The following is a 57,671-nucleotide window of genomic DNA, read 5'->3' as shown; positions in this document are numbered from 1 at the left end:
CTCCGGGTACTACGGCTTTAATAATGCCGGAGACGATGTGGTCCTGTACGGCATCATCAGCTCTCTTAAGCGGGAACAACCAAATATCTCTTTGGCCGTCTTGTCCAATCAGCCTGATCGGACTGCGGAACTGTTCGGGATTGAAGCCTATAACCGCTGGAGCTTTGGAACCATCGTCCGCGAGCTTTCGCGAAGTGACATGCTGGTGATGGGCGGCGGTACACTGATGCAGGATGTAACCAGTCCCCGCAGTGTCCTCTACTATTTGGGCATCGTCACCATTGCCAAGCTTTTAGGTAAACCCGTGGTCTTTTACGCGCAAGGGTTTGGACCCATCCTCAAATCGCTCAGTCGCACGATGATTAAACGCGTGGTGAATCACGTCAACATCATCACGGTTCGCGACTACGAATCAGGGGAGGACTTCAAAGCCTGCGGTGTAAAAAAAGCCCCTATCTATATAACAGCTGACCCTGCTCTGACGATATCCCCAGACGATATTGCAGATCAACGGGGAAAAGAGCTGCTCCATGGTATGTTTGATGATCCTTCCAAGCCCCTGGTCGCCATCTCTGTCCGGGACTGGAAGCAGGAACAGCAGTTCAAACAGAGGATAGCCCGAGCAGCAGATTGGTTTATCATGCGCGGATGGAATGTTCTCTTCCTGCCGATGCATGTCCCTAGTGATTTGGCACCGTCCCAGGAAATCATGGACCAGATGAGCCAACCAGGAGCACGTCTTCTCGATGCACCTGTGACTTTTCATGACATCATGTCGGTACTGAAGCAATGCAACTACGTCGTGGGAATGCGGCTTCACTCTCTCATTCTTGCGTGCATGCTGCGAATCCCTTTTATCGGCATCTCCTACGATCCGAAAATCGATCGGTTCGTTGAACGCGCTGGAATGCCCAATGCTGGTCATATTACTCAACTCGATGAAACTACACTTTTGACCTTGCTCGCTGAAAAACTGGACAACCTCGATCACGAAATTGATGTGGTAACGAAGCATTCCCATCTGTTAGCGATTGAAGCTTCCAAAAGCAGTGAACTTGTTCTACAGGCGCTGCGTAAATAAGGCTGACCTGGAAAGGAGGACATCATGTCCTTTTCTTCACAAGTGTTACTTCGTTTAAATCGATTGTTTCCTCTCCCCGTTCACCCTTTCAACCTGGCAAACAACGGGGAAATGAGCTATACAGAATGGCAATTTCAAAAAGGGGATCAAACCATTCAGTTTTTTCTCCCCTTCCATTCACAGGAGCAAATGTTCCGTGACAAAACGGTTTTGGACATCGGCTGTGGCGGCGGGGGAAAAACCTGCTACTATGCCACCTATGGGCCCAAAAAAATGATCGGCATCGACATCGTCCCCCACTACGCGGAGGAAGGAAATGAATTCGCGAAGAAAAAGGGACTGGATCATCTCGTCTCCTTTATGACTGGTGATGCCGCGAGAATGGACTTCCCAGACAACACGTTCGATACGATTATTATGAATGACGCGATGGAGCACGTTGGCGAACCGGAAAAGACGTTGGAGGAATGCTTTCGGGTCTTGAAGCCTGGCGGGCATCTCTACATCAATTTCCCACCGTATTATCATCCATACGGTGCTCATTTGTCAGATGCGATCGGCATTCCTTGGGTGCATGCTCTCTTCTCGGAGCAAGCCTTGATTGACGCCTATAAGAAGTTAGTCCGCGACTTGCCAGACGGTTCTGACCGAATTGCTTTCCGCTTCGACAAGCTTCCTGATGGCAGAGATACGATCTCGTACATCAATCGCATGACGATCAAACGGTTTCGGAAAATTCAACAAGGCGTGGTGCAGCCTGCGGTTTACCAGCGAGAGATTCCGTTGCGCAATCAGTTGCAGGCCTTGGCAAAATTGCCTGTTACCCGTGAATTTTTCGTAAAAATGGTCGTATGTGTTTATCAAAAAGCGAAATAAGAAACAACACATAAACCCCCTTTCTCCACAAACAGAGGAAGGGGGTTTTCGATTTGATTAATCGTTATTCGTATTGGACTTTAACGAAGAAGCCTGCTTTCTCCGAATGAATTGGATAAAGGCGCGCAGCTTGTTTCCGCCTGGCAGCCAGTCCAGCTCCTTGTCCTCAATGAGTGGAATGAGGATGAGCAGCCCCAAGTAGACGATGAGTCCTACACCGACTCCAGCGACGGTCTCTATCGCTCCCAAAATGCGCACTGGCTCTCTTCCCCTGAACAGAAAATCAATTGCCTCTGTCGCTCCCCAAGCCAGAATCAGCATGAGGTTAGCCACCAGTAATGGATAAATGGTATCGAAGCGCCAGTTAATCGGAATCGATACATAACGGTTGATGACTCGCATATTCAGTACGCAGACAAATGCAGTAGCAACCAGCCAAGACAGGGACAATCCATCCATACCGAACATCGAGGTAAACACGAGTGTTGCCAGTACTTTTACAATGACACCATAAAGCAGATGACGCGCAGGGATTTTTTCTTTGCCGATCCCTTGCAAAATGCCGTTTGTAGCAAGCAACAAGGAAAGCGGGATCGCTGTAATGCCTAAAATCGCCATTGCACGCGTGCCTTCCATATCACCATACAACGCCAAATTCGCCCCTTCAGCTACAGCTGTCAGTCCCAGCCCGGCAGGCAGACCGATTAGCCAAGCAAAGCGCAGTGAGAGCTTGGTCAAGGTCGTAATCCGTTCCTGATCCTTTTGTCTGATTGCTTCGGCAATGGCAGGGACGATCGAGAGAGCAATCGACGATCCGAACAAGCTCGCCATTTGCAGAAGTGGTCCTCCCCTGCTGTAAATGCCAAACCACGTATCCGCCGTCAAGCCGTCCACATTCCATATGTAGCGGAAGATGTTAATCGCCAGAAAGGAATCCGTCAGGCTGAAAATCGGGATAACTAAGGCGCTGATACAAATTGGCCAGGCAATTCGCCACATCGAGGCGAAGAAGGCACGATCATACCACCAAGTAAGGCGCCCCCACTCTGCCCCGCTAAACACGGAATTTTTCCGGTTGTGGAGCCACATGAGTAATGCTAGAAACCCGAGACTCAAAAACGTACTGATCATCGTTCCGAAGTTGACTCCGGTAATCACAGTATCCGTATCTTCACCGAGTGACACGAGATACAGGGAAGCTACCAAAATAAATACGACACGCAAGGTCTGCTCCACAATTTGCGAGAGCCCGACAAACAACATTTTTTGATGGCCGTAGAAAAAGCCGCGAATAACCGCAATCAAGGGAACAAACAGCAGTGACATGGAAATCGCTCGAATCGGCTCAATCAAATGCGGATTCCCCATGAGCTTTGCGATGAGTGGAGAGCTGACGTACAGGAGCGCAAACAAGACAAGTCCGATGGCGCCCATCATGACCATGCTACGGGCCAAAATTTGTCCAATAGAGCCCTGTTTTCCTTCAGCCAATGCCTCTGCAATCACTCTCGACAACGCTACTGGCACACCTGCTGTCGCCAATATGAGAAAGGTCAGGTAGAGAGGATATACTTCCTGATAGAGTCCGAGACCTCTGTCGCCTACTATCTCCTGAAGCGGAATCCGATAAAACATCCCGATAACTTTTGACAAAATCCCCGCTATGGCTAAGATCAACGCTCCCGCGAGAAAATGACTTTTTTTCAACATGGGTAACTCCTTTATTCGTCTCTTTGACTGGATACCCGTGGGGCAGCACCAATCGACATGAACCCACTCTCTATCCTACTATCATTTCTCTCTTCCAGCAAACAGGTATATCGATGGAATTTCGCAGGAATACTGGTGAAAAACAGATTGCATTGATTTTTTGTAATCGTCTGCCTGTGTGATCAGTGAGTAGGAGGGGATATTATGCCCACAACCGGATTTTTGATCCGCCATGTACAGTGGCCGTTAATGGAGGCTTTGAAAGGAAATCGCATCCGTCCTTATATGAAAGAACTGCAAGCAACTCAGCGTCTATCTGCCGAAGCTCTTAGCTTGCAGCAGCGAGAAAAGCTGGTGAAGCTACTCGATCATGCGATACAAAACGTACCAGCTTACACTGCCTTCGCCCCAGACTGGAGCAAAATGCGCGATAGACCTGAACGTTTTTTGCAGCGCATTCCTGTTCTGACCAAAGCACACTTTCGGCAAAACACTGATCAATATTTGAGCCAAGGCCTACAAACAAATAGGCTTATTGGAAATCGTACGGGAGGCTCCACAGGTGAACCTACCCATTTTTATCTCGATCGTTCAACTGTCGAGCGATATGAAGCTGCGCGGTGGTTGGGGCTATCCTGGTACGGTATTCGCATTGGGGACCCATGTGTGATGATCTGGGGCTCTCCACTCGAATTAAACGCCCAGCAAGCTCGCCGCTACCGCTGGAAGGAGCGCTGGTTGAAAAACCGCATGATGATTTCTGCCTATGAACTGGACGAAAGACATTTGGAAGCAAGTCTGCGCCTCATCCGGGAATTCCATCCAGCCTATTTATACGGATACGCATCCGCGCTACATACACTCGCCACGATGATACTAGCACGCGGCATGACACTCGGAATCCCGCTCAAAGCCGTGGTCTCCACAGCAGAAAGCCTGCACGAGCACCAGCGGCAAACGATTGCCCAGGCTTTTGATGCGCCTGTTGTAAATGAGTACGGCGCACGTGACGGCGGAATTATCGCCTATCAATGCAAGGCTGGGAGCATGCATGCCTTTTGCGGAAATTGCTATTTGGAGGTAGTCGATCCAATTACGCATATTCCCGTTCACAAAGGGCACCCAGGAGCACTGCTCGTCACAGACCTGCACAATACCGTCATGCCTCGCCTGCGCTACCAATTAGGAGATATCGTCGCGCTTTCTGATTCAGCCTGCTCATGCAATCTCCCGTTTCCACTTCTTGCGTCAATCGACGGCAGAGAAGACGACATGTTCCTATCGCTCAACGGACAGTATGTGCACGGACATTATTTTAATCACATCGTGCGCAATATGGACAGCTTCCGGACCTTCCAGATCGTCCAGCATGAGCCGGAGCGACTGAGCCTTCGGCTGGTGAAGGAGCCCGAACGTTTTCTGCCTGCCGATGAAGCCAAGCTTTTGGAAGGAATTCGCGCGGCATTAGGTCAAGTGAGCATCCACGTTTCTTACGTGGAGACCATTCCCCCCGCAAGCTCGGGTAAGACCCGCTATGCCATCAGGGAATTCCCACTTACGAGCGCCCTCCCGCTGGAGTAGACCGCTTTCGTACTTTTTGCAGCAGCTCTGACACAAGTGGCTCGCGGACCAAAATGAGCACCACGAGATATAAAAGAGCCGCACCCATAATCCCTAGCGGCAAGTACAACCAGACAGGCAATACGGATAACCATGGATCGACAAATAAAATAGCACCAGCCATGACTGCGCAGCCCAGAATGGTTTTCCCGGTAGTCATCAGGAAATTCGCTCGTACGGGGCTGCCTACTACCCTCCATAGCAAAATAAACAGCAGGAGCGCTTGACTGATAGCCGAAACCGCATTGGCGAGAGCAATTCCGCCATGACCAAGCAACGGAATGAGCAACCAGTTGGCAAGAGCATACACACCAATCCCGATCGCCCCGATTATAACGGGTGTCTTCGTGTTTTCCAGTGCATAAAAGGCGCGAGTCAGCAAGTCTCTCGATGCTAAAAAGAAAAGTCCCACGCCGTAAAACGGCAATGCCCACGCTGTCAAAGCGACAGAATGCTCATTGAACGCACCGCGTTCAAAAGCTAGTCGGATGATCGGCTCTGCGTATAGCGCAAGTCCAACTGTCACGGGCAGCAGCAAAATGAGAAGATAAGCAAGTCCCTTTTGCAGGATTTGCTTCATCTCCGTCATTTCCCCCCGCTTGACATGACTAGCCAATAGTGGGAATAACGGCAATGTAAACGCCCCGACAAAAATAGCCAGAGGCAATTGCATGATCTGGTTCGCGTTGGCGAGAGCGGAGACGACACCCGTTCCGAGCCCTTCCGCGAAGCCTCGCTCCAAAAAGGTAGTGGCCTGAGCTACAACCGCACCAATTAAAATCGGAATGACGCGCTCGCCCATGCCTTTGAGAGCAGCATCCTCACGCCAAGCGAACGAGAAGCGCTGCTGATAGCCGAATCCGCGCAAAGTCGGAAGAATCGGCAACAGTGCAGCCAAATAACCGATTGTCGTAGCTATCGAAAGTCCAATGGGACCATACATCGGAACGAGCACATACATGCTGACAATCACCAAAGCCCCATTGACTACCGTGCCAAGCGTCGGTGTAAAGAAGTGCTGGTGAGCATTGCAAATACTCGACCACAGGCCTGTTAACCCGATGAAAATAGCGGATGGCCACATCCATTGCAGCATACTTGCTGTGAGTTCCAGCTTCTCACCTGTCAGTCCAAACATCGCAGCAAGCTGGTAAGAAAAGACAACCCCTAAAACAGAGAGCGCAACGAATATACCCAAAATGATCGTGAGCATCTTCTGATACAAATCATTCGTCCGCTCTCCCTTTTCCATCATGCCGCGCATCGTCGGAATCAGTACAGCATTGACCGCTCCCGGTATGACCAAGAACAGCGTCAGCGGGATCGTTGCCGCGATATTAAACGCATCTGCCTCCATGCCAGTACCGTACAAGCTGGATACATACACACTGCGAAAAAAGCCCAGAAGCCTTCCAACGAGAGTCAGCACAACAATCATGGAAGCAATTTTTAACAAACTCATGTCCACTTTTCTCCTATCTACAAATACCCAAAACTACCTAGTTATCATATCTTATTTCTACCGTTCCTACCAACCTCTTTCCCCCCGGCTTGCTACTGGGTTGCCAGATTCATTATAATAGGTAGGTTAATCCCTACCTGTAGGAGGACTACAATAAAAATGAGAGAAACCGTGTTGAAGTGGGGAAGCCAATCAACTACATGGTTGTATTTGCTGTTGGCCTATCCCGTAATCGATTACGTCTTGCGACAGATTCTACCGATTCCAGTCATATCTTCTTTGTGGGATGAAGGACTGCTCATCGTTCTGATGCTGTTTACGTTCGGAGCCTTCTTGCAATCAAACAGAGCGATGCCTGGAATCAAACATTGGCTAGGAGCCTTTTTCGTCCTGGGTGTTGCCATCACGGTGACAGACATGGCGAACTGGGGGGCGACTGTGGAAGGATTCCGCTCTGTCTACCAGTACATCCTCGCCTTTTTCATGGGCTTCTATTTACTGAAGTCGATGGAAGACCTGGACAAGTTCATGAAGGGACTTGTGCTGGTTGGTTTCGTAGCGGCATTGTATGGTGTCTTGCAAGTCATCGTGGGCGTCAAAACACCTGAATCGTGGGTGCAGGAAGGGGAAGCAGTTACAACGCGTGCATTTTCCTTCGTAACGAGCCCGAACGTATTGGGCAGCTATATGGCGTTGGTTACACCGATTGCCGCTGGTCTATTTATGACAGCGAAGGATCGCAAGCAAAAATGGATTTGGGCCATCGTTGCACTGACCACCGTGCTTGCTTTGCTCTTAACCGGGTCCCGCGGTGCCTGGTTCGCCCTTGCCTTTGCCGTGTTCGTTTGCTTCTACATATGGAACAAACGAGTAGCAGGATACTTGGTGATCGCAGGGATTATCGGGATTGTAGCCCTGTTCTTCGTTCCTGATTCTGTTCCACTTGTCGGAAAAGTTAAAGATCGCATTTTCACGCTGTTTACACCTGAATACTTTGAATCTAGCAGTGAAGGTGGACGCATCGGGCGCTGGGGAAAAGCATACGACAATATGCGTATCGAGCCACTGTTTGGTGTCGGACTCGGTCATCACGGTGGAGCAGTTGCCGCTCGCCATTTCGGTACCATTTATTCAGACAGCTACTTCTTTAAAAGTTTGGCGGAATACGGTCTGATCGGGATCATCCTGTTGATCGGAACCGTGATCACGATGTTCAAATACGGAGCTGGGCTCATCCGCAACATCCAGGGTTCGCCGCACTTTTTTGCGATACTCGGACTGCTGGGCGGATTGATAGCAGTAGCTACCCATAACCTCGTGGAAAACATTTTCGAGGTGCCGTTCATGGCCCTCTATTTCTGGCTGTTTGGCGGCTTCCTCTGCGCATTATTCGTCGACCAGACACAAAACAAAAGGTGGTGAGGGCATGCGCCGGAATCCTATTCTTGAAACGATAAGCTGGGCGCTGTACGCCATTGCCCTGTTTCTGATTTACCATTTGCTCGTGAAACCAGCTTTCCTTGATTTAACGTGGATTGCTGTACTTATTTTCCTGCCACTGCTAGCCTTTTGCTACTTCGTGGTGCATCCGTCGGAACGTCGACAAGTGCTCGTGTTTACCATCGGCTTCTTGCTCTTGGATCGGGCACTGACACGTGTAGACGTGAAAACGACTGCTGCTATCTTGATCGGTGGAGCGATCGCAGTCATCGTGATTGCCCTGCTCGTGAAATGGTACGGGCGTCTCAATTGGCGTGCAGTCGGTTCGTTGGTTCTCATCGCCCTCTTGGCGAATGTAACGTTCAACAGAGATACACTGACTGCACTCAGCAACTTTACCGTGAAATACGAATCTGAGCGTTTGTACAACGGCGATTGGGTGGATTACTTCCCGATCACGCTGTATGACGTCAATGGCGATGGCAGCATGGAGATCATCACGTACGGCAATGCCGAGGAGCTCCCACTGCCAGAAGAAATTGAAAAGCCAGAGACAGAAGAAGAGAAAAAAGCAATGGCGGAGAAGCTGCGCCATTTGCAGGCTGAACCTGTTTCTCTCTACGTCCTGACCTGGAAAAACGGCGAAATGGTGCGGATGCCGAATGATCAAATTCCGGCAGATACCATGGAGATCATCAAGGAAAAGTTGCCGACCGATTACCCGGGCTTCCCGTATTACACGATGAAAGACGGTCAATTGGTACCGAATGTACAACGCCAACCATATGCGGAAGGCATGATGCAAATTGGAACAGCACCATATCGTGCGTTTATGCTTGATATGGAAAACATCGCAAATCAACTCGTAGATAACGCAGGCAGTATGGACGTACGACAGACATTGGGTTCTAAGTACACGGATCTACACATCAAGGATGGTATGCTGACAGGAAACTACGATGGCAAGCCTTTTGGCGGCACGACAAAAGCAACCAAGCTGATGACCACCATGATGCTGCCAGATGGCCGCGAAGGAATCATTGTCATGGGAGAGCACCTGAGTGTACTGTCTGTAGAGCCAGATGGCACACTGACAGAATCGTACACACTGACACGCAAACAGGCTGAATTGGCAACTGGCGAGTTCATTCCTGCCGATATCGACAACGACAAGGTCGATGAGCTGCTCGTAGCAGGCAAACCATCGTACATCTTGAAGCCAAAACCAGATGGCACGTGGGAAATTTTGTGGGCAAGCGCTGACTACGACAAGAGCTTCCGCTTCTCCAACTTCGCTACCATCGGCAACAACGAAAAACCTGAGATCATAGCTAAGGCCAAAAGCTGGGTAAGCACAACAGATTCCCGCTATTTGTCTGGCTATGACTACACACCTGAAGGTTTGAAACAAAACTGGCGCATTTACATGCCGCTGATCAATGTTCAAATCGGTGACATCGATGGCGACAAGCAAAACGAAATCGTGGCCAACATGTTCAATACGCATCGCATTCTCGTGTTTAAGCAGCACAACATTCCAGTATTCGGACTTACGATCGCACTATTCGTGGGACTCTTGGGATACGGAGTCGTAAGGAGGTTTCGCCATGCGTAAAGCGACGAAAGCATGGGCATTGCTCGCTGCCATCTGCACAGCCTCCCTGCTCGGTGGCTGCACGTATGAATCAGGGACGAAGGCTTTTGCCACTACCAATTTTGACCAGAAGCCGGATCAGACGACCACGGTCCAAACCGAGTCAGGAGCCGAGTGGTTGAAAACAGCCCTGGAAAAGGGCAAGACGGATAAAGAGGCACAGACCTACTGGTACAAGGGGCATGTGAAAAACACAATCCTGTCTCGTACCACAACGAGTATGTTCAATGGAGCTGTCATCAACGGGAAAGGCTACAATGTGGATGCACGCATCGCGGCCCAGCCGTATTCGTACTATCGAATTAACGACAAACGATATATCAAGGCGAATGAGCAGTTTGTGACCGCTCCAGATGAGCCGCTTGCCTTCGACGTATTGAAAGGCTTCGAGGACTGGCTGCCTTTCATGGACCAGGCCGTCCAATTGCCTGAGGAAAAAGTTATCGGCGTAGTCAGCGTTCCGTTCCAATTGAAAATGACCGGGGCAGAATGGCTGAAAAATAGCCAAAGCCCACTGTTTGAACCACTGAAAAAACAACTGGGCGACCGTCCTGATCTGGATTACATCCTGAAGGAATCCACGATCAAAACAACGATTTGGTTCGGCAAGGAAGACCGTCTGATCCACCAGTACGAGACATGGATCATTCTCCCGCTGCCTGAAGCCGGAACGATGGACCAGCAAGTGATGTTCAACCTGTTTAAATACGGCGATACCGGTGGCATTCACATCAAGGAACCGGAAGAGGTAGAAAAATATTTGCTGTACTAAAAAAGTCTGCTACCTTTGCGTGGCAGCAGACAGATCGGTACAAATCTGGGCCTGGCGATTATCGTCAGGTCCTTTTATTTTGAAGCAGAAGAAGTATATCTGTCACGAAGAAAACCCCGCAGCCTTCATTTGCTCCGGGGTTTTGCTGTCCTATTTCTTTACCAGTTCATCCATCAACTGCGCCAGTTGCTTCGCCTGTTCACGGCGTTCGTACGGTTTCACACGCTCTGCAAAATCCGCTCCGCGTTCCTCGCTACCCGTTTGTCCTTGCGCTTTCCATTCCTGATACAGCTTCAGGTATGCTTGCTTGATCTCGTCTTTTTGCTCAGGATCGGCTACTTGTCCGAGACGGAAATCTTCAATAATCTCTGTCGCTTCGCCTCTTTTGTTCAGAGCAAGAATCGGGTTGCCAATTCCCATGTATTCGTAGAGCTTGCCCGGAATATATGCTCCGGCGTCAGCGGACACATCCCCGATCAGCAAAAGGGCATTCGCACCTTTCATCAGTCCGAGCGCTTCTTTATGCGGCAGGTTCCCCAATACTCTAACGATGTCACCCAGCCCCAATGCTTCCACACAGTCCCGATTTTCGGAATACCCCGGATAATCGAACACCCCGGCAAAGCTGAGCAGGAGATCATTTCGGTCTACGGCTTTTTCATCGATGAGTTCCCGGATGGCTTGCAGGAGTAGTCGTGGGTTGCGCTTTTGATACAAAATACCTGCGTACACCGCATGAAATTTGTCCGGAACAGCATGGCTGGGCGCCAATCCTTGAAAATCAGCCTGATCAAACCCATTGTAGATTAACTCCATCCGCTTGATGCGGTCCTGGTGCTTCTCGCGAAAATTATAGGCGAAGGTCGCAGTAACGGTCGTGATCGCATCCGCTTGCGACATAACCGCCTCCTCCATTCGCTCTTCCATGCGCTCTCGCCATTCGATGCCAGAGGTGTGCATATTTTGCGTCCACGGGTCACGGAAATCCGCTACCCATTTGCAGCCAAACTCACGGGAAAGCTTTTTCGCAATTAAATGATTCGTTACTGGTCCCGATGTAGAAAAAATCACGTCGATCTTTTCACGGCGCATTATTTCTCGCCCCAGCTTGAGCGCATTCGGCATCCACAGGATTTGGTCGTCTGGAATCAACAAGTATGGCTTAACTTTTTTCAGCACATGGACGACCTGCTTTTTTACCTTCGCCTTAAACGACGGCTGTGATGGTGCGGACGTCGTATTGGCACTTGCTGAAGCGGCTTGTCCCCCTCGATTCGGCAGCAGCTGCCACTCCTTCGCCCGATGAATAGTAACATCACTCGGAAGCTGTGCCAAAAGGGATGGATCGAGCGTCGCGTGATAGGCAGGATCTACTGTCAGCACATGGACATTCCAGCCAAACTCCCCCAAATATTTGGCCATTTTCAACGGTCTTGGCACGCCGCCTCCCCCAATAGGAGGAAATATGTAGCATATGATCAACACGTTGTGCGTATTCATTTAGGTAACCGTCCTTCTCCATTTCAATTTTCCATCATCAACGATACCATAAGTGCTGTCTTATTGCGAATCTACCAGGCATCTGCTATAGTGAAAATGGCTTTGTTTATAAGTGATCGTTCATTTTTCGGCACACCCCCTATTCGGTCGTGCCTCCATGTACATACCTCGGTAGAGGTTGTTTTTTAATTACGATTCGGGTGAATTCAGATGAGCAAATTACGAGTCCTCCACGTGATTGGCGGGGGGGAATTTGGCGGTGCTGAACAACATATTCTCAATTTGGTCACTACTTTTCCAGTCGACGAAGTAGAAGTCGCAGTCGTATGCTTCTATGATTCTCTCTTCGCGCGTAAATTGCGGGAATCAGGCATCCAGGTCATTACACTGAATCAGTTCGGACGTTTTGACTTACGATTGCTGCAGGCTCTGCGGAATGCCTTTGCCACATTCCAACCAGCGATTATCCATACGCATGGGATTAAAGCCAATTTCTTTTCTCGATTGGCAGCTCGCGGTATGAAGTTGCCTTTGCTGACCACCGTTCACAGCTCACTCCGTTATGATTATACAAGCTCCTTGGCCTATGCCATCGTCAGCATAATGGAAATGAGCACGAGACATTGGAACCGTCATTATATCGCGATCAGTGGTGCCATTGCCGATATTTTGCGGGGGCAGGGTGTCCGCTCGTCCGACATTAGCGTGATTTATAACGGAATGGACATGAAGCCTTATCGGCAAAACCATTTACGGGAGAATGACCGCAATCGACTGCGTGCGGAATGGAACATACCAGAGGACGCCTTTTTGTTCGGGACAGCAGCTCGCTTTGTTCCCGTTAAAGGTCTCCCCATTCTACTCGATGCTTTTCATACGCTTGTGTCGGACAAGAGAGAGGCCCCTTATCTCGTGTTGATCGGAGACGGCTCTGAACGTACTGCGCTCGAAGCCAAGGTAAAAGAATTGGGGCTGGAATCGCTCGTTCGCTTTGCCGGATTTCGGCAAGATATTCCTGCGTGCTTGCATGCCTTAGATGGCTTTGTCCACTCTTCCCTTTACGAAGGGCTTGGCTATACGATCATCGAGGCAATGGCTTCGGAGGTCCCTGTCGTAGCAAGCAATGTCGGCGGTGTGAAAGAGTTTGTTTTCGATGGCGAGACGGGACTGATCGTTGAACCTGGAAATCCAGCTTTGTTGGCGCAAGCAATGGAACAGCTTTGGACTTCACCACAGTTGCGTGAGACCATGGTGAAAAACGCGCTGAACAAAGTAGAGTCCACTTTTACCATTCAAACCATGACCGAACAAATTGTTGCTCTTTATCGTACGTTACTGAAATGACGAAAAGCACGGTGAAACGCGAACAGCGGGCATCGTGCTTTTTTCATATGATTTGTTTGAAGAATCTGTTTTTATGGTTGCCTACTCATGATCAATCTGGTTACATATGTATTGGAACTATTTTGTATAGCAAGCTGCACCAGACAGAAAGGGTGAAATGAGATGAAACTATTTCTTTCGGTAGACATGGAAGGCATTTCAGGCATTGTGGATACGAGCTATATTAACCCGGCTTCGGGGGTTAACTATCAGCGCGGCCGCCAGTTTATGACGGATGATGCCAATGCGGTTATTGAAGCTGCACTTGAGTCTGGCGTAACGGAAATTGTGGTAGCAGACAGCCACAACACGATGAACAACATTCTCTGGGAAAAGCTCCATCCGAAAGCGAGACTGTTGGCAGGTTCTCCACGCGATTCATCCATGATGCAGGGAATCGATGAGAGCTTTGATGCAGCGATGTTTATCGGCTATCATACCCGCCAAGGGATTCCCGGCGTGCTTAGTCATACGATGTCCGGTGTGGTTCACAACATGTATATCAACGGACAAGTCGTGGGTGAGTTCGGCTTTAACGCCGCGATTGCGGGCATGCACAACGTTCCTGTTGTCATGGTGTCTGGTGATAATCTCATCGCCGTCGAAGCACAGGAACTGATTCCAGGCATTCAAACAGCGATCGTGAAGGAAGCGGTATCCCGCACAGCTGCTATCTGTCTCTCGCGTGAAGAAGCGACCGCTGAACTGAAGCGCAAGACGGCCAATGCCTTGCGCAACCGGAATAACATCCAGCCTTTCCGTACAGCTGTACCTGTTGAGCTGGCGATGGAATTCTCCCATGCAGGACAAGCCGAGATGGCCGCAATTGTCCCGGGAACGCGCTATGAAACAGCAACAAACACGGTTTATTACAATGCAGCCAATCCGCAAGATATGTACAAAACGATGCGCGCCATGCTGAACCTGGCGTCGGGTGCTGAGTTTTTCTAAAATGGTTATGGTGGAACGGAAGACTGAAATCAGTTCTTCCGTTCTTCTGTTATCTTTGTTCGCATCTTTTTTTCATTTTTTATTTGTTTTCTCAAAGCCAAAGCCACTGAGAAAGAAGTGAATTTCCAGTCCTAGCGCCTCTGGAGCCCAACTTAGCGTAGGAATGAATGGCGGGGGTTTTCAGCTTCACTTATGAAACCCTTCATCGAAACTTCTACGTTTGAAGCGCTCCCGCCATTCATTCCGGAGCGGACAGTCCCCTCCCCCAGCAGGGCGTAGGCCGAAGCGTAGACTGGAAATTCACTTCTTTCCCACACTGCCGCTACTTAAAACCAAATAAAAAAGCAGACCCATCACCTGAGTCTGCTTGTCGTTTCAGCTTTTATAATTTCCGAACGTTTGTCGCTTGAGGACCACGTTGACCGTTTTCTACGTCAAACTCAACCTCTTGCCCTTCGTCCAAGGATTTGTACCCTTCGCCCTGAATAGCAGAGAAGTGAACGAATACGTCATCCCCACCATCACGCTCGATAAAACCGAAACCTTTTTCACTGTTGAACCACTTTACTCTTCCACGTTCCATTTTTGCCTCCTAGCATGTAACCCTTACATGACATTTAAAATATTGTCTTACCTCGGTTACTATTGCCATTTACGAGGCTTATTATACGTGACTAAACTTTTTTCTCCTACTTCGCAGCCTCTGTTGCTTCTTTGGCTTTGCTCTGGTCCACAATAAATTGTCCCTTCCAGTTGCCCTTTGTTTTGCCGATCCGGTTCACATCGATATTTAAGGTGAGTGGCTGTGGTAGCTTGAATCCATGCGTGGTGAAGGCAAGAACGCCCTCTGGCTTGTCATGATCGGCTATTCCAACCTCTACTTCCTTACCGGACTCGTCTGTTAAGTAGAAAGGCAAATAATCCTCTTTGCTGGTCCCGATAAAGTTGAGGACACTTGTTGTACCTTCCGAGCCTTTATCCTGGTACACAGGATTGCCATTTGCTTCGCCTACCACATCTAAGCCTGTCGTATCGAATTCGAAAGGCACCAGTTCTCCATTTGGTTGTTCAATGCGATAGTGCAGCAGAACTTTGCTATCTTCCGCATACACTTCCGTAAAATGAATCGTAATCCCCTGATCGGTAATTTTTTGATCGATCGGAATGGACAACCCTTCTGCCGCTGCCCGCTTCACCTCTTCACCCACCAAACTGTTCAAGTCTTTTGGATTGTCTGCAAAATAAGAGGTTCCATTTAAAGCCGCATATACTCCAGTCGGCAGTATAATAGCAGCAACTAATCCCATCATAACCAATTTTTTCTTCATCGTTACCGGCTCCTTTTTTTCGTGATAGCGATGAAAGGACTGCCTGACACGCTGGTCGAGTTCATCAGGGATCGTGGTTTCGTCAATTTGCTTGGTGAGTGACTGTTTTATGATTTTTTCGATAGACATGTTTGGAGTTCCTCCTCATTCCATTCGACGTCAATCCACTCGCGGATTCGCTTTAATGCCAGATGATTTCTCGACTTTGCTGTCCCCACAGGTATTTGCAGCAGTTCGGCAATCTGATCGTACGTATAATCGTAGTAATACCGATAAATCACGACGACCCGCAGCTTGAACGGCAGCTTTTGGATTGCTTGCTGCATTTCTGTGGCAGACTCCATCGCAAGCATTGGCTCATCCGGCGTTTCGACATGTTGCTCTTCTTCCAAGCTCTGTTTTCGTTCTAACAGACGGAATCTTCTCCAAATCTGTCTACGCCAGTTTTTCACCTGTCTAATGACAATCCCATTAACCCAGAAAAGAAACGGACGCTTGCGATCATAGGCAGGCAGTGATCTCCATAGCTGATAGTAAATTTCGCTTACAATATCATGAACATCTTCTTTATTCGTGACCATGGCTGCTACGGTACCGTAAATTTTTGTCCGCGTCATGCTGTAGATCACCTCAAAAGCTTCTTGATCTCCATCAAGCAAACGGTCCAGCCACAGTTCTAACATTTGATCATTCATCGGAGGGCCCCCTGAAATTGTATACACCTTGTATTGGCTCTCTCGTTCAATATGGTTCACTACTTTATGAAAAAAACCTCTCCAAACGCTTGTACGTGCGTTTAGAGAGGTTTTGGCATTCAAATCAGTGGAACTTGTTTAAGAATTAAATGCGAATCACAGTCGCCTTGCTAACAAGGTCACGCGGGATGCGGTTCTTCGTATCGAAGAGGATCGGCGCATCAGCCATCGTTTCAGCAACATTCGCCCAATCTGCCTCTGCAAATTCCTTTTGCACAGCAGTCAGGAACAACGCATCTGCTCCATTCACTGCTTTGTCCAGACTGTCAACCTTGTGATCGTATACAGTCGGAACAGCCGGATCGTAGGAACGAACGTCTACTCCTTTTGCCATGAGCAGCTTGATCAGATCGTGGACAGGGCTTACGCGGTCGTCATTGGAAAAGTCTTTCATCGCCATCCCCAATACAGCTACGCGGCTTCCTGCCAATGTCTTGCCATTTTTCTTCAAGGCTTCCTCGAGCATGCCAATCAACACCTCAGGGACTGCATCATTCGTGTTGCGAGCCAGTTGCAGAATCGGCAGGTTTACTTCCAATTCACGTGCCTTAGGCTGCAAGTAGTACAGTGCATTCGGCAAGCAGAAGCCGCCTACACCCGGTCCTGGCGATAACAGGTTTACACGCGTGTGCGTATTGGCAACCTTGATCAGTTCGAACGTATCGATGCCAAATGCCTCGGAGAAACGAGCAAATTCCTGTACCATGGCAATGTTCACATCACGCTGGATGTTCTCGATGACTTTTGCTGTCTCGACTACACGGATATCCGTAATCGTGATGTCCGTCTCGCTGATGAAGGACAACAGCTCTTTTCCTTTTTCAGCGCTTTGTTCATTGATGCCACCCAGAACGAGCGGCATATGGATGAACTCTTCAAAAGCACGACCCTCTGCAATTCGCTCCGAGCAATATGTCAGGTAGAAATCGACACCAGCAACAAGACCGCTTGTTTCCTCCAAAATCGGGAGAATCACGTCTTCTGTCGTTCCTGGCACGACGGTACTGCGGATCATGATGGTATCGCCTTTTTTCAGTACGCGACCGAGCGATTGTGCACAGCTTTTCAGCGGTCCGAGATCAGGATCGCCATTATGAACAGGTAATCCGACTGTTACAATATAGTTATGGACTTCCGCAGCAGCTTCCTCGTACGAGGACGTTGCACGGAAACGTTTTGCTTCAATCTGCTCTTTGAGGATCTCTGGCAACGTTTTCCCCTGATAGGACTCCAGGTGATGGGAATGTGCCGCATTGATCTCATCGACGACATGCGGTAAGACGTCAATACCGATGACGTTTGCTCCTTTCATGGCATAGGTAAGCGCCAACGGCAAGCCTACAAACCCCAATCCCACAACAGCTACGCGTACAGGTTGAGTCATTGCGTATCTCCTCTTTCACATTCTCCAAGTTAGGTCCGTATGACTGTAGAAGTCACACCGCCAACTTGCGTATATTTTTAGGACAGGTAGTAAACACCTGCAGCGATAAAAAGCACACACAATCCGATGAGGACCTTGTACAACGTTTCCAAGGCTGTTCCTCCCCCATACAATCTTGGCTTGTCCTCTTTTTCGTAAAAAGGACGTTGATTGGGCAGAATAGTTTGGTACTCTTTCGCCAAATCAAATTATACTCTCGTTTGAAATATCGTTCAACCCGTCTAACGAGGCAAGGATGCCCCTATGATATACGAAAAACCGATGGACAGGACCATCGCGATAAAACCAATGGCCCTGTTATCTTTTGCAATTTCCTGATCGACGTTAAATGTAGGGGTCATGAATTCAAAAATGAAATAAGCAGATAACAACAGGAAAAATCCGAATGTCGCCCAAATCAACGCTTCGCCCAAAGACAAATGTGCCTGAATGGAATAACGGAAAATGTTTGCGATCCCAAAAATTTTCCCGCCTGTTGCCATTGCTACTGCCATGTTCCCACGCTTCAATTCTTCCCAAACACGATAACGCGTCACCAGTTCAAAAATGGCTAAGAATAAAACCATCGCCAGTCCAGACACAGTAAAATAAGCTGCAGTTGCAAAATATGGATTGTGCAGAAGGCTTTCCATATGTCCCTCCCGACCTCTTATTTCAATTCGGCAATGGTAGCCCCTACGCCGCCTTCTCCTTGACCACCTAAGCGGAAGGATTTTACATTACGATGATTTCGCAAATACTCGTGTACGCCTTTGCGCAGTACCCCTGTCCCGTGTCCGTGAATAATGGAGACCGAGTGCAAGCCTGCCAGCAGCGCATCATCTAAAAACTGATCGATTTCCCGAATGCTGTCCTCGACATTATAGCCGCGCAGGTCGAGATCCATCTTGATATTGTCACTGCGACGCTTCACAGAGGTGTACGGAGCTGCTTGCGGTTTTTGCTGGATGGAGTTTTGTACATGCATATCATCGCGCTTCACTTTCATTTTCATGATACCGATCTGCACGAGGAATTCTTCATTGTTTACCTTTTCCAGCACGGTTCCTTTTTGTCCGAAGCTCGTCACCATTACCTCGTCGCCCACCTTGATCTGTGTAGCGCGAACTGCTTTTGCCGGCTTCTTCACCTTTTCCTTTTCCAGCTCAAGAACGGCATTGCCCAAGCGCTTCTTCGCATCGATGAGACGATGCTCCTTAATTTCCACGCCTTCTGCCATCATTTCGCGCAGCTCGCGAATGATCGTTTCCGCTTCTTCTTTTGCGAGTTGGACGGCAATTCGCGCTTCGTCTTCTGCTCGCTCCATTCGTTTGTTTTTCTCTTCTGCAAACTGCGCGCGCTCTTCTTCCAGCTGTCTACGCAGCACTTCCGCTTCCTCGCGTGCCGCTTTTGCCGCCAACCTGTCTGCTTCCGCCGACTTGCGATTGCGCTCCAACGAAGCGATCATGCTCTCGACCTGATTGTCTTCCTCACTGATAGAGCCACGTGCTACATCAATGATGTGTTCTGGCAATCCCAGACGCCTTGCGATGGCAAACGCGTTGGATCTGCCCGGAACCCCGATGAGCAAGCGATAAGTAGGACGGAGCGTCTGTACGTCAAATTCTACGCTGGCGTTGATGACCTCGGGTCTATCGTAGGCGTACGCCTTCAATTCACTGTAGTGAGTCGTTGCAACCAATCTCGCACCGGAATCAATCACATGGTCGATGATGGACATCGCCAGAGCAGCACCCTCTGTCGGGTCTGTTCCTGCGCCTAGCTCGTCAAACAGAACCAAGCTCTTGTCGTCCATTTTCGCCAAGATTTGAATAATATTGGTCATATGGCTCGAGAATGTAGACAGACTCTGCTCGATGGATTGCTCATCTCCGATATCGGCAAAAACGGAGGAGAATACCGTCATCTCGCTCTCTTCCTCTGCCGGAATATGCAAACCAGCCATCGTCATCAAGGACAGCAGTCCGATTGTTTTGAGGGAAACGGTTTTCCCCCCTGTATTCGGACCTGTCACAACAATCGCCTGATACTCTCCACCCAGCTCCACATCTACGGGAACGACAACTTCTCGTGGAATGAGGGGATGACGCGCTTTTCGCATGTTTACATATCCGCGATCATTAATGCGTGGGCAAATCGCCTTCATGCTCCAGGCAAGCTGAGCTTTGGCAAACATAAAATCAAGCTCTGTCAGTGCTTCTGTATTCTCGACCAAAGCCTCTACCGCAAAAGATACTTGCTCTGTTAACACGTACAGAATGCGCTCCACTTCACGTTCCTCACGCAGGCGAAGCTCGCGAAGTTTGTTGTTCATCTCGACGATCACTTCCGGCTCGATAAAGAGCGTCGCCCCAGATGCCGACTGATCATGAACAATTCCACCAAAAACTGAACGATACTCTTGCTTTACCGGAATGACGAAACGATCCCCACGAATCGTAACGATGTTTTCCATCAGCATTTTTTGGTAAGTAGACGAGCGTGTCATTTGATCGAGCTTTTCGCGAATGCGGGATTCGAGTTGTCTAATCTCCTGACGTACCTGACGCAGTTCAAGACTCGCGCTGTCCAGAATATCTCCGTTTTCATCAATACAGCGGCGAATTTCGGTTTCCAACTCGCGCAGGCCTTCGATACGCTCTGCCTGCTGTTGCAATAATGGCAGCTCGTGATCTTCACACATATCGAGCAAAAACGTTTTGAGCCTGCGTCCGGCCATAACGGTGCTCGCGATATCCAGCAATTCCATCGGGGCGAGCATGGCGTTCAATCTGGCGCGCTGTACAGGCCCGCGGATATCTCGAATGCCACCGAGAGGCACGCTGCCTTTTAGGCGTAACACGGTTGCTGCTTGTTCTGTCCCTTGCTGAGCGGTTATCACTTCATCCAAGCGTAAAAAAGGAACAAGCTCTGCCGCTTTTTCTTTTCCATATGTGCAAGATGCCTTGTCAATCAACAGGGCGACTATTTTATCGTATTCTAACGTCTTTAAAACCCGTTGTTCCACTGTGCTCCTCCTTCTTTATCCAGCGGCGACCGTTGTACCGTGCGGGCGGGAGCGACGGTCTATACCGGCAATCATTACGATCTCCCCATTATAGCATGGCAGCGGAGCTTAGAAAACTTGGGCACCAGATAGCACCGGACTAAGCACCACAGGCGAAGGATAATTTTACACGTTTTCGTTTGGCATAGTTCGACTCTTAGCGTGAGAGAATGAAAGGTGAAACAACCCTAAAGGAGGAGTACACTTGACGATCATGCGCCATATCGTTCGCTTTATCGTCGCTGCCGTAGTCCTGATGTTTGTCGGCTTTCTGGTCCCCGGCTTTTCGGTTAGCAGTTTTTGGACTGCTCTGCTCGCGGCCGTTGTCATTGCACTAATTGGCTGGGCCGTAGAAGCCATTTTCGGAGATCGAATTTCGCCGTACAATCGTGGTATTATCGGCTTCTTGGTCAGTGCCGTCGTGATTTATCTCACTCAGTTCATCGTCTCCGGCTTCCGTGTAACGATACTTGGAGCGCTTCTGGCTTCCTTGGTGATCGGGATCATCGACTTGTTTATCCCGATCAAAACCCATATGGATTTGCGCAATGGAGATGCCAGGAATAAGCAGGAGACATAGGCTGAATACGCCAAAGAGCCATCCCGTCAAAAACGGGGTGGCTCTTCTCATTTTACCCAGAACGTGAAAAGAGAGGCATTTAAGCCCCTCTTTTCCTTAATCTATCGGTTTAGCCTTTGCCTCTTCCTGAATGATTTTCAGCAGTTCTTCGTACTCCTGACGCAAGCGGAAGTATTCATCCGCGATATTGACTGCAGAAAGCACGGCAATTTTGGCAGTATCCAGTCGATGGTTGCCGTTTGCGATTTCGTTCATCTTGTCATCAACGAAACCGGCCACCATGCGTATGTGATTGACACTTGCCTTGCCACTGAGCCGGTATTGTTGGCCAAAGATGTCCACCGTCAAACGATTTTTCCCATCACCTTGCACGAGAGGTACCTCCCTACTGCGACCTTTGCTCTACATTATCCTTTTTTAGGTTACTGAAAATGTCAGATTTCGTCAAGCTGTGTTACATGCGCAGTTCAGCACCTGTGTTGTTTTTCAAAGCTTCGATGACAGCAGTAGTCACTTGTTGAATCTCTTCGTCCTGCAAGGTACGCTCTGCGTGACGGAATACCAGGGCAAATGCCATGCTCTTCTTATCTTGGGCAATTCGCTCACCCATGTATACATCGAACAGGGTTACGGACTCAAGCAGCTCGCCTGCCGCTTCACGAATCGTTGCTTCCAATGCACCAGCAGCTACACTGCGATCGACAACGAGAGCCAGGTCACGCGTTACCGCTGGGGACTTCGGCAACTGATTGTAATGTCCTACCTCGGCAGCTACATCAATCAAAGCAGCTACATCAAACTGGAATACGTACGTTTCGGACAGATCATACGCTTTTTCTGTACCCGGATGAACTTGCCCCAGATAGCCCAGACGTTTTTCTCCTACCCATACTTCTGCAGTACGACCCGGGTGCATACCTGCGATGTCCTGTACAGCTTTGTACTCGGCAGCTTGGATACCCAAACGAACGAGGAGTGATTCCACAATCCCTTTGGTTTGGAAGAAATCAACAGGCTGCTTAGCGCCCATCCAGTTTTGTGTGAGCAATTGTCCTGTCAATGCACCCGCTACATACAGACGCTCTTCCGGGAGCTGCGTAAGTGTTTCTTCCTTCGTCAAGAACACGCGGCCCAATTCGAAAATCGCGACATCGTGGTTTTGACGATTTTTATTGTATGCGACTGTTTCCAAAAGGCTTGGAATCAAGCTTGTGCGCAGAACGCTATGGTCTTCACTCATTGGCATCATGAGCGCAACAGGGTTTACTTTTTCCTGATGCAGACCCGCTACTGCCTCGACACGATCTGGATGAACCAGCGCATAGGAAATCGCTTCATTCATGCCAGTACCAATCAAATGATGACGGATGGTACGGCGCAATTGCTGTTCTTTTGTCAACTGTCCTTGTGTGGTCGAACCAGAAGGCAGGCTGGTCGGAATATTGTCGTAGCCGTACAGACGTGCAACCTCTTCCACCAAATCCTCTGGCAGCGTAATATCGCCCCGTCTTGTTGGTACGGTTACTGTCCATTTGTCGCCCGCTACTTCATAAGGGAATTGCAGACGCTCGAAAATCGGCGATACATCAGAAGCCGACATGTCGGTTCCGAGATGCTGATTGATTTTTGCAAGCGTAACGGAAACAACAGCAGGCGCAGCTTCGCTTACAACAGCAGAACTGATTCCTTTGGATACCGTTGCCCCAGACAATTGCTGAATCAGCGAAGCGGCGCGCTCTCCCGCTTCCTGTACACGCGCTTGGTCAACGCCTTTTTCCCAACGTACGCAGCCTTCTGTACGCATGCCGAGCATACGCGCTGTGCGGCGTACGGTTTTTGGCGTGAACCAAGCTGCTTCGAGAATGATTTCACTCGTTTCATCAGTGATTTCGGAGTTAGCTCCGCCCATTACACCGGCGATCGCCAAGCCTTTGGTCTGGTCGGCAATCAGCAAGGTTTGCTCATCCAGCGTACGCTCTTGATCGTCCAATGTCACGAGCTTTTCGCCCTCATTTGCCAATCGAACGACAATAGAGCGATCAGCTACCTGTGTCGCATCGAAAGCATGCAGCGGCTGACCGTACTCGAGCAGGACGTAGTTCGTTACGTCTACCACGTTATTGATCGGACGAATTCCCGCAGCCATCAGGCGATTTTTCATCCATTGCGGAGATGTCGCGATTTTGGCGTTGGTGAAGTGACGCCCGTGGTATTGATAGCTTTCATTAGTTGCTTCGATCTTAACCTGGATCGGGTTGTCGCCGCCGTTTTCGGTCAGCTCGATTTGTGGAAATACCACGTCTTTGCCCAAAATAGCGGCTACCTCGTAAGCAACCCCCAGCATGCTCAAGCAGTCCGAGCGATTCGGCGTCAGTCCCAATTCCAGCACATAGTCATCCAAGCCAAGGTATGAAACGGCATCCATTCCGATTTCCGCATCCGCTGGCAGAACCATAATGCCTTCTTGCTGATCCTTTGCCAGAAGCTTGTCGTTTAAGCCCAATTCTTTGGCAGAGCAGATCATCCCTTGGGATTCTACACCGCGCAGCTTGGAGCGCTTGATGTTCAGACCACCTGGGAGCTTCGCACCGATCAGGGCAACAAGAACTTTTTGTCCCTTGTCTACGTTTGCTGCTCCACAAACGATTTGCAGATCTTCTCCTTGTCCTGCATCAACGACGCATACGTTGAGACGGTCTGCATCTGGGTGTTTGCTGCGTTCTTTTACATAACCGATCACAACACCGGATACACCTGCGTTGCGCGATTCAACTGCGTCTACTTCAATCCCACTGCGAGTCAGCTTTTCAGCCAGCTCCTGGGGCGTCGTTCCACTCAGATCGACGTATTCAGATAACCATTGGTACGATACCTTCATCTTTGCCTCTCCTCTCTAGCCTCGATTGAACTGACGCAGGAAACGAACGTCGTTGGTATAAAAATGGCGGATGTCCTCTACCGCGTATTTGAGCATCGCAATTCGTTCTACACCCATACCGAATGCAAAGCCGCTGACTTCTTCAGGGTTGTAACCAGCCATTTCCAATACGCGCGGGTGTACCATACCAGCACCCAAAATCTCGATCCAGCCTGTTTGCTTACATACACGGCAACCTTGACCGCCGCAGTTGAAGCATTGCAGGTCTACTTCAACGGAAGGCTCCGTGAACGGGAAGAAGCTTGGGCGAAGACGAATTTGTTGGTTTTCCCCGAACATTTGACGGGCAAACGTCAAAAGGGTACCTTTCAAGTCACTCATCCCGATTTTTTTATCAATCACGAGACCCTCGATCTGCGTGAATTGGTGGGAATGTGTCGCATCGTCATCATCGCGGCGGTACACTTTACCCGGACAGATCATTTTGAGTGGGGTCTTGCCTTCTTTTTTCAACATCGTACGTGCTTGCACAGGAGATGTCTGCGTACGGAGCAGTAGTTCTTCTGTGACGTAAAACGTATCTTGCATATCGCGTGCCGGATGATCCTTCGGCAGGTTCAGCATCTCGAAGTTAAAGTGGTCCATTTCTACCTCAGGACCTTCTGCCACCTCAAAGCCCAGGCCGATGAAGATGTCTTCGATCTCTTCAATGATCCGAGAAAGGGGGTGCATGGTGCCTGCTGGTACTGGACGTCCTGGCAGTGTCACATCGATCGTTTGAGAAGAAAGCTTGGCATTCAAAGCCGCCTCTTCAAAAGCTTTTTGTTTGCCAAAGAACGCTGCTTCCAGCGCTTCCCTTACTTCATTCACCAGTTGACCGACAACTGGACGCTCTTCTGGGGTCAGGCTGCCCATGCCGCGCAGAAGTTCTGTCAACTCGCCCTTTTTCCCCAGGTATTTGACGCGCAAATCCTGAAGTTGTGCGGCTTCTGTCACTTGGCTGATTTGGCCCAGTGCGGACTCTTTCATTTCTTGCAACCGAGTTTGCACTTCGAATCGCTCCTTTATTTCTGTTTTGGAAAAAGAAAAACCCGCCCCTCAAAAAGGGACGAGTTACTTTTTTCTCGCGGTACCACCCTTGTTAGACAATTCACTTCCAGCCTGTGACAACTCCATGACAATATCACTAGTGGAAAGAGACATTTGTCTCACTTCAGATCATTGGTAACGGGTATGACCCGGCTGCTCCTACTGTGCAAAAAGCGGTTCAGAGTGCGGCTTTGGAGTGAATTCGGCAGCTATCATGTTAAAGATGCTCGCAGTCTGTGACATCTTCTCCCTGAAAAACAGATAGGTCCTGCGTACTAGTCTCCGTCATCGCTTTACGTTATAATTGTGACGTAAGGAAAATTATAGCGCAACAAGAGAGAACTTTCAATTCTACAAATGTTACATATCACGAGAGTGTTTTCATGTGTATGTTACCCATTCGAAAGGGGATTTTGACATGATTGACAATGTTTCCGCCCTTTACGATAAGACAAGCAGCTGCCGCCATTGCCAAGCGACCTTTTCGACCAAAAGAATCAGAAGCGGCACGTTGACGATGGTCCATCGCGACAGCGATTTTTATACCACTTTTAAAGAGCAATCTTTAAATCCCATTTTATATACCGTCAATGTCTGCCCTGAATGCGGCTTTGCTTTTACGGATCAATTCCGGGACAAGCTCGCCCCCTGGCAAAAACAAATTGTGGATGAACAAATCTCCTCGAAATGGAAGCCAAAAGATTTTGGCAAGGTTCGACATGTACCAGAAGCCATCGTCAGCTACAAGCTCGCCATTTACGCAGCTGAAATAACGGATCAGCCCCATTCCGTAAAAGCAGGTCTGTATTTGCGCCTTGCATGGCTTTATCGACTCGAGAAAAATGTCGCGGAAGAAATGCGCTTTATCGATATGGCCGTGGAAGAATATGAACAATCGTATATTCATTCTGACTATACACGTAGTGACAAGGAAATGACCGAAGTCCGCTTGCTGTACTTGATTGGTGAGCTCTATCGCAGACTCGAAAAGTTTGACTTGGCCATCAAGTATTTCGGCAAGGCACTCGCCTTTCGCAACCACACCATTGAGAGCGGCATTATCCGGATGGCGCAAGATCAATGGCAACTCGCGCGTGAAGAGTATAAAGAGAAAAAGAACGAGCAAAAGATCGGCTAGACATGCCGATCTTTTTTCTATGCGATAATTGGAAGGATATGGCAAAAACCCCAAGGACGAGTGATTGCATCGTCTCCAGGCTACTATAGGGTTGATGTCTATTCCGGTGGCACTCAAGTGTATATATTCCATTTTAATGTAGGTCCCATGTAATCAATTTCAAAGGATCACACAAACAAAGCCGATCATCCTTAATCTCGAGGATGTCGGCTTTACCTATTATCTTCTTTTGCGCTGTGCCTCATAGACGAAAATTCCTGCCGCGACTGCCGCATTCAGTGACTCCGCACCGCCGTAGAGGGGAATGTGGACGAATTGATCGGCTTTGGCAAACATCTCTTTGGAAACGCCTCTACCTTCATTGCCTATGACCAATGCCGTTAGGCCAGCATAGTCAGCCTCGTCATAGGAAACACTGTTTTGCTCCAAAGAAGAGATCAGAACTCGCCCTCCCTTTGCCTTCCATTCATCTGCCGTCTCGACTAACGATTGCGTAAAGACCGGGATGCGGAACAGTGCCCCCATTGTGGCCCGTACTACTTTTCCATTGTAAATATCGACACTGCCACTCCCAAGTACGACACCATCGACTGCTGCCGCTTCTGCTGTGCGCAAAATCGTACCGAGATTGCCGGGGTCTTGTATTTCGTCCAAAAAGAGGAGCAGCAAGCTTCCTTGTTCCTCTCTCTTCTTATCTACCCATTTCGCCCAATCTGCTGCTGTTTTTTTCACTTCGGCCACAATTCCTTGCGGTGACTTCGTTTCGGACAGCTTCGCCAGCACTGCCTCTGAAGCCGCAATGACCTGGACAGCTTCCGGATGATTAGCCAGAGCACGTTGGCAGGCTGGGTCCATGTCACGCTGCTGATCGTAAATAACCGTGACGACCTCCGCCCCGCTTTTTAACGCCTCCTCTACCAGATGCGCCCCTTCCACGAGAAAACGCTGCTGCTCTTCCCGTCCTTTCCGGGACAGCAACTGGTGCAATCGCTTTACCAGAGGGTTTTGTACCGAAGAAATGATTTCATTTGTCATAAACCTATGCCCGCTCCTCAAATTCGCGTAAGTCTTTGTTGTTCCCGATCACCACAAGCACGTCGCCGTATTGGATGACTTCATCCGGGCTAGGAGCGATATTGAATTTATCTCCGCTTTTGATGGCAATAACGTTGACCTCGTATTTTTTCCGAATATCCAGTTGTCGCAGATTTTGACCGACCAGCTTGGACGACACAACTACCTCCGCCACACTGTAATCCTCTGCCAGCTCTATAAAGTCAAGTACGTTCGAAGAGATCAGATTGTGGGCGACCCGAACTCCCATGTCACGCTCAGGGAATACGACACGGTCAGCTCCCACCTTGTACAATACTTGTCCATGGCGCTCATTCTGTGCTTTTGCCACGATCTTTTTGACACCCAAGTCTTTCAGCGTCAATACCGTCAGGATGCTCGCCTGAATATCGACCCCAATGGCCACGACGACTACGTCAAAATTACGGATGCCGATTTCCTTCAAGGCACGTTCATCCGTAGAATCAGCTGCTACCGCGTGCGTTACATACTGAATATTTTCGTTAATACGCTCCTCGTTCTCATCTATTCCCATCACTTCATAATCCATCTCGTACAGCGTTCTCGCCACGCTAGAACCAAAACGTCCCATCCCGATAATGGCAAATTGCTTGGACATGTTAATCTTCTCCTTTACGGAACTTACCAATAACAAGCATTATAGCACAACAAAAACCTCCCCCACAAAACGGTCATAAACGTTTTGTACGAAAAGCATGGTATGCACAAATCCACGTTTACAAATACTATCTCTTGAATTCATTCTCACAAGAGAGGTGCAAGCACGGTCATGAACATTGCCTCACTCAATTTACGACAAGCGATCATGTACAAAATGCAAGGGTCAGATCCAAACGCAGTGGAAGAAACCATCAGTGATGCGATCTCAAGCGGTCAGGAGAAGACTCTCCCCGGTTTAGGCGTTTTGTTTGAAGTTTTGTGGCAAAACAGCGATGCTTCCTCCCGTCAGACGATGATTAATACCATCGCGGAGCACTTGCCTGAGCAAGCAGAAAAACCGATTTAACCACGTCTTCTTCGGAACAAAAGCAAGCTACGAAGGGAGGGACCCTATGTCCCTCCCTTTTCATTGTTCACTTCCCGAGCTTTGTGGATTTTATTGCGCATGAATTGGGTGATTGCCAGCAAGACGGGAATGATGATGGTCACGATGTATCCCAGTTTTATCAGGAGATCTGAATAAGCAAACAACTCCACTATATTTTGCGGCACTAATAATAGGTAAAAAAGCGGCACTATGATCACGATAGCACTGATTCGCTGAAAACGAATGCCTTTGCGAAGCCAGCGCCGCAGCGAAAAAACCGTCGCATAAAACATATTCCCGATTGACGTGAACACAGAAGCAACCCAAATCGCGAGGTAAGCTGACTCAAAACGTTCCAAAAACCAGCCTGCCCTCTGCGTAACCTTCACCAGTTCAAGGGAGGGCCAAACCATCCTCTGCAATTCTTCATAGCCAAATACAGCGATCCCTGCGATGACGGTAATCACATATACGACAAAGACAATACTCACACCTGTGAAACTGGCCATTCGCAGCCTTGCTCCCGGGATAGAGAAAGCAAAATAAACCATTAACAGCTCATATCCAGTGAAAACCGAATACGTATCTAAACCTGTTTTCACAACATGTTTCCATGACTCTACATGAACTGGCAATAGATTGTTCCACTCTGCATTCAAAAAGGAGACGAGAGGAATCAGGACAGAGGGCAATAGAAGAAAAGGAATCAGCAGCTCATTTACCCTTGCCAAGGTTTCAATTTCATGACAACAAAGAAATATCACGAGCAAGAGCAGAGTGACGACAATTACCTCCAACGGGGTATTAGGCAATACAGAGGTTACGATAACCTCCCCGAACAATCTGGCTACCATTCCGGCATTAAATAATTGATAGAGAATGAACAGAAAAACACATACTCCACCTGGCACTGCACCAAAAATCTGTGGCATAAATTCGACACAGGTCAGGCCAGAAAACTGGTTGCCTAAATACACGACGGACGCCACCGCTACAAATACCACCAAAACACCTGCAAGGAGACCAAGCCAGCCCATTTGATGAAGAAGAACGGTTGATGATCTCGGGATAGTCAGTAACCCCACTCCGATCATCGAATTGATCGTAATGCTGGTGAGCTGCCAGGTACCAAAATTGCGTTGCTGATTTTCCACAGTGATCGCTCTCCTATTGCATTTCCATACCAAGGCGCCGCAACTTGATTGTGTATTTTACACGAATCGGAAAATCCCTGAAATCTTCCTTCCAGTTGTGCTTCTTCCAGTATTCATGGTAATGCTTTGCACGAAGGGTAAGACCCAGCTTCAAAATGTCGCTATTGTATTGCTTTTGCAATTGCAGCAAGAGTTTTTTTGCACGTTCTTCCATTTCTTTTTTGATAAGTGCCTGCATTTGTACGATGAATTGCTCTGGCGGGATTTTTAGGTCTTCTGTTAATTCGACGATATCCCCTTGAAGCTCGCAATGGTAGGTAGCTGAAAAGGACTCCGATCCTTTTGATTTCGTATTCCCTTGTTCTTGAATCATCAGCTTTTTTTTCACAAAGTGCGGACGGAAGCTCACATAACCGTTTTTGGTATTCGGCAATGGAATGACAATGTCTCCACCTGGTTTTTCATTGCGTAGTTGGAGTAATGTCCATGACTGTACGCGATTCAGTATTCCTACCATCTTGTGCCCGCGAAACACAGCAACACCCTTCCAGCTCACCTCTTTTTTTGTGGCTTCTACATAATTAAGAAACGGCTCCATGGTTTCATTGGAGGTCTGATTGAAATAGTCACCCAACGTTTGGTCCGGGATTCTCCCTAATTTCGTTCCATTCTCGATCAACCCCATCAAGAAGACGACCGGAATTTGCTCCAGCCCCGGCTTGATTTCCAGCAGAGTAGAGGCCTTGCCTTTTACGACGATCGGCCACAAGAGGCGCCGTATTTGCGGTTCGCGGCGAACACTGTCCATAATGTCTTGAATCCCCTCCTTGGCGACCTCCTCACTCAAGGCAAGAACACGCGTATGTCCAAGAAACAATCGTTGGTTCAATCGCATTTGCAGGTTGTTGGTAGCATCTGTTACCGTTCGTCCCGTGGCGCTCATGATTTTCACTGCATCCGCATTGCTTCCTCCCCCCTGCCCGCTGCTACCCGCGATTTTGATCGGAATTGGAATTTGGACGGTCATTTTAAACAAGTTTTCATCCTCTTCTGCCTGATCGATCGCAATCGCCAATACTGATGCCCGCTCTTCCAATTCACGCCTGTCCCAACACCCGGTCAATAGGCATATACAGATGAAAAACAGAGTAAAGCACCTCAGATACTTACCCATCGACATCCTCCTCCTCCCGTTTGGACATCATGTCACGGATGAGTATGACTACCCAGTAAACGACAGGGATGAGCAAATTGATGAATAAGCTAGACAACCCCAACAACGAAGCTACTTGAAATACCTCCGGGATGTTTTGCGGTATAAGGGAAAAGTAGAACAAAGGGACGAGCAGGATTGCAGCCATGATTCTTTGAAACCAAATTCCTTTCCGAAACAACTGTCTCAGTGAGTAAACGACGACGTAAAACGCATTTGCTACCGTAGTGAAAACAGCCGAAACCCACACCGCCAAAAAAGCCGACTCCAACCGTTCTAAAATAAATCCAGGCACCTGCGTCGTCTTGACCAATTCAAGCGTCGGCCACGTTACCCTTTGTAGTTCTTCGTATCCGAATACCGAGATACCAGCGACAACAATTAACATGTAGATCAGTGCGGCAATTAAAAGACTGTAGAATCCAGCCAATTCCTTGTTCGTGTTTTTCTGTGCATAGGCGAAAAAAACGAACATAATTTCAAATCCGGAATAGGAATAAATCCCTTCGTATACCCCCTCCGCCATCGAACGAATTGATACATGATTGATTGGCAGGAGATTCCCAAATTCCGCTTTTTGGAACGACGCAAGCGCGATGAATAGCAGCGGCAAGATAATAAAAGGAAACAATAGCTCGTTCACGCGGGCGACCACTTCCACCTCATGCATGCACAAAAAGAAAACTAGCAAAAACATTGTCATGAGCATAGCTTCCAATGGAGTCTGCCAAAGAACGGACGTCACAACCACCTCACCAAAAACCCGAGAAACGATTGCCGTGGAGAAGTACAGGTATACCAGATAGATACTAATCCAAGGAAAGCTGAATACTTTGCCCACCCAAGGCCGACTGGCCGAACCCCATACCTTGTGACTATATTCAATGAATGTTTCCCCCGGGTATCGCTTGCTCAATTTGACAATTAACCATAAGGAAACAAACGCACCTGCTGAGCCAATCAGAGGTGCGATCCAGCCTGCCTCGAATAATTTGGAGCTGGTGGTACGAGGAAGGGTCAAAACGCCGACACCGATCAAGGTACTTGTCATGAGACAAATTTGCTGCCACATCGATAGATTTTGGTGCCAGCTGTGCCCCTCGTTCCGGCTCATTTCCGGTTATCCTCCTCTCTTATTCGCGTTTTATCTTGAACATGAAACATCATCGGTCTTGTTTTCATAAGAGAATGGGGGACCCGTATGAACATGTCCTTCATTCCCGTCAGGTTGAGCGGACTAAGTGGGGTCATGTAGGGCACTCCAAACGATTTCAGTGAAGACAAGTGAATGAGGATGACGATCAAAAACAGCATAATACCGTATAATCCAAACATCCCTGCTAGGAACATTACCGGAAACCTGAGCATGCGAATGGAGATCGCTGCACTGTAGCTAGGTGATGCGAATGAACCGATTGTCGTCACGGCCACGATGATTACCATAACTGGACTGACAAGTCCGGCGGTTACCGCCGCTTCCCCTACCACGAGTGCGCCAACAATCCCGATTGTCGGACCTATGGGCCCAGGCAGCCTCACGCTGGCTTCCCTCAAAATCTCGATGGCCAGCTCCATAAACAGAGCTTCGATTAAAGATGGGAATGGAACGGTAGATCGTCCTGCCGCCATCGCAATGACCAAACGAGAAGGAATCATCTCCGGATGAAACGAGCTAAAAGCGATGTAAAGAGAGGGAAGCATCAACGCGATGCTAATACTGATAATCCGGATGAAACGGATCAAGGTCGCGATGTAAAATCGCTCGTAATAATCCTCGGGACTCTGATAAAACTGCGAAAGTACTGCCGGAGCAATTAAACCGAACGGCGTACCGTCTACCAGAATGCCTACTTTCCCTTCCAATAAATTGGCCACTACTTTGTCGGGACGTTCTGTATTTTGAATCTGCGGGAATGGAGACCATCTGCGATCCTGGATCATTTGTTCGATATAGCCGCTTTCCAGTACAGAATCCACATGAATGCTCTCTATTCTCGCAATCACTTCCTCCACCATCGGGGGATACGCAATCCCTTCGATGTACATGACATAGATGTCTGTCTGTGTTCGTTCCCCGACAACCATATGACGCACTCTGAGATTGGGGTCCTTCAAGCGGAAGCGGACCAGCGCTGCATTCACGCACAACGTCTCACAAAACCCATCGCGTGGCCCTCGTACTACTGACTCCGTCTGGGGCTCTTCCACCGAACGCCTGTCCCAACCTCTCGTGTTATTCAAGTAAGCATTTTGACACCCATCGATGATCAGTACCGCACATCCAGACAAAATATTTCGGACGATCTGCCTCAGTTTGTCTGTCAAATCCAGCTCATTTGTCGCCGGATCATGATAGGTGATATCAGGAGTCGTCATATAGCGAATAATAAAATCACTGATGACATTGCGATCCACCATGCCATCTATAAAAACGATAGCGGCTTGAGCTTTCGACTTGGTTTGAAAACGACGAACGACGAGATCGTCACACTTTCCAAACTGCGCCTGAATCAATTGGATGTTTTCTTCCACATTTGTCGTGAGCGCAACATCCGATACACTTTCCATACTCTTGTCAGAGTGCTGCTCTAACGTTTTTGACTGAAGGGCTTCTTTTCTTTTTTGCCATGCTTGAAAAAACTGGCTCATCCTGCTCACCCTTCCATGGAATGTAGCCTGCGTACAGGTACGGATAGTGTGCCCAATAATGGAAAGGAAATCCCGTAAAAGGCCCTGTTCAAAAAGAAAAACAGGTCCAAGTCGGACCTGTTACGCAACTACCTCGCGTTTGTTTTCAAATTTCTCGTAGCTCTTCTCCAGCATGATCGTCTTTAAGATCTGCACACTTTCCCAAACCTCTGTGTAAGTCGTATAGAAAGCTACAGGAGCTAATCGGATGATGTTTGGTGCACGGAAATCAGGAATAATACCCGCTTCCTTCAAGGCCTTGCATATGCGTATGGCCTCGTCGTGCTCAAGGCTGACATGCCCGCCTCGGCGTTCATCCTGCTGTGGGTTTGCAATCGTAAAGCCCATGTCTGCCAGCTCCACCTCGATCAAATCCATCATGAAGCGCGTTAAGCCGAGCGACTTGGTACGAAGCTTTTCCACGGACACCTCCTGGAACATTTCCAAAGAACCAAGCAGAGGGGCGAGACTCAGCATATGTGGAGTACCAATCTGGTAAGCACCCGCACTTTCACATACATCCAGCCTATGGTCCATGTCAAATTGCTTATCCTTTTTCGAGCTGAACCATCCCGCCAATCCAGGTGTCCTGCCAAAATGCTTGCGGTTGACATATAGACTGCCCACACTTCCAGGCCCTGCATTTACGTATTTGTAGTTACACCAGTATGCAAAATCCACTCCCCATTTGCTGAAGGAATGTGGGATCGCGCCTACAGAATGACATCCGTCAAAACCAATCAGAATGCCTCGCTCATGTGCGGCTGCTGTCAACCGTTCGATATCGAGCAGCTGGCCGCTGCGATACAGGACGGTCGGGAGGACAACCAGTGCTACTTCATCTGTCATTGCATCGATAATATCCTCTTCTTCGATCAAGCGGCCATCTCTTGACGCTACCCGAACCAATTGCTCTTCCGGGTCCAACCCATGGAGCTTCATTTGACTCTGGAGTGCGTATATATCGGTAGGGAAATCCAGTTCGGTAGCAACGACCTTCGTCCTCTTCCCAATCGGATGATAGAAGGTAGCTGCCAGCTGATGCAGGTTGATCGTCGTAGATCCCGTGACGATCACTTCCTCAGCGCTTGCCCCTACAAGTGCTGCGCTCATCTCTCCCAATTTCTCCGAAAAGAAAAACCACGGATGATTACCCGTTGTCCAGCCTTCCACACCCAGCTCCTTCCAAGCCTGCATCATATCCATGACGCTCTTTTCCGCTCTTTTTGACATGAGGCCAAGCGAGTTTCCATCCAAATACAGGCTCGAAAGCAGATAAAACTCTTCGCGATAGCTCGCGAGTTCGTCCTGTGCATCCAATTGCTGTGCGTACGTTTTCGTTAAGGGGCTTGATTGAGACATAGCTACCTCCTCAGCTCGTTCTATCGTTACTCCTATTATAGGCTGAATTTTCAAACAAGAGAATCACTTTCGTAAAAAGAAAATCCCGTGCCACCTACGACACGAGATTCTTATCCAAATATAGTTGTATTACCCAAATGACTAGGAAGATTTGCGCGATGCAAAAGAGTGGGAGCAGGATGCGAAAAGAGGTATGCTTGGTCTTATGCCGTTGAATGAGCATACCCTCAAGCGCACCAATCCCTCCTCCTAAAAATGCGACCAACAGAAGGCTCAGTTCCGGAACCCGAAAGCCTTTTTCCTTAGCCAGACGCTTGTCTGCCTGCATCAGGTAATAAGCATAGCCATTCAGCAGTAGAGCTCCTGCCCCCAGCACCCAGACATTCGAATTGAAGTATCCTGCCAAGAGTAGGGCCCAACTAAAAACGAGCACCAACACGAAATTGCGGCGGTGGGCAGCTAATTGTTGATGGTACATTTCTTATTCTCCTTTTGCCCGATATGCCCGATTTCCCATAAACTGCTTGCGTACGAAGAATACCACAGCCAATACAACCACGATCACCAGCAAAGCGTAGAAACCGTATTTACGGATGACTTCGATTATGGCTTCCACATTATTACCGAATACATGGCCGAGAAAGTAAAAAGCGATGGTCCAAACCAACCCGATCGGATATGACAGCATCGCATAACGACGGAACGTCATACCGCCCAGTCCGACCAAATAAGGGACAACATGACGGACTACCGGAAATAAGTAACTGATGCAAAGAGCAGTAGTTCCATACTTCTCCAGCAAGCCCGTTGATCGATTCACGGCGTTTCTCATTTTCTCGGTTTTGCACAGCCATTGCAATATCGGTTTCCCAAAGTACTTTCCAAGTAAAAAGCCAATCGTCAATCCGGAGGCAACCCCTAAATATCCCGCTAAAAAAGAATACCAAGGGTTTAAAACGCCAATGGAGGCAAGAAATCCTCCTGTAGCGACAACCAGCTCATCGGGAATCGGCAAACCTACAATCCCCAGCCAAAGCATGAAAAAAATCGCTACGTAGCCGTATTGCTCTATGATGGACATTAGCAGGTCGACTTCCATGAGGCAAAATCCCCTATCCTTGCCACAGTGCGGTCATTTCTTGACATACTAGCAGCTATGGCATCGCACGATATCTGACTCTATTTATTACGTTATGAACCTCAAAAAAGGTACTTGTTTATTTTGCAATAGATTTACGTATTTTATCAAGTACAGATACTCTTTCATCAAGGAAAAGGGGGGTGAGACCAGCCACAATCGAATCACTATGTGCACGCAATCGTTCCTCGACAGCTTCCGTATACCCGCTTGCGTTCATCTGTGTCTCCTCCCCCCAAATCATCTGATCATCCGGTGGTTTAGCCTGCTGCTTGGACGTCCTGCTTGACTACAGCAAAAGCATTTTGCTCTTCATCTTTGTACGGATAATACACGATGAGTGTAAAATCTCCCTCGACAAGCTCACCGGTCTCCATCCATTTTTCAATGTCAAAGGTCACCTTGGCAGTCAGCGTGTGCTTGAAGTAATCTTTTTCCAATGCAGCATGTGCCGCAAAATCATCGCGGAGTCGCTCACGCTGCTCGGTTAGGACAGCGAACGTCTGTTGCATCTCTTCCTTGTCCATGACATCCTCCCACCATAGCTTGCGCGGGCGATGCTTCTGGTTGCGCAGGAAATCGAATTTCATCATGCTGAGCACATGACCCATACCCTCAACTTGCTGGAATTGCAAAAACTTCTGCAAGCGCACGAACAAATCCTCTAATTGGTGACCGATACGGCTCCAGCCTTGATTTTCCCAATAGTCGCCAAATGCCTGGAAGAAGTCAAAAGCCGTTTCGAACTGATTCGCCAACAGCCATTCCACTGTATAGTCCATCCTGTGCGCATTCCAGTACTTTTCCAAAATGTCTTCTACACGCTTGATTTTTTGCATGTCATCAAAGGAAAGGACGTTATTCCCCAAAATTTCGTAAGGAGCCTCATCCATAAAAACATAGCCGTGATTAGCCGCACGCGCACGAACACCTGTCCCACGCAGCATTTTCAAAAAACCGAGCTGAAGTTCTTCCGGGCGCAGACTAAACACGTCGTTGAAGGTTTTGCGGAAGGACGCGTAATCTTCCTCAGGCAAGCCAGCGATCAAGTCCAAATGCTGATCGATTTTTTTCGACTCCTTGATCTGTGTCACTGTACGCGCAAGGCGATCGAAGCGCTGAATCCGTTGAACAAGGCGGTTGGTCTCATCATTCGTGGACTGAACCCCAATCTCGAAGCGGAAAATGCCTGGAGGTGCGTTCTCGGTCAAGAAGTCGAGTACGTCCGCGCGCAAAATGTCTGCCGTAATCTCGAATTGAAAGATCGTGCCATTGTGGTTGTCGATCAAAAACTGAAAGATTTCCAACGCATATTTTTTATTGATGTTAAATGTGCGATCCACGAACTTGATCGTTTTGACGCCGTGATTGATCAAACGCATGAGATCTTCTTTCACTCGTTCCAGACTGAAATAGCGTACGCCGTCTTCAATCGAAGACAGACAGTATTGGCATTTGAACGGACAGCCACGAGATGCCTCAAAATAGACGACGCGGTTGTTCAGCTCGTCCAGATGATCCGCGTATGGGGAAGGAATGCTGTCCATCTCTTCAACCTGAGCACGCGGCATGGAAAAGCGCACGTACTCCTCTTCGCGATAAGCGATTCCGGCTACATCACGCAGGCGTGGAGGCTGCTTGGTTTGCAACGCTTCCTGATACACCTGCAAAAGCTCCAAGAAGGTCTGCTCCCCTTCACCAATGCAGATGACATCGATCTCAGGATGCTTCTTCATCCATTCATCCGCATCATAGGTCACTTCTGGTCCCCCGAGGATAATCGGAACATCCGGGCAAATCTTTTTCAGCGTGCGCATGACACTAAGGGTCTCGCGAATGTTCCAGATATAACAGGAAAATGCAACGACATCCGGCTTGCGCTTGTGTATATCTGCTACTATATTTAACGTCACATCGTTGATGGTATACTCCACCAGCTCAATCGAAGGAAATGCTTCCTGGGCATAGCTTCGCAAATAACGCAAAGCGAGTGAGGAGTGAATAAACTTGGCGTTTAAAGTCGATAGTAAAATCTTCATGGATGGGTCTACTCTCCTTGCAAAATTCGGCACCAAAAAACCATCTGCAATCGATGGTTCAGGTCTGACCGATCTTTTTCCTTTCGTAACAGTACCATACGAGGCTAGTAACGGCAAATCGTTACCGGTTTAATTCGCGCACCACATGCCCCAGCTCCGGCACGATCAACCGATTCATCGCCAGTCGCACGGCACCTGTCGAGCCTGGCGTGGAAAAAATCATTTTCCCTTTCCGCGTCCCTGCAATCGCACGACTGAGCATCGCTGCCGAGCCGATGTCTTCTGTAAAGCTCAACATCCGAAACAGCTCGCCAAATCCTGGCATTTCCTTATCAAGTAAGCCAGAAACAGCCTCAAAAGTATTGTCTCGGGGCGAAATGCCAGTACCGCCATTAAGAAGAATGACTTGAACGTCTTCATGTGCGATTCCCGCTTCAATCGCCTCAATGACCTGTACAGGCTCGTCCTTTACTATTTGATAAAGCGCAACACTGTGACCGGCTTCAATCAGAAGCTGCTTCATTAATTGTCCGCTTTTATCTGTATCCTCAGTCCGGGTATCGGAAACGGTAATGACCATGCATGTGACTTGCTTGGGCGATAGCGCCTTGTGTTCCTGCGTACTCATCCGTAATTTCCTCATTTCTTCTATATATCTCTTCTTCTCATGATACCATGTTCGGGTTTCCAATACCCTCGTCGTTCCGGCAACAATTTCTTCACTACCTATACCCGAGATGCTTCGCTTTCCTATATAATGCTGATGACTGCTATTTTTCGACAGACAAGGAGGCGTGCGCGAATGCCAGAGCGACCTTATTTTTCTTTTCATTTCCACAAACAATCGCACACACCGATCTATGTACAACTCGCTGAACAATTGAAAACAGCGATTCTGCGCGGTGCCTTTCTTGTAGATGGACAACAATTGATATCACTGCGAGATATGAAAACAATCAGCGGCTGTTCGTTGGAGACAGTCAAAAAAGCATACGATCATCTAGCACTGGAAGGCTGGCTGGAGGCTGTGCACGGCAAAGGCTATTACTTGACGCAGCTCGCCAAAGAAGCTCGTTTGGAAAATCGTCTCCCGCTCACAGATATCCCGATCGCTTCTCTAGCTGATTCCTCTCCTCGTCCAAGCGAAGAGCTGGTGAAGCGATTGCGTGGTGCTTTTTATGAGAGCCTGACCGTATTGGATGAACCATCAGCCAAAAAGAAAATCATGCGAACGCAGGCTGCCAAGGTTTTCGCTGATCATCTCAGCCGAAGGGGACTGCCCCACTCTCCAGAGCGCCTTCTGCTTTTTAACAGAAGCACGAGCGGCTTCGCCTTTCTAGCACAGCGCGTCATGAATGCGCGTGATGTCGTCTACGTGGAGGAGTATAGCTATCCCGTGTTCCTGCGCCTACTGAGCCAGTGCGGTATTACGGTTCGCCCGATTCGCATGGATGAGGAAGGCGTTTGTATTCAAGCCCTCAATGAAGAGCAGGAGCATTACCCTGCCAATTGGCTGTTGATTAACCCGCATTATCAATTCCCTACAGGCATCAGCTATTCGTTGAAACGAAAGGAAGAGCTGCTCGAATGGGCACAAAATCATAATGTACGTCTTATTGAAAACGATCATTATGGCGACCTCTGGTTTGAAGAGCCGAGCGTTCCGCTGTACCAGATGGCTGCGCAGGCAAAAAGCACAATCGAGGTCTACTATTTGCATTCTTTGTCCAAAACACTGGCTCGCGATCTGCAATTGGGCGTGTTAATGCTTCCTTCTGATTTATCGAATGATGAATTAGAGCGCTACAGCCAGCTTGTTTCCATGACCGGAGCGGAACCTTCCCTGCTCGTCGTAGAGGCAGCCGTTCAACTCCTCGATGATCCATGGTTTTACGAAGAGTTTTTGGCAGATCGACGCGCCCTGTTCCAGGCCCGCTTCCTGCGACTCTGGCAGGAAAGACGTCTAGCACTCCCTGATCATGCACGGATGTTCCCCATAACAGGCGGGTTAAATACGTGGATCAAATGGGGCACGCCAACCGCAAGAGCAACTGAACAAGAAGAGAGAGTCGTCGCTATTCTGCGTGAGGAAGGTCTCGAGCTGACAGGCGGTCATGCTTTTCGCGTAGCGGATGAGCCTGCCGATACTCTACGCTGCCCGGCTGTCCGTTTCCCACTCGCTCCACTGGAGGAACGAGAGTTGAAACATTGGCTTCACCGATTGGGTGCTGCTCTTCTTCGGTAAGATTTCCGAGGGAAATGCCATACTAAGAGATGGATTTCCCTCCTTCCCATACACAAGACTCGAAAAAAGCCGAGGTATAACCTGCTATGATTAAAAAAATCGTAGAAAAGCTTCACCTTGATCCACCAAAAACGCTTGTTCTTGGGTTTGCCTTGATCATCTTCTTGGGAGCGCTGCTTTTGACACTTCCCGTCGCTACAGTAGATGGACTTGGTCTGCATTGGCTTGACGCTCTGTTTACAGCCACCTCTGCTACTTGTGTAACAGGCTTGGTTGTCGTTGATACCGGAACGACTTTCACTACCTTTGGTCAACTCGTCATTTTGTCGCTCATCCAAATTGGCGGTCTCGGATTTATGACGTTCGCTACCTTTTTCGCACTGATTATGCGTAAAAGAATCTCATTGCGTGAACGGCTCATCCTGCAAGAATCGCTGAATCAGATGTCAATAGAAGGTGTTGTACGATTAGCCAAAATGATCCTGGTTTTTACTGCGATTACTGAGTTAATAGGTGGAGTGCTTCTCTCTATTCGTTTTGCCTTTGACTTTCCTCTGCAAAAAGCGATCTACTTCGGCTTTTTCCATGCGGTTTCTAACTTTAACAACGCTGGTTTTGACCTGATGGGTGAATTCGCCAGCTTGACAGCCTATGTGGATGACCCAGTTGTCACCCTTGTTGTCTGTCTGTTGATCATCCTCGGCGGGATCGGATTCATAGTTGTGAGTGAGCTGTACGATTACCGTCAAACGCGCCGCCTTTCTCTACATACGAAGGTCGTTTTGTCTACTACCGGGATATTAATTGTAGCAGGAACTGCTCTTATCTTTATTTTGGAGTACACGAATCCGAAGACCTTGCAACCGTTGTCTATGATGGGCAAAGTGCTTGGCTCGCTTTATCAGTCAGTCACAGCACGTACGGCAGGTTCAAACACCTTAAGTATCGGTGACATGTATCAGTCGTCCCTTTTCCTCATTATTATCCTGATGTTCATCGGTGCTTCTCCAGGATCGACGGGTGGCGGTATCAAGACAACGACATTCGCCACACTGATTGGTGCTGTTGTCGCCCAAATGAAAGGAAAAGAAGACGTGATCTTCTTCCGGCAACGCATCCTGCCTCACATGGTCTACAAATCGCTGACATTAACGATGATCTCCTTGTTCATTGTCCTTGTGATCACGATGGTGCTTTCTATTACAGAAACAAGTGCCCGATTCGAGATGATCCTGTTCGAGGTCACTTCCGCGTTTGCTACGACTGGACTATCCATGGGGCTGACCCCTCATCTGACTCCGATCGGGAAAACCCTGATCATTTTGACAATGTTTGCTGGTCGTTTAGGACCTCTCACGATTGCCTTTGCCCTTGCACAGCGCAAACAAAAGGAGTACTTCCGCTATCCAAAAGGGAGGATCACCATCGGATAAGCCGTTATAAAAACGGAGAAAACCCTGCCAAAGCACCCGAAGGACTTTGGCAGGGTTTTGTTTTGTGCTTACGTTATTGTTTTTTCCACTGTTTGGACAGCTCGTCGCGAACCAGTTGGCCCATCTCGATTGTACCAATCGCTTTGCTTCTGTCTGCCGCGATATCGCCAGTGCGATGTCCTGCTTCCAGTACGGACCATACTGCGTTTTCCACTGCTGCTGCCGCTTCATCCATACCCAGCGAGAGACGAAGCATCATCGCAACAGACAAAATGGTTGCCAGCGGATTGGCAATGCCTTTTCCAGCAATGTCAGGGGCAGAGCCATGAACCGGTTCATACAAGCCAAAGCTGCCTGCCGCCAGACTCGCCGAGGACAGCATCCCAATCGAACCAGTCAGCATCGCTGCCTGATCGCTCAAGATGTCGCCAAACATGTTTTCCGTCACGATGACGTCAAACTGTTTTGGTTCACGCACGAGCTGCATCGCGCAGGAGTCTACCAACTGGTGAGACAGCTCTACATCTGGATAGCCAGCCGCTACTCGCTCAGCTACCTTGCGCCAGAGGCGGGAGCTTTCGAGGACGTTTGCCTTATCTACAGATACGAGACGCTTTTGGCGTTTGCGTGCAATGTCGAAGCCGACTCGAATGATTCGCTCGACTTCTGCTTCATGATAGATGCACTGATCTTCTGCGACTTCACCATTTGGACCGTCATAGCGTTTTTTCTCACCGAAATAAATCCCCCCGGTCAGTTCACGTACAACGATCAGGTCAACGCCAGAAACGACCTCTGGCTTGAGAGTGGAAGCATCCACCAGTGAGCTGTGCATGGTAGCTGGGCGAATGTTCGCAAACAAACCGAGTGCTTTGCGAATGCCGAGCAGCCCTGTTTCCGGGCGAAGATGCCCAGGATTCTGATCCCACTTCGGTCCGCCAACGGCTCCCAAGAGCACAGCATCCGCTTGCTTTGCCAGCGTTACCGTTTCTTCTGGCAAAGGTGTTCCATCCGTATCGATTGCGATACCACCGATCCGGCCTTCTTCACATGTAAAAGTAACACCTTCAAGCTCCCCTACGAGTGTAAGGACTTTGACCGCTTCCTCCATGATTTCTGGTCCAATACCGTCTCCAGGAAGAACGGCGATGCGATAGTTTTTCTTCATCGTTTATCCCGCTTTTCTATACGTAATGGTTTCCGAACGCTGCTGGTTCCTATGATCCTATCCACATTTGATCCTATCTTTATATCGTTACACTGACAGGCGTAGGCTCGCCTCGCCGCTCCATGATCTTATTGACTGCCCGTACATAGGCAATGGCGCTTGCTTCCAGCACATCCGTACTCACACCGCGTCCAGTTACGATCAGATCGCCCTGTTGAAGGCGTACGAACACTTCACCCAGCGCATCTTGTCCGTGGGTAACAGAAAGAATTTTGTAATCGACGAGGGAGACTTCTTCTCCGGTAGCGCGGTCAATCGCTTTGTAGATAGAATCAACCGATCCATTTCCACATGCGGCTTCTTCGCATACCGATCCGTCGGCACGAACCAGTCGCACACTCGCTGTCGGAACGGAAATGTTACCGTAAGCGAGCTGCACGGATTCCAACTGGAACGCTTCCGGTCCACGAACCATCTTGGAGTCGACCAATGCGAGGATGTCGTCATCCGTGATTTCTTTCTTCTTGTCGCACAATACTTTGAATGCTGCAAACGCTGCGTTTACCTCTTCTTGCTCCAAGTGATAACCCAGATCAACCAGCTTTTCTTTGAAGGCATGGCGGCCAGAATGCTTGCCGAGAACCAGTTTGTTTGACTTGAAGCCGACCGATTCCGGACGGATAATTTCGTACGTAGTGACCTCTTTTAACACACCATCTTGGTGAATACCGGATTCGTGCGCAAAAGCATTTGCACCTACGACTGCTTTATTTCCTGGCACGATCATCCCTGTCAAACGGCTCACCAGCTGGCTGGTCCGTGCGATTTCTTTCAAGTTCAGCTTAGTCGTAGCCTGGTAGTAATCCTTGCGTGTCTCCAACGCAAGCGCCACTTCTTCCAGAGCAGCATTTCCAGCGCGCTCTCCGATTCCATTGATGGTGCCCTCTACTTGTGTAGCTCCACCCTCGACAGCAGCGAGACTGTTGGCGACTGCCATCCCAAGGTCATCGTGGCAATGGCAGCTCAAGCGAATCAGATCAGTAGAAGGCACGCGTTTTTTCAGCTCGCGGAAAATGTTTCCGTATTGATACGGCGTCATGTAGCCAACCGTATCTGGAATATTTACCGTGGTAGCCCCTGCCTTTATAACTGCCTCTACTACCTCTGCCAAAAAGTCGATCTCGGTACGCGCCGCATCCTCTGCGGAAAACTGAACTTCCGTAAAGTACTTTTTCGCATAGGTGACCGCTTCGACCGCCCGAGCAAGGACTTCTTCCTTGCTCATGTTCAGCTTGAACTGACGGTGAATCGGAGATGTTGCGAGAAAGACGTGGAGGGAAGCGTTTTGTGCGTTGCGAAGCGCTTCGTATGCCTTATCCATGTCGTCTTTTACGGCACGAGCCAGACTGACGACGGTTGCATTCTTCACCCGTTTTGCAACTTCGGCCACAGACTTTTGGTCACCAGGGGAGGCAGCAGCGAAGCCCGCCTCAATTTTGTTTACGCCCAGCTTCTCGAGTTGAAGGGCGATCTCCACCTTTTCGTTCGTGCTAATATTGACGCCCGGAGACTGCTCCCCATCGCGCAGTGTCGTATCAAAAATCTCAATGGTCCGCATGAACTTTTCACCTCCACATTTTTCCCTACATTATATAACCGTTTTTTGCACACCTATTTATTGACCGATTTTTACTTCTTCTTTTTTCGTATCTTTGTTGATCCAAGACATCATGCTGCGCAGCTGCTCCCCTACTACCTCGATGCCATGCTCGGATTCCAGACGGCGACGGGAGGTGAAGCCAGGACGGTTTGCTTGGTTTTCCAAGATCCAATTGCGAGCGAATGTACCGTCTTGGATTTCCGCCAGTACTTTTTTCATTTCTTTGCGAGTTTCGTCTGTGATGATGCGACGACCTGTGCTGTAATCACCGTACTCAGCAGTGTCACTGATGGAGTAGCGCATACGAGCCAAGCCACCCTCATACATCAGGTCAACGATCAGCTTCAGCTCATGCAAGCACTCGAAGTAGGCAATCTCAGGAGCATAACCTGCCTCCACCAATGTATCGAAGCCTGCTTTTACCAGCTCGCTTGCGCCACCGCACAATACTGCTTGCTCACCGAACAGGTCTGTTTCTGTCTCTTCACGGAAAGAGGTTTCGATTACGCCTGCTTTTGTGCAACCAATACCGCTGGAGTAGGCGAGTGCGAGATCTTTCGCGTTGCCAGTTGCATCTTGGTACACGGCGATCAAGCCAGGCACGCCGAAGCCTTCTTGGTATACGCGGCGAACCAGGTGGCCCGGGCTTTTTGGAGCTGCCATGATTACGTCTACATCAGCTGGCGGCACGATTTGCGCGTAGTGGATGTTGAAGCCGTGAGAGAAGCACAGTGCAGCACCGGATTTCAGGTTTGGAGCGATCTCGTCACGGTATACTTGTGCTTGACGCTCATCTGGCATCAAGATTTGAACCACGTCAGCGCGTTTGGTTGCTTCTGCTACAGTCAAAACTTCAAAACCGTCTTTTGCTGCGACATCCCAGGATTTTCCTGGGCGCAGACCAACAACTACTTTATAACCGCTGTCGCGCAGGTTTTGTGCTTGTGCATGACCTTGGCTACCGTAACCGATGATTGCAATTGTTTTCCCACGCAGTACCTCTTGTTTTACGTCTGCTTCATAATACATTTTCACCATTTGTATAGCCTCCCTAAAAATGTTTAGTTTGAATTTTTATTCTGAAATTTGGCAATTTAAACCGTTGCTGCGGCTGTTGCTGGAACAATACTGCGCGCCATCGCTACGGAACCTGTTCTTGTCAGTTCAATAACGCCGTAGCTTTGTAATAGTACGAGCAGCGCATCAATCTTTTCGGTGTCACCCGTTACTTGCACGATCAGTGAGCTAGGACCCACATCGACGATCGCGGCACGGAACGGCTCGACAATTCCGTTTAACTCTGCCAGCTGGCTGGGCGATGCCGTCACTTTAATCAGCGCCAGTTCCCTTGATACAAAAGGGTTCTCGCTGAGATTCGTGACCGAGATGACATCGATCAGCTTGTGCAATTGCTTCATGAGCTGATTGATTTGGCGATCATCTCCCCCGGTTGTAATGATCATCCGGGACAACCCCTGTTCTTCCGTGCCCCCCACCGTAATACTGTCGATGTTGAAGCCACGTTGGCCGAACAGTGTCGCCACTCTGGTCAAAACGCCTGGTTGGTCGTTGACGAGTACGGAAATGGTATGTTGCAGCATCCTAATCGTCCCCCAATTCCATCTGATCTAATGTGTCGCCTGATGCAACCATCGGATATACGTTTTCTCCCTGTGCTACTCGGAAGTCCACCACGACTGGTCCATCATGCGCAAGTGCCTCTGCCCAGACTGCTTCGGCTTCCTCCGGCGTCCTTGCTCGCAAGCCTTTTACGCCATATGCTTCCGCCAGCTTGACAAAATCCGGACTGCAGGTCAGATCGATTTGGCTGTAGCGATTATCGTAGAAGAGCTCCTGCCATTGACGAACCATTCCCAAGCACTGATTGTTCACAATCGCTACTTTAACCGGAATGTTGTATTGGGAGACGATTGCCAGCTCCTGGTTAGTCATCTGGAATCCACCATCCCCAACAACGGAGATTACCGTGCGATCCGGGTGAGCGATCTGTGCGCCAATTGCTGCCGGGAAGCCGAAGCCCATCGTGCCGAGACCACCGGAAGAGATAAAGGAGCGCGGGTGCTTGAACTTGTAGTATTGAGCTGTCCACATCTGGTGTTGTCCAACGTCTGTTGTGACGATCGCTTCCCCATCTGTGGAGTTGTACAAGAGTTCAATGACGGCTTGTGGCTTCAATACGTCGCCATCTTTTTTGTACTTGTACGGATATTGCTTTTGCCACTCTTTCAACTGGCTGATCCACGCTTCCGAATCACAGGTTTTTGCGAGCGGAATTGCTTTTGCCAGCGTGCTCTTCACGTCGCCCGCTACTGTGACGGCTGTGTCTACGTTTTTCCCCAGCTCTGCTGGATCGATGTCGACGTGTACGATGCGGGCTTTTGGTGCGAACTCTTTCGTGCGTCCCATCGTGATCCGGTCATCAAAGCGTGCTCCCAGACCAATTACACAATCCGCATTCAAGAGTGCTTGGTTCGCTGTGTAATTTCCGTGCATCCCTGGCATTGCCAGCGACAACTCGTGTGTTCCAGGGAAACCGCCCAATCCCATGAAGGTGTTGATCACCGGGATGCGTGTTTTTTCAGCAAAGTCGCGCAATTCTTTCTCCGCTTGAGCTGCAATGATTCCCCCGCCCGCCAAAATGACTGGGCGCTTCGCTTCGCCAACGGCTTTTACAAATTCTTGTACTTCTTCGTTGCTCGGTACGAGTGAAGCGCGGTAGCCGCGAATCTCCACTTGATCCGGGTAGGTAAATGGTGCCTTCGCATTGGCGACGTCCTTGGGAATGTCGATCAATACTGGGCCCGGACGACCGGTCGTCGCGATGTGGAAAGCTTCCTTTACAATCCGCGGGAGATCGCGAATGTCGCGGACAAAGTAGCTGTGCTTCGTAATCGGGATGGTAATGCCCGTAATATTCGCCTCTTGGAATGCGTCGGTACCAATCAGCGACTGTGCCACGTTACCCGTGATGCAGACCAGCGGAACCGAGTCCATCTGAGCGGTTGCAATCCCCGTTACGAGGTTCGTTGCTCCCGGACCAGAAGTGGCGATACATACACCCGGTTTGCCTGTCGCTCGGGCATATCCGTCAGCAGCGTGGATAGCGCCTTGCTCGTGGCGAGTCAAAATGTGCTTGAAGTAGCTCCCGTACAGGGAGTCATAAATAGGGAGAACCGCCCCGCCTGGATAGCCGAAAATGTATTCAACTTCCTCCAGGATCAAACAGCGCAGTAAAGTTTCTGCTCCTGTCACTTCTTCCCCGAACTGAATCGGTGGAATGCCGTTCTTTTTCTGCAATTCGGCCATTTCAACACTCATTGATCTCTCCTCCTCCCAATTCCAACAGGTATTGAAAATAACTATAGACACATAGAAAAACCCTTTCGCCCCGACACGGTTATATTTCCATGTCTTTTGGGGCGAAAGGGTTCGCGGTACCACCCAACTTTATCGGCGCCTCACGGTCAGCCGATCTCAGCCAGTCACAGCAAATGTGGACTGTAACACGTTAACGGGTGTTAAGCGGTTCGACCTACTACCTGCAAAGCAAGTTTCAGCTAAACGGCTCAGAGGTGAGCAATGCGACGTACCCTATGCCCATTTCTCAGCATCAGGGCTCTCTGTAAAAGGGGAAACGCGCACCATCCTCGTCATGGCCTGCTATTTAAACAATATTTTAAATATTGTTGTTGTCAGAATAAAGTGTTACGTCTGATTATAGCTAGGCACCTATGGGGTGTCAACGAAAACAAAAAGATTTTACTGAACTTTCGTCCGAACGAATGCTCAGTTGGAAATGGCTTTACAGCGCGGTTTTTGCGTGAAAGCGGATACAACAAAACGAAAAAAACCGTTTTGTTGCCCGCAAGCGGTCGCGTATACTTTTATGAAAAACGTCGGGACGTTTTTCACTAGAAACAGGAAAACTTGTCCATTTTTTGCAACGGAAAAAGAACGGCTTTGCCGTCCCTCTCCTGCTTTTCGGTTTTCGGTTTATTGCGGGGCTTTCAATCCCTCTATCAAAATCGTCGCGACTTCCGGACGTGTAAATTCCGGAGGTGGCGTGATCCCGTTTCTCAGCATTTCCCTCACTTTCGTTCCCGATAAGGTCATATGAGAGTCTTTGTCATGCGGGCACGTCTTAGTCGTTGCCATCCCTTGGCATGCCTTGCAGTAAAAGCTGTGTTCAAAAAAGAGCAACTGGATACCGAGCTCGCCTGGCGCAAACTCGGAAAAGATGTGCTGCGCATCATACGTGCCGTAGTAATCGCCTACCCCTGCGTGATCGCGGCCGACAATAAAGTGAGTGCAACCGTAATTTTTTCGTACCAATGCGTGGAAGACCGCCTCACGCGGACCCGCATATCGCATGGCAGCCGGAAAAGCTCCGAGCAGTACACGGTTGTGCGGATAGTAATTTTCCAGAAGGGCGAGATAGCTTTTCATACGCACTTGTGCAGGAACATCGTCTGACTTCGTTTCCCCCATCAGTGGGTTGAGAAAAAGGCCATCGACAATCTCCAATGCCGCCTTTTGAATATACTCATGCGCCCGGTGAACGGGATTGCGGGTTTGGAAACCAACCACCGTTTTCCAGCCTTTTTCCCGAAATCTTTCTCTCGTTTCTGCCGGCGTCAAATAAAAATCAGAAAAGCGCTCAGGCTGTGGCTTTTGCAGGATTTCTACAGGCCCACCCACGTATAGGTTTGGCTTTTCAAACAGCTTTTTCACACCGGGGTGAGCAAGATCCACCGTACGAAAAACGAGCTCTGCCTCCCGCATTTTATCCGGCACAAAGCAGCTTTTCACCTGTAAAATCGCATAATCCACTCCATCTTCCCCACGTAACAGAATCCTGTCGTCAGGCACAAGATCGTCGTGCTCATCTGCATCGACAGCCAATGTCACCGGCAACGGCCACACCATTCCATTGGCTAGACGCATCGTTTCCACGACAGTGTGATAATCCGCCTCTTCCATGAATCCAGTCAACGGCGAAAATGCTCCGATGGCAAGACATTCGATGTCCGACAAGGTCCATTTGTCCACGATAATGGTTTTTTTGATCCCATGCGGAATGATCGTTTGCTTCACATCTTTCCCTCCTGCGCTGTTCATTTGTGCAGACCGCATTCGGTCTTTTCGAAGCCAGCCCACCGTCCCGACCGAGAATCTTGGCCAGGCAGGACAGCGCGCGTGCATACTCGGCAGCCAATGCTTGGATAGTTCCGGTCGTGCAATGGATTGTAAGGGACATCATGTGCATGGATATATTCCCACACCTGGGCCTCCGTCCAATCTGCTAGCGGATTGAATTTAACCAGGTTGAATTTTTCGTCCCACTCCACTTTTTTGGTATTCGCCCGGGTGGGTGCTTGCTCGCGGCGAATGCCTGTAATCCACGCCTGATAGTTGGACAGGACACGCTTTAACGGCTCTACCTTCCGAATCTCGCAGCAAAGATTCGGTTCTCGCTCCCACAGTTTTTCTCCGTGTTTTTCTGCCTGCTCGGCTAACGACAACTGTGGCTGTACTTGAATAAATGTTGTGCCGTATCTGGCTTGCAGCTTGTCACGCGTATCATACGTTTCAGCAAAATGAATGTTGGTATCGAGGTAGAAAACAGGAATCGTGGGAGCCAATTTATGCAGCATGTCGATTAAAACGACATCTTCAGCGCCAAAGCTGGCAGCTAGGATCAGACTCGCTGCATAGTTTTCTACTGCGTTCACAAGCACGTCTTGGGGCGCTTGAGCTTCCAGTCGGCTTGCCCATTCCTGTAATTCCTCATCCGCCATTTTCTGGCGATTGCTCATCAGCGAAACTCCTCTCTTGCTAGGATTCACCCACCATCATATGCCTAGTGACTGGAAGTGGCGCATCGTCCACCTATATCCACCTCGCCCAAACCAAACGTTCATAACCGTTTGGCTAAGGTGCTTTTCACAGGAAAAAAGCCGCCAGACAGGGTCTGACAGCTTTTGGCTGCTTTATTTTTCCTCTTTTTCGTTTACTGTAGGGGCGAAAATAAAAGAGGCACCGATTTGTTGCGTGTTTTTGGCATCGGTTTTTTGAACCGTTGGTACAGCATATGAACCAGGGGTTATCAAGGAAGGTGTCACGGTGTAAGAATCATCCTTGTCTTTTTCAAACGCTCCTGGCACGAGCAATGCTGAACAGACAACTGCTGTTACACCCATCATCATCCATCTTTGTTTTCTCATCTATGTCTCTCTCCCTATCCAATGTTTTCCTGTAACGCTTTTTATTGTATGGCAGTAGGGAGTCTGCTCGACACAGACGAAAGATTGTTTTTTTCTCAGACCTGAGATGGAATCGTTTTTTACAAAAGAAAAAGCATCCTGTACGGATGCTTGGCCCCCATTAGTTTTCTTCTTTTTCGTTTACATTTGGAGCGAAAATAAATGCACTTCCTGCTGTTTTCGTGTCTGTCACGGCATCTGTTTTTTGGACTGCTGGAGCCGCCGTGTACGGACCAGGGGCGAAGAAAGCATTCGTCACGGAATGTGCGTCATCCTTCTCTTTGGCAAACGCCCCTGGCACGACCATCGCTGAACAAACAACTGCTGTAATTCCCATCATCATCCACTTTTGTTTTTTCATTTCGATCTCTCTCCCTATCCAATGTTTTCCTCTTATGGCTTTATTGTAAGGGATCAGCCAAGCTGTCTAACACGGACGAGAGGTTGTTTTTTACTCAGACCTTGGGCGGATTCCGCTTTAGGACCATAGCCTAGTTCTGTAAGCAACGACTCGAATAGGTTCGATCGTTTTTTCTTACACATCGATTGTTGTTCTTGTATGCTTATACAGCTCTTCCATCGTCTGTCCTTTTGCTCGGGCGAGTACCTCCATACGCACACTCAGTTGTTTTTTCGCAAACTGCTGCAAATCAGCGACCTTCACTCCGAATGCACTTACCCCTTGTGGGTCGTCCATCCAGTCATACAGATGACTTGCCATTGGAGCCAGCTCATCCATCTTTTTGGCAATGACATCGTAAATATGGGGATGCTCACAGATCAATCGCTGCAGCAAGAATGTTCCGTAGCTAATGTGCCGCGATTCGTCTGTCTTCAAATAGCCAATTCCCTCCATTAAACCAGGCATCAGCCCCGTTTTGCTGAGTGCTTCGTAAAACGCATAATAGCCTGTCTCTGCCAGCACGCCTTCCACAAACATGTTGTAAACAGTAGATGCTTCTGCGATGGCTTCGGGGGATTTATCCGTCAGCAAACGATTGAGTGCATTCGGCAAGATCTCATGGAAAATTCGCTTGTACACATCATCGTGAAAATGATGCAAATCTCCTGACTCGCCGATGTTATCGAGAACCAACCGGAAAAACTCCGTATGCTTGGCCTCTTCAAACAGGAAGGTCGTCAAATACATTTCCTCCTCCAATCGCCCTTCCTCTGCAATAACCATGATCAAAGGCAAAAGATCGAGGGTGACTGCTTCTTCCCCACCAAGAAAACCAGCAATCCTTCCCAAAGTTTCTTCCTTCTGCTCCGGATTCATCTTCGCGTAATCTTCGCGGTCTTGCGTAAAATCAATGTCCTGCGGGTTCCAAATGCCGTATCTCTTCGCTTTTTGATACAATTGGTACGGCAGAAGCTCCTGATTCAATCCTTTTTGGCTGGTCGAAACAAAACCATTCCTCATCCCCATCCAACCTTTCTTTTTTCTCATACGCCTTCTATTTCGAACGAATGAAAAAAGTCACGAAATTGTTAATTTATACCATTCCCATTCTTTACGCTCCGATCAGCGGTTTGATAAAATGAAGGCGCTGTAGGTTGATTATAGGTCAGGCTGAACGGTCGTTCATATCCCCAAAAATCAGGGGGTGTTCATCACTTAAATGGAGGTGGCAATCACTCCATGCTCAGTCCAGAGCTGAACATGTACATCGATCGAATCAAAGAAACGGCATATTACGAGGAGAAGCTGGTGCTTGCTGTACGAGGCTTCGTGGATCTCTTTCCTTTCATGGGAGCCATTCTGTGCAATTACTCCACGCTCAGTCAAATGGGCGAGGGACTATGGTCGATCCTTGACCAAGAGTTATGCTCCATCCGTGATATACGGGTGGACATGCGCAATATGCCCCTTATCCAGCAAGCGATCCATGAACAGAGAGCCGTACTACTAGATTCTGAGGCGATTCGTCAGTTCCCGCCCCATTTAGTGTACGGCGCCCCTTATGCTCTCATTCTCCCTATCAGCTATGGGCCTAACGTACTCGGCTACGCCGGTATTTCCTGGCATCAGGATGGCTGTTCTGGCATCAACCATCAATTGGTACAATCTCTGAGCGCATACTGTTCGATGCTGGGCAAAGTATTGGCAACCGACTCCCTTCGCCCTAACACCGTCAAGCTCTCACGCCGAGAAGTCGAAGTCATGCAGCGGATGTCATGGGGCGAAAGCGTTAAGGAGATGGCGAACTGGATGGGAATCAGTGAGTTTACCGTACAGGATTACATCAAGTCCGCCTTAAAAAAGCTCGGTGTTCAAAATCGCGCACAAGGTGTGGCGGATGCCATTCGACAGCGAATCATTTGTTGAATAGACAAGGAGATTAATAACGTGTGGACCACAACAAAAAAGCCGACCTTGCCCTTAATCGGGAAGATCGGCTCTTCTTTTCAAAAATTAAGCGTTCAGTTTGCCTTTTGCAACTGTTGCCAGTTCGTTGAACGCAGCTTTGTCGTTAACAGCCAAGTCAGCCAGCATTTTGCGGTTAACTTCGATGCCAGCAACTTTCAGGCCGTGCATCAAACGGCTGTAGGACAGACCGTTCATGCGAGCTTGCGCGTTGATACGAGTGATCCACAGTTTGCGGAAATCACGTTTCTTTTGACGACGGTCACGGTATGCATACAGCAGGGATTTCATTACCTGCGCATTAGCGGATTTAAACAGGCGATGTTTGGAACCGAAGTATCCTTTCGCCAGCTTCAGGATTTTCTTATGACGACGGCGTGTAACAATGCCACCTTTTACTCTTGGCATACTAAACTCCTCCTGGTCTTTCCAGCATGGCGGCCTACTGCTAGGCTCTTAGGGAGCTCATGCTGCGTAATGGTGTGTAATAAAGAAAAACTTACAGGTAAGTGAGCATTTGCTCCATACGTTTTTGATCGCCTTTGGAAACGAGTGCAGCTTTGCGCAGGTGGCGCTTTTGCTTAGTCGATTTGTTAGCGAACAAGTGGCTACCAAATGCGCGGTCGCGCTTCAATTGGCCGCTTCCAGTCTTTTTGAAACGTTTCGCAGCAGCCTTGTTGGTTTTCATTTTAGGCATCTGAAAAATCCTCCTGTCTAAACTACTATCTTACTTTTCCGCTTTCGGAGCCAGAATCATGATCATGCTGCGGCCCTCGATCTTCGGCTTGCGCTCAGGCGTAGCGAGATCTTCACACTGGGCAGCTACACGTTCCATAACGCCTAGTCCAATTTCGGAGTGGGTGATTTCACGTCCACGGAAACGGATCGTACACTTCACCTTGTGTTGATCCTCCAAGAACTTGCGGACGTTGCGAAGCTTTGTTTGAAAATCGTGTTCCTCGATGTTAGAAGAAAAACGCACTTCTTTCAGCTCGATGATCTTCTGGTTTTTACGTGCTTCTTTTTCCTTTTTCGCCTGCTCGTATTTGAACTTTCCATAGTCCATAATACGGCATACAGGCGGCTTGGCTGTAGGAGCAACGTTTACCAGATCCAATTCAGCTTCCTGGGCAATGCGCAATGCTTCCCTAAAAGGTACGACTCCCAATTGGCTCCCGTCAGCACCGATTAAACGGACTTCACGGGCACGGATCGCTTCGTTAATTAACATTTGATCCTTGCTAATACTTGCCACCCCCGTCAATTTCGAGAAGGAACAAAAATGTGCGAACGCAATCTGCGCCCGCACATATCTCACCTAAGCAATTTCATCAGATCCGAGGATCTTTGCGTAAGAGTTACCTGTCAACAGTCGTATACGACGTCGACCCAGGTGAGAAGCTGGGCGCCTCTGCTTGTTCTCGAAGTATGAAGTGTTTATACACGCAATTTATATTACTAGGAAGCTTGGTTTTTGTCAAGGCTAATACCTAATTATCCCCCGATATGGGACATTTCGACCTTTTCACGCTTGGCGAGACCAGGCGTTTCACTTAGTCGTTCCTCCGAGTAGCGTACGTCACGCCGCTCCCAGATCGCACGAATCAGCTCGCGAATCTCCTCATCCGTACGTCCATCACGGACTGGTTCGCGCAAATCATCTCCGGATGAAGCGAAGAGACAGTTGTACAATTTTCCTTCTGCCGACAGGCGAGCCCGCGTACAAGTGGAGCAAAAAGCTTGAGTCACCGATGAGATCAACCCGATCTCCTGGTCCGATCCCTCATAACGATAGCGGGAAGCCACCTCTCCATAGTAGTTCGCTTCGGTCGCTACCAGCGGCATCTCTTCATGGATCATGCGCACAATTTCACGGGAAGGTACGACTTGATCCAGCCGCCAGCCGTTACTGTTTCCCACATCCATGAATTCAATAAATCGAAGGGTGTGCCCTTGCTCACGGAAGTAGCGTGCCATCGGCAAAATATCTTGATCATTGACTCCGCGCTGTACCACCATGTTGATCTTGATCGAAAGCCCGGTATCTGCTGCAACACGAATCCCATCCAGCACGGCATCGACCTGATAACCTCTTCCATTCAACATCCCAAAGCGATCATTATCCAAGCTGTCCAAGCTGACCGTGACCCGATCCAGACCTGCTTCTTTAAGTGCTTGCGCATGACGGGACAAGAGAGAACCGTTGGTCGTCATCGCAATATCCTGGACGCCTTCTACTTCACGTATCATTCGAATCAATTCAGGCAAATTTCTGCGCATTAATGGCTCTCCGCCGGTAATGCGGATTTTCCCCACTCCAAGCGAAGTAAAGATCCGGGTCAAACGGGTAATCTCCTCAAAGGTCAGCAACTTGCTTTGCGGCAAAAACTCAAAATCTGGTCCAAAAATTTCGGAAGGCATACAATAACGGCAACGAAAATTACATTTATCGGTGACAGATATTCGTAAATCTCGGAGAGGACGGTTCCGTAAATCAAGCACTTTATCTGGCATAGATGTTCACTCTCCTTTTATCTATAGGACGACTTCTTCCCTTATCTTCATCATACCGTATTTCGACTTCGTATCAGTCTATTATCTTAAATCGAAATCGCCAAATTTTCAAACGCAAACAGCACATTGTGCCATAAATGGGACCGCTTCGTAAAAAAAGAGTACGAATTCCTCCTGACATTCGCACTCTTCCCGCTATGCATTCTTATATCTTAAACTTGCTAATCATTCTTTCCAGTTCGCGAGCCATCTGATTCAAGGATTCAAATGAAACGGCAAACTCTTCCATAGTGGCCAATTGACCTTTGGAGGAAGCAGCCAGATTTTCAGCATTGTGCGCTGAAATCCTTGCAATTTGGGCAGTTTCGTCTACAGATGCAGCTACTTGCTCCGATCCGGCAGACATCTGTTCAGAGACAGCGGATACTTCCTGGATTTGATCGGTTATCTGTTGAATTTCTTTTAAGATGTGTTGGAAAGCTTCTCCTGACTCCAGTACAGTAGACAATCCAACCTGAACATCTTGATTGACTGAATCCATCGAGTTGACCGCCATGTTCGTATCTGTTTGGATCTCCTGAATGAGGTTGGCGATTTGGCGAGCAGATTCATCGGATTGTTCAGCGAGTTTTCTCACTTCATCTGCTACGACAGCAAAACCTCGTCCATGCTCTCCCGCGCGAGCAGCTTCGATAGCTGCGTTGAGAGCAAGCAGATTTGTTTGGGAAGCAATTCCCGTAATCACGTCAATGATTTGCACAATTTCTTTGGAACGCTCACCCAATTGCTTGACAACGGTTACAGAATGTTCCACAGAGCCACGGATGGAGTCCATTTGCTGGATAGCCTTTTGGATGGACTGGTTTCCTAGCTGCGCTTCATCCGCTGTACTTGTTGATGATTCCGAGATGATGGAGGTGGTTTCAGCCACGCGTTGGATACCGATCGACATTTCTTCCATCGCTCTTGCGGATTCTTCCGTACCTCTTAGCTGATTTTTGGCCCCGCTCGCTACTTCTTGTATCGTAGCAGAAATCTTGTTCGTGGTATCTACATTGTCCGCCAAGCGAACCGATATGTTGTCTGACGAAGTAGAGAGGGTGTTAACCGCTTTTTGAACTTCCCGAATGAGTCCTTGGATGGATACTTGCATCACCTGAATGCTCTGACCAAGCATGCCGATTTCGTCTTTTCTTTCCAAAAGGTTTTTGGGCAATTCTCCGGTAAAGTCACCACGACCAATCTGCGCAATCTGGTCAACGATGGCAAGCAATGGCTTGGTGAATTTGTGCGAGAAAAGAATGGAAGCGACTACCGCTAGTACGGCAAACAAAATGCTCAATGCGCCGATGATGAAACCGATTTGATTGGCTTCAGCCGAGAGTTCAGCTTTTTCAATAAACGAAATATATTTCCAGCCAGTTTTTTCTGAAGTAAAGGTATCGTTCATCGTGACTGCAAAGCTGCTGGAGGTATTCTCAGTGATAGTAGCCAATTCAGGAATTTGCGTATCTTTCAGGTTTTTCGAATTGAGTTCGGGGTTCTTGGGATTAGCCAAAATCGTTCCGTCTTTGCC

53 protein-coding genes and 1 other annotated feature (1 of these 54 running past the window's edge) are annotated in these 57,671 nt (G+C 48.8%); of the genes, 14 read left to right on the top strand and 39 right to left on the bottom strand.

Annotated features, from left to right (window positions below; genetic code table 11):
* A protein-coding gene (gene csaB / locus C7R94_RS12150) for a polysaccharide pyruvyl transferase CsaB (RefSeq protein ID WP_106781380.1) crosses the window boundary here: on the top strand, positions 1-1,081 show its 3' portion. Its footprint begins 17 nt before the window's first position; the window shows 1,081 of its 1,098 coding nt (coding positions 18-1,098); its start codon lies beyond the left edge, outside the window; it ends in the stop codon at positions 1,079-1,081.
* A 24-nt stretch (positions 1,082-1,105) separates the two neighbouring features.
* Positions 1,106-1,957 carry a class I SAM-dependent methyltransferase gene (locus tag C7R94_RS12145; protein WP_106781378.1) on the top strand — a complete coding sequence of 284 codons (852 nt, stop codon included), beginning with the start codon at positions 1,106-1,108 and terminating at the stop codon, positions 1,955-1,957.
* Between the two features lie 57 nt (positions 1,958-2,014).
* Here the strand turns inward: C7R94_RS12145 and C7R94_RS12140 are convergent, their stop codons facing one another.
* On the bottom strand, positions 2,015-3,667 hold the full coding sequence (locus C7R94_RS12140; protein WP_106781376.1) for a putative polysaccharide biosynthesis protein: 1,653 nt from the start codon (positions 3,665-3,667) through the stop codon (positions 2,015-2,017).
* A 204-nt stretch (positions 3,668-3,871) separates the two neighbouring features.
* On the opposite strand from C7R94_RS12140, the gene C7R94_RS12135 reads away from it, so the two are divergent.
* Complete coding sequence (locus tag C7R94_RS12135; protein WP_106781373.1) at positions 3,872-5,248, top strand: phenylacetate--CoA ligase family protein; 1,377 nt, start codon at positions 3,872-3,874, stop codon at positions 5,246-5,248.
* Here C7R94_RS12135 and murJ read toward each other — a convergent pair.
* Positions 5,223-6,749, bottom strand: coding sequence for a murein biosynthesis integral membrane protein MurJ (murJ, locus tag C7R94_RS12130; protein WP_106781371.1), 1,527 nt, complete (start codon positions 6,747-6,749; stop codon positions 5,223-5,225). The two genes, C7R94_RS12135 and murJ, sit on opposite strands and share 26 nt — an antisense overlap.
* Before the next feature lie 159 nt (positions 6,750-6,908).
* Between murJ and C7R94_RS12125 the strand changes: the two genes are divergently transcribed.
* The 3 genes from C7R94_RS12125 to C7R94_RS12115 are packed head-to-tail and all read left to right on the top strand — an operon-like array spanning position 6,909 to position 10,615.
* Positions 6,909-8,171 (top strand): O-antigen ligase family protein, encoded by a 1,263-nt coding sequence (locus tag C7R94_RS12125; protein WP_106781369.1) that lies wholly within the window; start codon positions 6,909-6,911, stop codon positions 8,169-8,171.
* Between the two features lie 4 nt (positions 8,172-8,175).
* Positions 8,176-9,804, top strand: a complete 1,629-nt coding sequence (locus C7R94_RS12120; protein WP_106781366.1) for a hypothetical protein — start codon at positions 8,176-8,178, stop codon at positions 9,802-9,804.
* Positions 9,797-10,615 (top strand): hypothetical protein, encoded by an 819-nt coding sequence (locus C7R94_RS12115; RefSeq protein WP_106781364.1) that lies wholly within the window; start codon positions 9,797-9,799, stop codon positions 10,613-10,615. The genes C7R94_RS12120 and C7R94_RS12115 overlap by 8 nt, the downstream gene beginning before the upstream one ends.
* A gap of 150 nt (positions 10,616-10,765) precedes the next feature.
* Here C7R94_RS12115 and C7R94_RS12110 read toward each other — a convergent pair whose 3' ends face one another.
* Positions 10,766-12,115 carry a glycosyltransferase family 4 protein gene (locus C7R94_RS12110; RefSeq protein ID WP_106781361.1) on the bottom strand — a complete coding sequence of 450 codons (1,350 nt, stop codon included), beginning with the start codon at positions 12,113-12,115 and terminating at the stop codon, positions 10,766-10,768.
* Positions 12,116-12,325: 210 nt separating this feature from the next.
* Between C7R94_RS12110 and C7R94_RS12105 the strand changes: the two genes are divergently transcribed.
* On the top strand, positions 12,326-13,459 hold the full coding sequence (locus C7R94_RS12105; RefSeq protein ID WP_106781359.1) for a glycosyltransferase: 1,134 nt from the start codon (positions 12,326-12,328) through the stop codon (positions 13,457-13,459).
* Between the two features lie 162 nt (positions 13,460-13,621).
* Positions 13,622-14,449, top strand: coding sequence for a M55 family metallopeptidase (locus tag C7R94_RS12100; RefSeq protein WP_016739026.1), 828 nt, complete (start codon positions 13,622-13,624; stop codon positions 14,447-14,449).
* 382 nt (positions 14,450-14,831) lie between these two features.
* On the opposite strand, the gene C7R94_RS12095 is transcribed toward C7R94_RS12100, so the two are convergent.
* The 6 genes from C7R94_RS12095 to C7R94_RS12070 all read right to left on the bottom strand — a co-directional run bounded on the left by C7R94_RS12095 (position 14,832) and on the right by C7R94_RS12070 (position 20,983).
* Positions 14,832-15,032, bottom strand: a complete 201-nt coding sequence (locus tag C7R94_RS12095) for a cold-shock protein (RefSeq protein ID WP_012685372.1) — start codon at positions 15,030-15,032, stop codon at positions 14,832-14,834.
* Positions 15,033-15,138: 106 nt separating this feature from the next.
* Complete coding sequence (locus C7R94_RS12090; RefSeq protein WP_106781357.1) at positions 15,139-15,906, bottom strand: DUF4179 domain-containing protein; 768 nt, start codon at positions 15,904-15,906, stop codon at positions 15,139-15,141.
* Complete coding sequence (locus C7R94_RS12085; protein ID WP_106781354.1) at positions 15,885-16,472, bottom strand: sigma-70 family RNA polymerase sigma factor; 588 nt, start codon at positions 16,470-16,472, stop codon at positions 15,885-15,887. Before C7R94_RS12085 ends, C7R94_RS12090 begins: the two co-directional genes overlap by 22 nt.
* 145 nt (positions 16,473-16,617) lie before the next feature.
* Positions 16,618-17,916 carry a nucleotide sugar dehydrogenase gene (locus C7R94_RS12080; RefSeq protein ID WP_047071000.1) on the bottom strand — a complete coding sequence of 433 codons (1,299 nt, stop codon included), beginning with the start codon at positions 17,914-17,916 and terminating at the stop codon, positions 16,618-16,620.
* A 281-nt stretch (positions 17,917-18,197) separates the two neighbouring features.
* Complete coding sequence (locus C7R94_RS12075) at positions 18,198-18,608, bottom strand: DUF350 domain-containing protein (RefSeq protein WP_007728502.1); 411 nt, start codon at positions 18,606-18,608, stop codon at positions 18,198-18,200.
* A gap of 17 nt (positions 18,609-18,625) precedes the next feature.
* Positions 18,626-20,983: an endonuclease MutS2 gene (locus C7R94_RS12070; protein WP_106781352.1), complete on the bottom strand. Its 2,358-nt coding sequence runs from the start codon at positions 20,981-20,983 to the stop codon at positions 18,626-18,628.
* A gap of 244 nt (positions 20,984-21,227) precedes the next feature.
* Between C7R94_RS12070 and C7R94_RS12065 the strand changes: the two genes are divergently transcribed.
* Entirely contained in the window at positions 21,228-21,602 is a 375-nt protein-coding gene (locus C7R94_RS12065; protein ID WP_047070996.1) for a phage holin family protein, read from the top strand.
* Between the two features lie 96 nt (positions 21,603-21,698).
* On the opposite strand, the gene zapA is transcribed toward C7R94_RS12065, so the two are convergent.
* From zapA to pheS, 3 genes are all read right to left on the bottom strand, one after another.
* Positions 21,699-21,974, bottom strand: a complete 276-nt coding sequence (zapA, locus tag C7R94_RS12060; protein ID WP_007728510.1) for a cell division protein ZapA — start codon at positions 21,972-21,974, stop codon at positions 21,699-21,701.
* An 82-nt stretch (positions 21,975-22,056) separates the two neighbouring features.
* On the bottom strand, positions 22,057-24,480 hold the full coding sequence (gene pheT, locus C7R94_RS12055) for a phenylalanine--tRNA ligase subunit beta (RefSeq protein WP_106781350.1): 2,424 nt from the start codon (positions 24,478-24,480) through the stop codon (positions 22,057-22,059).
* A 15-nt stretch (positions 24,481-24,495) separates the two neighbouring features.
* Positions 24,496-25,530 (bottom strand): phenylalanine--tRNA ligase subunit alpha, encoded by a 1,035-nt coding sequence (gene pheS / locus C7R94_RS12050; protein ID WP_106781348.1) that lies wholly within the window; start codon positions 25,528-25,530, stop codon positions 24,496-24,498.
* 51 nt (positions 25,531-25,581) lie between these two features.
* Positions 25,582-25,867 (bottom strand) — a binding site (T-box leader).
* A gap of 120 nt (positions 25,868-25,987) precedes the next feature.
* Here pheS and C7R94_RS12045 point away from each other — a divergent pair.
* Positions 25,988-26,707: a DUF2225 domain-containing protein gene (locus C7R94_RS12045; protein ID WP_106781345.1), complete on the top strand. Its 720-nt coding sequence runs from the start codon at positions 25,988-25,990 to the stop codon at positions 26,705-26,707.
* A 219-nt stretch (positions 26,708-26,926) separates the two neighbouring features.
* On the opposite strand, the gene C7R94_RS12040 is transcribed toward C7R94_RS12045, so the two are convergent.
* Positions 26,927-27,742, bottom strand: a complete 816-nt coding sequence (locus C7R94_RS12040; RefSeq protein WP_047070987.1) for a TrmH family RNA methyltransferase — start codon at positions 27,740-27,742, stop codon at positions 26,927-26,929.
* Between the two features lie 4 nt (positions 27,743-27,746).
* A complete protein-coding gene (locus C7R94_RS12035; RefSeq protein ID WP_007728524.1) occupies positions 27,747-28,400 on the bottom strand; it encodes a potassium channel family protein in 654 nt (217 codons plus the stop codon).
* Between the two features lie 171 nt (positions 28,401-28,571).
* Here C7R94_RS12035 and sspI point away from each other — a divergent pair, with 171 nt between their 5' ends.
* On the top strand, positions 28,572-28,808 hold the full coding sequence (gene sspI / locus C7R94_RS12030) for a small acid-soluble spore protein SspI (protein ID WP_106781343.1): 237 nt from the start codon (positions 28,572-28,574) through the stop codon (positions 28,806-28,808).
* A gap of 44 nt (positions 28,809-28,852) precedes the next feature.
* Here the strand turns inward: sspI and C7R94_RS12025 are convergent, their stop codons facing one another.
* From C7R94_RS12025 to C7R94_RS11980, 10 genes are all read right to left on the bottom strand, one after another.
* On the bottom strand, positions 28,853-29,983 hold the full coding sequence (locus C7R94_RS12025) for a GerAB/ArcD/ProY family transporter (RefSeq protein ID WP_106781340.1): 1,131 nt from the start codon (positions 29,981-29,983) through the stop codon (positions 28,853-28,855).
* A 13-nt stretch (positions 29,984-29,996) separates the two neighbouring features.
* The gene (locus C7R94_RS12020) at positions 29,997-31,157 is read right to left on the bottom strand and encodes a Ger(x)C family spore germination protein (RefSeq protein ID WP_106781338.1); all 1,161 of its coding nucleotides are present in this window, start codon (positions 31,155-31,157) and stop codon (positions 29,997-29,999) included.
* Positions 31,150-32,310, bottom strand: a complete 1,161-nt coding sequence (locus tag C7R94_RS12015; RefSeq protein WP_106781335.1) for a GerAB/ArcD/ProY family transporter — start codon at positions 32,308-32,310, stop codon at positions 31,150-31,152. Before C7R94_RS12015 ends, C7R94_RS12020 begins: the two co-directional genes overlap by 8 nt.
* Positions 32,307-33,845 carry a spore germination protein gene (locus tag C7R94_RS12010; protein WP_106781332.1) on the bottom strand — a complete coding sequence of 513 codons (1,539 nt, stop codon included), beginning with the start codon at positions 33,843-33,845 and terminating at the stop codon, positions 32,307-32,309. Before C7R94_RS12010 ends, C7R94_RS12015 begins: the two co-directional genes overlap by 4 nt.
* 120 nt (positions 33,846-33,965) lie before the next feature.
* On the bottom strand, positions 33,966-35,246 hold the full coding sequence (gene kynU / locus C7R94_RS12005; RefSeq protein ID WP_106781330.1) for a kynureninase: 1,281 nt from the start codon (positions 35,244-35,246) through the stop codon (positions 33,966-33,968).
* A gap of 94 nt (positions 35,247-35,340) precedes the next feature.
* Positions 35,341-35,724 carry a DUF1294 domain-containing protein gene (locus C7R94_RS12000; protein ID WP_106781327.1) on the bottom strand — a complete coding sequence of 128 codons (384 nt, stop codon included), beginning with the start codon at positions 35,722-35,724 and terminating at the stop codon, positions 35,341-35,343.
* Positions 35,725-35,727: 3 nt separating this feature from the next.
* Positions 35,728-36,345, bottom strand: coding sequence for a DedA family protein (locus tag C7R94_RS11995; protein ID WP_088906555.1), 618 nt, complete (start codon positions 36,343-36,345; stop codon positions 35,728-35,730).
* A gap of 118 nt (positions 36,346-36,463) precedes the next feature.
* On the bottom strand, positions 36,464-36,604 hold the full coding sequence (locus C7R94_RS30605; protein ID WP_233220537.1) for a hypothetical protein: 141 nt from the start codon (positions 36,602-36,604) through the stop codon (positions 36,464-36,466).
* A 40-nt stretch (positions 36,605-36,644) separates the two neighbouring features.
* A complete protein-coding gene (locus C7R94_RS11985; RefSeq protein WP_106781325.1) occupies positions 36,645-38,423 on the bottom strand; it encodes a B12-binding domain-containing radical SAM protein in 1,779 nt (592 codons plus the stop codon).
* Positions 38,424-38,544: 121 nt separating this feature from the next.
* Entirely contained in the window at positions 38,545-39,051 is a 507-nt protein-coding gene (locus tag C7R94_RS11980) for a MogA/MoaB family molybdenum cofactor biosynthesis protein (RefSeq protein ID WP_106781322.1), read from the bottom strand.
* 174 nt (positions 39,052-39,225) lie between these two features.
* Between C7R94_RS11980 and C7R94_RS11975 the strand changes: the two genes are divergently transcribed.
* Together C7R94_RS11975 and C7R94_RS11970 are read left to right on the top strand one after the other, a co-directional pair.
* Positions 39,226-40,668, top strand: a complete 1,443-nt coding sequence (locus C7R94_RS11975; RefSeq protein WP_106781320.1) for an aminotransferase-like domain-containing protein — start codon at positions 39,226-39,228, stop codon at positions 40,666-40,668.
* Positions 40,669-40,754: 86 nt separating this feature from the next.
* Positions 40,755-42,101, top strand: a complete 1,347-nt coding sequence (locus C7R94_RS11970) for a TrkH family potassium uptake protein (protein WP_106781317.1) — start codon at positions 40,755-40,757, stop codon at positions 42,099-42,101.
* A gap of 73 nt (positions 42,102-42,174) precedes the next feature.
* Here the strand turns inward: C7R94_RS11970 and leuB are convergent, their stop codons facing one another.
* From leuB to C7R94_RS11920, 10 genes are all read right to left on the bottom strand, one after another.
* The gene (leuB, locus tag C7R94_RS11965) at positions 42,175-43,269 is read right to left on the bottom strand and encodes a 3-isopropylmalate dehydrogenase (protein WP_106781315.1); all 1,095 of its coding nucleotides are present in this window, start codon (positions 43,267-43,269) and stop codon (positions 42,175-42,177) included.
* Positions 43,270-43,348: 79 nt separating this feature from the next.
* Complete coding sequence (locus C7R94_RS11960) at positions 43,349-44,887, bottom strand: 2-isopropylmalate synthase (RefSeq protein ID WP_047070971.1); 1,539 nt, start codon at positions 44,885-44,887, stop codon at positions 43,349-43,351.
* 57 nt (positions 44,888-44,944) lie between these two features.
* Entirely contained in the window at positions 44,945-45,967 is a 1,023-nt protein-coding gene (gene ilvC / locus C7R94_RS11955; protein WP_088906547.1) for a ketol-acid reductoisomerase, read from the bottom strand.
* A gap of 56 nt (positions 45,968-46,023) precedes the next feature.
* A complete protein-coding gene (gene ilvN / locus C7R94_RS11950; protein ID WP_106781313.1) occupies positions 46,024-46,530 on the bottom strand; it encodes an acetolactate synthase small subunit in 507 nt (168 codons plus the stop codon).
* 1 nt (position 46,531) lies between these two features.
* Positions 46,532-48,268, bottom strand: coding sequence for a biosynthetic-type acetolactate synthase large subunit (ilvB, locus tag C7R94_RS11945; protein WP_106781311.1), 1,737 nt, complete (start codon positions 48,266-48,268; stop codon positions 46,532-46,534).
* A gap of 675 nt (positions 48,269-48,943) precedes the next feature.
* On the bottom strand, positions 48,944-50,083 hold the full coding sequence (sat, locus tag C7R94_RS11940; RefSeq protein ID WP_106781309.1) for a sulfate adenylyltransferase: 1,140 nt from the start codon (positions 50,081-50,083) through the stop codon (positions 48,944-48,946).
* Positions 50,065-50,766, bottom strand: coding sequence for a phosphoadenylyl-sulfate reductase (locus tag C7R94_RS11935; protein ID WP_106781307.1), 702 nt, complete (start codon positions 50,764-50,766; stop codon positions 50,065-50,067). The genes sat and C7R94_RS11935 overlap by 19 nt, the downstream gene beginning before the upstream one ends.
* A gap of 174 nt (positions 50,767-50,940) precedes the next feature.
* Positions 50,941-51,174 carry a hypothetical protein gene (locus tag C7R94_RS11930; RefSeq protein ID WP_106781305.1) on the bottom strand — a complete coding sequence of 78 codons (234 nt, stop codon included), beginning with the start codon at positions 51,172-51,174 and terminating at the stop codon, positions 50,941-50,943.
* A 160-nt stretch (positions 51,175-51,334) separates the two neighbouring features.
* Positions 51,335-51,574: a hypothetical protein gene (locus C7R94_RS11925; RefSeq protein ID WP_106781302.1), complete on the bottom strand. Its 240-nt coding sequence runs from the start codon at positions 51,572-51,574 to the stop codon at positions 51,335-51,337.
* Between the two features lie 174 nt (positions 51,575-51,748).
* The gene (locus tag C7R94_RS11920; protein ID WP_255576735.1) at positions 51,749-52,663 is read right to left on the bottom strand and encodes a R2-like ligand-binding oxidase; all 915 of its coding nucleotides are present in this window, start codon (positions 52,661-52,663) and stop codon (positions 51,749-51,751) included.
* Between the two features lie 192 nt (positions 52,664-52,855).
* Here C7R94_RS11920 and C7R94_RS11915 point away from each other — a divergent pair, with 192 nt between their 5' ends.
* A complete protein-coding gene (locus C7R94_RS11915) occupies positions 52,856-53,542 on the top strand; it encodes a helix-turn-helix transcriptional regulator (protein ID WP_106781299.1) in 687 nt (228 codons plus the stop codon).
* 87 nt (positions 53,543-53,629) lie between these two features.
* On the opposite strand, the gene rplT is transcribed toward C7R94_RS11915, so the two are convergent.
* The 5 genes from rplT to C7R94_RS11890 all read right to left on the bottom strand — a co-directional run.
* On the bottom strand, positions 53,630-53,989 hold the full coding sequence (gene rplT, locus C7R94_RS11910) for a 50S ribosomal protein L20 (RefSeq protein ID WP_047070959.1): 360 nt from the start codon (positions 53,987-53,989) through the stop codon (positions 53,630-53,632).
* A gap of 91 nt (positions 53,990-54,080) precedes the next feature.
* Positions 54,081-54,278, bottom strand: a complete 198-nt coding sequence (gene rpmI, locus C7R94_RS11905; protein ID WP_047070958.1) for a 50S ribosomal protein L35 — start codon at positions 54,276-54,278, stop codon at positions 54,081-54,083.
* Positions 54,279-54,308: 30 nt separating this feature from the next.
* Entirely contained in the window at positions 54,309-54,812 is a 504-nt protein-coding gene (gene infC, locus C7R94_RS11900) for a translation initiation factor IF-3 (protein ID WP_035291699.1), read from the bottom strand.
* Between the two features lie 263 nt (positions 54,813-55,075).
* Entirely contained in the window at positions 55,076-56,095 is a 1,020-nt protein-coding gene (gene moaA / locus C7R94_RS11895; protein WP_106781297.1) for a GTP 3',8-cyclase MoaA, read from the bottom strand.
* A gap of 205 nt (positions 56,096-56,300) precedes the next feature.
* Positions 56,301-57,671 (bottom strand): methyl-accepting chemotaxis protein (locus C7R94_RS11890; protein ID WP_106781294.1); only part of this gene is annotated, 1,371 nt, incomplete at its 5' end.

The organism is Brevibacillus sp. NRRL NRS-603 (genome assembly GCF_003013445.1).
Lineage (GTDB): Bacteria > Bacillota > Bacilli > Brevibacillales > Brevibacillaceae > Brevibacillus > Brevibacillus formosus.
This window is presented reverse-complemented; position numbering and strand designations above follow the sequence as displayed.

Bases quoted from the DNA above. Each gene is read 5' to 3' on its own strand.
- C7R94_RS12140 (WP_106781376.1), bottom strand. From the start codon at position 3,667: ATGTTGAAAAAAAGTCATTTTCTCGCGGGAGCGTTGATCTTAGCCATA.
- C7R94_RS11995 (WP_088906555.1), bottom strand. From the start codon at position 36,345: ATGGAAGTCGACCTGCTAATGTCCATCATAGAGCAATACGGCTACGTA.
- C7R94_RS12010 (WP_106781332.1), bottom strand. From the start codon at position 33,845: ATGAGCCAGTTTTTTCAAGCATGGCAAAAAAGAAAAGAAGCCCTTCAG.
- C7R94_RS12035 (WP_007728524.1), bottom strand. From the start codon at position 28,400: ATGTCCAAGCAATTTGCCATTATCGGGATGGGACGTTTTGGTTCTAGC.
- C7R94_RS11920 (WP_255576735.1), bottom strand. From the start codon at position 52,663: ATGAGAAAAAAGAAAGGTTGGATGGGGATGAGGAATGGTTTTGTTTCG.
- C7R94_RS12125 (WP_106781369.1), top strand. From the start codon at position 6,909: ATGAGAGAAACCGTGTTGAAGTGGGGAAGCCAATCAACTACATGGTTG.
- ilvB (WP_106781311.1), bottom strand. From the start codon at position 48,268: ATGAGTGTTGAAATGGCCGAATTGCAGAAAAAGAACGGCATTCCACCG.
- rpmI (WP_047070958.1), bottom strand. From the start codon at position 54,278: ATGCCTAAAATGAAAACCAACAAGGCTGCTGCGAAACGTTTCAAAAAG.
- C7R94_RS12105 (WP_106781359.1), top strand. From the start codon at position 12,326: ATGAGCAAATTACGAGTCCTCCACGTGATTGGCGGGGGGGAATTTGGC.
- C7R94_RS11960 (WP_047070971.1), bottom strand. From the start codon at position 44,887: ATGCGGACCATTGAGATTTTTGATACGACACTGCGCGATGGGGAGCAG.
- C7R94_RS12045 (WP_106781345.1), top strand. From the start codon at position 25,988: ATGATTGACAATGTTTCCGCCCTTTACGATAAGACAAGCAGCTGCCGC.
- C7R94_RS12115 (WP_106781364.1), top strand. From the start codon at position 9,797: ATGCGTAAAGCGACGAAAGCATGGGCATTGCTCGCTGCCATCTGCACA.
- murJ (WP_106781371.1), bottom strand. From the start codon at position 6,749: ATGAGTTTGTTAAAAATTGCTTCCATGATTGTTGTGCTGACTCTCGTT.
- C7R94_RS12080 (WP_047071000.1), bottom strand. From the start codon at position 17,916: ATGACTCAACCTGTACGCGTAGCTGTTGTGGGATTGGGGTTTGTAGGC.
- C7R94_RS11935 (WP_106781307.1), bottom strand. From the start codon at position 50,766: ATGAGCAATCGCCAGAAAATGGCGGATGAGGAATTACAGGAATGGGCA.
- C7R94_RS12090 (WP_106781357.1), bottom strand. From the start codon at position 15,906: ATGTCTATCGAAAAAATCATAAAACAGTCACTCACCAAGCAAATTGAC.
- C7R94_RS12015 (WP_106781335.1), bottom strand. From the start codon at position 32,310: ATGAGCCGGAACGAGGGGCACAGCTGGCACCAAAATCTATCGATGTGG.
- C7R94_RS11930 (WP_106781305.1), bottom strand. From the start codon at position 51,174: ATGAGAAAACAAAGATGGATGATGATGGGTGTAACAGCAGTTGTCTGT.
- C7R94_RS11970 (WP_106781317.1), top strand. From the start codon at position 40,755: ATGATTAAAAAAATCGTAGAAAAGCTTCACCTTGATCCACCAAAAACG.
- C7R94_RS12075 (WP_007728502.1), bottom strand. From the start codon at position 18,608: ATGGAAAGCCTTCTGCACAATCCATATTTTGCAACTGCAGCTTATTTT.
- C7R94_RS11980 (WP_106781322.1), bottom strand. From the start codon at position 39,051: ATGAGTACGCAGGAACACAAGGCGCTATCGCCCAAGCAAGTCACATGC.
- ilvN (WP_106781313.1), bottom strand. From the start codon at position 46,530: ATGCTGCAACATACCATTTCCGTACTCGTCAACGACCAACCAGGCGTT.
- C7R94_RS12000 (WP_106781327.1), bottom strand. From the start codon at position 35,724: ATGTACCATCAACAATTAGCTGCCCACCGCCGCAATTTCGTGTTGGTG.
- C7R94_RS30605 (WP_233220537.1), bottom strand. From the start codon at position 36,604: ATGAACGCAAGCGGGTATACGGAAGCTGTCGAGGAACGATTGCGTGCA.
- sat (WP_106781309.1), bottom strand. From the start codon at position 50,083: ATGCGGTCTGCACAAATGAACAGCGCAGGAGGGAAAGATGTGAAGCAA.
- C7R94_RS12085 (WP_106781354.1), bottom strand. From the start codon at position 16,472: ATGAATGATCAAATGTTAGAACTGTGGCTGGACCGTTTGCTTGATGGA.
- C7R94_RS12110 (WP_106781361.1), bottom strand. From the start codon at position 12,115: ATGAATACGCACAACGTGTTGATCATATGCTACATATTTCCTCCTATT.
- C7R94_RS12020 (WP_106781338.1), bottom strand. From the start codon at position 31,157: ATGGGTAAGTATCTGAGGTGCTTTACTCTGTTTTTCATCTGTATATGC.
- moaA (WP_106781297.1), bottom strand. From the start codon at position 56,095: ATGCCAGATAAAGTGCTTGATTTACGGAACCGTCCTCTCCGAGATTTA.
- C7R94_RS11915 (WP_106781299.1), top strand. From the start codon at position 52,856: ATGCTCAGTCCAGAGCTGAACATGTACATCGATCGAATCAAAGAAACG.
- C7R94_RS12120 (WP_106781366.1), top strand. From the start codon at position 8,176: ATGCGCCGGAATCCTATTCTTGAAACGATAAGCTGGGCGCTGTACGCC.
- C7R94_RS12095 (WP_012685372.1), bottom strand. From the start codon at position 15,032: ATGGAACGTGGAAGAGTAAAGTGGTTCAACAGTGAAAAAGGTTTCGGT.
- rplT (WP_047070959.1), bottom strand. From the start codon at position 53,989: ATGCCAAGAGTAAAAGGTGGCATTGTTACACGCCGTCGTCATAAGAAA.
- ilvC (WP_088906547.1), bottom strand. From the start codon at position 45,967: ATGGTGAAAATGTATTATGAAGCAGACGTAAAACAAGAGGTACTGCGT.
- C7R94_RS11975 (WP_106781320.1), top strand. From the start codon at position 39,226: ATGCCAGAGCGACCTTATTTTTCTTTTCATTTCCACAAACAATCGCAC.
- C7R94_RS11985 (WP_106781325.1), bottom strand. From the start codon at position 38,423: ATGAAGATTTTACTATCGACTTTAAACGCCAAGTTTATTCACTCCTCA.
- C7R94_RS12145 (WP_106781378.1), top strand. From the start codon at position 1,106: ATGTCCTTTTCTTCACAAGTGTTACTTCGTTTAAATCGATTGTTTCCT.
- infC (WP_035291699.1), bottom strand. From the start codon at position 54,812: ATGTTAATTAACGAAGCGATCCGTGCCCGTGAAGTCCGTTTAATCGGT.
- leuB (WP_106781315.1), bottom strand. From the start codon at position 43,269: ATGAAGAAAAACTATCGCATCGCCGTTCTTCCTGGAGACGGTATTGGA.
- pheT (WP_106781350.1), bottom strand. From the start codon at position 24,480: ATGAAGGTATCGTACCAATGGTTATCTGAATACGTCGATCTGAGTGGA.
- C7R94_RS11925 (WP_106781302.1), bottom strand. From the start codon at position 51,574: ATGAAAAAACAAAAGTGGATGATGATGGGAATTACAGCAGTTGTTTGT.
- sspI (WP_106781343.1), top strand. From the start codon at position 28,572: ATGAACATTGCCTCACTCAATTTACGACAAGCGATCATGTACAAAATG.
- C7R94_RS12040 (WP_047070987.1), bottom strand. From the start codon at position 27,742: ATGACAAATGAAATCATTTCTTCGGTACAAAACCCTCTGGTAAAGCGA.
- kynU (WP_106781330.1), bottom strand. From the start codon at position 35,246: ATGTCTCAATCAAGCCCCTTAACGAAAACGTACGCACAGCAATTGGAT.
- C7R94_RS12100 (WP_016739026.1), top strand. From the start codon at position 13,622: ATGAAACTATTTCTTTCGGTAGACATGGAAGGCATTTCAGGCATTGTG.
- C7R94_RS12135 (WP_106781373.1), top strand. From the start codon at position 3,872: ATGCCCACAACCGGATTTTTGATCCGCCATGTACAGTGGCCGTTAATG.